Raw genomic sequence first — 55,727 nt, 5'->3', positions numbered from 1 at the left:
CAGGTTGTGGAACTCGAACATGCCCTTCGGGTCGACCTTCTCGGCCACCAGCAGGGTGTTGCGGCAGCCCTCCTGCCACAGTTCCGACGAGTCCACCGCGCGCATCTGGTCGGCGCTCTTGACGAAGTAGCCGCCACCCTCGAACCGGAACCGGTTGGGGTCGTCGATGTTGCTGCCGGTCTGCACGCACAGCAGCACGTCGTGGGCGGTGGCCTGCGCCTCGTGGGTGTAGTGCGAGTCGTTGGTGACCACCGGCGGGATGTCCAGCTTGCGGGCGATCTCGGTGAGCCCCTCGCGGACCCGGCTCTCGATCGAGAGGCCGTGATCCATGATCTCCAGGAAGTAGTTGTCCTTGCCGAAGATGTCCTGGTAGCTCGCCGCGACCTTGAGCGCCTCGTCGAACTGGCCCAGCCGCAGCCGGGTCTGCACCGCGCCGGACGGGCAGCCGGTGGTGGCCATGATCCCCTCGGCGTGCTGGGCGATCAGCTCCATGTCCATCCGGGGCCACTTGACGTAGTGCCCCTCCATGGACGCCCGCGAGTTGAGGGTGAACAGGTTCTTCAGGCCGCGCGCGTTCTTCGCCCACATGGTCTTGTGGGTGATCGCGCCGTTACCCGAGACGTCGTCGCTCTTCTGCTCCGGCCGCCCCCACTTGACCCGCGCCTTGTGGTAGCGCGACTCCGGCGCCACGTACGCCTCGACGCCCAGGATCGGCGTGATCCCGGCAGCCATCGCCTGGTTGTAGAAGTCGTTCGCGCCGTGCATGTTGCCGTGGTCGGTGATCGCCACCGCCGGCATGCCGAGCCGGTTGGCCTCGGCGAACAGGTCCTTGAGGCGGGCCGCTCCGTCGAGCATCGAGTATTCGGTGTGCACGTGCAGATGCGCGAACGAATCGGCCATGCCTGGCGCCCCCCGGCGGTGTGGATCTTGATGGTCGGAGCCGACCGGGACCTACCCTACCGAGGTGATCTCGACGGCTCCACCGTCCGCGCCGACGGCCGTGGCCCTCGTCTCGTCCGCCGGGCAGTCCACCGAGCCCGCGTCTCCGCGGGACGGAAAATGGGCCTAGGCTCATCAGCATGGCGAGGTACTACGACGTGCACCCGGAGAACCCGCAGCCCCGGATCATCGGCCAGGTCGCCGACCTGATCCGCGGCGGTGGGCTGGTCGCCTACCCGACGGACTCCTGCTACGCGCTCGGCGTCCAGCTGGGCAACGCGGACGGGCTGGACCGGATCCGCCAGATCCGCCACCTCGACGACCGGCACCACTTCACGCTCGTCTGCCGGGACTTCGCGCAGCTCGGCCAGTTCGTCCAGATCAGCAACTCGGTCTTCCGCCTGGTCAAGGCGTCCACCCCGGGCAGCTACACCTTCATCCTGCCGGCCACCAAGGAGGTGCCGCGCCGGATGTTGCACCCGAAGAAGCGCACCGTCGGGGTGCGCGTACCCCGGCACACCGTCACCCAGGCGCTGCTGGCCGAGCTGGCCGAGCCGCTGGTGTCGAGCACCCTGGTCCTGCCCGGCGACGACGAGCCGATGACCCAGGGGTGGGAGATCAAGGAACGGCTCGACCACCAGCTCGACGCGGTGCTCGACGCCGGCGACTGCGGCAAGGAGCCGACGACGGTGATCGACCTGTCCGGCCCGGAGCCGGAGATCCTGCGCCGGGGCGCCGGCGACGTGTCCCGCTTCGAGTAGGGCAGGGGACGGCGTCGGGTGCCGGACCGAACGGGGCCGCGCCGGCGTCACCGGTCGTACGCTCGGGGATCGGCACCGGCGAGCATTGGCGTTCGGCACGCTCGTCGGAGTGACCGTCGCCGGCCCGGCGGCGGCAGCGCCCCTGGCCGGCGGCGCCGCGCACGGTCCGGCGTCGCGCGCCCCCTCGTCGGGTCCGGACGGCGACCACAGCCACCCGGGGGTGCTCGGCGTCGCCGGGGCCGGGGCGTACCGGATCGGCGCCAGCCTGGCGGCGCTCACCGCGAACGGGCACATCGACTGGACCGCGCCGAGTTGCGGCGGGGTCGTGCACGCCGGGGCGACGGGTTCCTGGGCCGGCGTGCTCGTGCTGGCCTTCCGCGACGGCCGGCTGGTGGAGGTGGGTACGGCCACCGCGCCGCCGCGGTCCCCCGCCGGGGCGGCGGTCGGCATGTCCTTCGCCGAGTTGGAGGAGATCTACGGCCGGCGGGGTTCGTTGATCCGCAACGACGCGGGGGACGCCGAGGCGTACCTCGTGCGGGTGGGATCGCGGGTGGAGTTGTTCACCGGGCACCCGATCCGGCCGGGCGTGGGCTACTTCCAGGTTGGTCCGGCCAGCTTCGTCGAGCGGAACTTCCGGCAGGGCCCGGCCTGCTGAGCAGCGTCAATGTCGGGGCGTCCGGTTCGTGCCGGGCGCCCCGCGTGCTGCCCGGCGCACCGGTCTGCGAGCGACACGATGATGTCTTGGTAGACAACACTGTGTGGCACACAGTATGGTGTGACACATGGTTAGCGAGGACGTTCTACGGACGCACCTACAGGAGTTGCGTCGAGGCACCGTCGTGGTGGCCAGCCTGGTCGCGCTGCGTCGACCGGACTACGGCTACGCACTGCTGCAACGGCTCACCGACCACGGCTTTCCGGTGGACGCCAACACGCTCTACCCGCTGCTGCGCCGCCTGGAGGACCAGGGGCTGCTGACCAGCGAGTGGAACACCGCGGAGAGCCGACCGCGCAAGTTCTACCGGACCAGCGACGAGGGCGAGTCGATGCTGAGCCGCCTGCTCGACGACCTCGCCGCCGTGCAGGCCTCCATCACCGGGCTGATCCAAGGAGTGGACCGATGAACACCCTGACCAACCGCTACCTCGCCGCCACCCTGCGCTCGGTGCCCGCCCAGCGTCGCGACGAGATCGCCACCGAGCTGCGGGCCTCCATCGACGACATGATCGAGGGCCGCACCGACGGTGGCGCGGACCCCGCCACCGCCGAGCGGGAGGTGCTCACCGAGCTGGGCAACCCCGACCTGCTGGCCGCCCGGTACGCCGACCGGCGGCTGCAGCTCATCGGCCCGACCTACTACCTGGTCTGGCTGCGCCTGCTGAAGCTGCTGCTCAGCTTCATCCCGGCGCTCGCCGGCACAGTGGTCGCCATCGTCACGGCCACGGAGGGCAAGGGCTTCGGGGCCATCGGGACGGGCATCGTCGTCGCCCTGCACGTGACAGTGCACATCTGCTTCTGGCTCACCCTGGTCTTCGCCCTCATCGAGCGTTCCCACACGACCGTGGACCTGCCGGAGTGGACGGTCGACCAACTGCCCGACACCCCCGTGCGCAGGGGCATCCCCCTCGCCGACACCATCGCCTCCGTGATCATGCTGGTGCTGACCATCGGCTACCTGCCCTTCCAGCACTACCAGTCCTGGGTGCACGACACCGACGGCGACAACATTCCGATCCTCGACCCGGGTCTGTGGTCGTTCTGGCTGCCGGCGCTTATCGTCGTGCTGGTCGCCAGCGTGATCTTCGAGGTCGTCAAGTACCGGATCGGGCGCTGGACCTGGGCCCTGTTCGGCACCAAGGCGCTGCTCGACCTGGCGTTCACGGTGCCGCTGGTGTGGCTGGCGCTCACCGACCGGCTGCTCAACCCGGCCCTGGGTCCGCGCCTGAGCTGGTTGGCGGAGGCCGACAACCGGGACTCCCTCGGCCTGGCCATCGCGGTAGGCGCGGCCGCGATCGTGGTCTGGGACCTGGTCGACACAGCCCGGAAGACCCGCCAGCAACCGACCGCGTGAACGACACCAGAGCAGGTGGCCCGGCGCGTACTCCGCGCCGGGCCACCGCCCGTCGGCCGGACCGCCCGCCACGCCCACTCGCCGGCCGCCACGGGCGGCGTGGCATCGTTCCCGGATGACCGTGGCACCGCGAGACGAATGGCGCCGTCCGGCTCCGACCGCCCAGCAGCGCCGCAACGACCTCTGGATCGGCCTGGGGATGACCGTGCTGGCGCTGGTCAGCCTCACCCTGGCCCGCAGCACCGGGGCGTTCCTGCTGGGCCCGCCGCCGTCCGGGGCGGAGCAGCTGTTCTGGGCCGTCGCGGTGACGCTGCCGCTGATCTGGCGGCGGCGCTGGCCGGTGGCGGTTCTGCTGATCGTCTCGGCGGCGTTCATCGCCGCGCAGGCACGATCGGCTCCGGAGACCCAGTGCTCGGCCTGGGCGTTGTTCTGCGCCCTCTACACCGTCGGCGCCTGGGGGCAGGACCGTCGACGGGCCCGCCGGGCGCGGATCGGCGTGATCGCCACGATGTTCGCCTGGCTGGGGATCCACTACGCGACGATGATCGACCACATTCCACCCGGGACCTTCGACGAGGCGGTCGGGCCGGTGCCACCCGTGCTTGCCGCGATGGTCACCGGCGCCCTGCTCAACGTGCTGGTCTTCGGCTTCGCGTGGTTCTTCGGTGCGACCGCCTGGGTGGCCGCGTGCCGCGAACACGAGCTGCGTACCCAGGCCGAGGACCTGCGTCGGTCGCAGACCGAGTCCCGGGAACGGGCGGTGCTCGGCGAACGGGTCCGGATCGCCCGGGAGTTGCACGACGTGGTCGCCCACCACGTGTCGGTGATGGGAGTGCAGGCGTCCGCCTGCCGCCGGGTGTTCGACCGCGACCCCGGCAAGGCCCGCACCGCGCTCACCGCCATCGAGCAGAGCGCCCGCACCGCCGTCGACGAGCTACGCCGGATGCTGGGCGTGCTGCGGACCACCGGCACTGTCGACGCCGGACCGCCGGCCGGCGGCGGCGTCGACCGGATCGGCGAGCTTGTCGAACGGGCTCGGGCCGCGGGCCTGACGGCAACCCTCGGGGTGTACGGCGATCCGGTCGCGCTGCCCGAATCGGTCTCCCAGGCGGTGTACCGGGTGACGCAGGAGGCGGTGACGAACACCCTCAAGCACGCCGGTGCGGACCTGCTGGACGTGCGGGTCCGCTACCTGGCCCGGGAGGTGGAGGTGGACGTGAGCGACAACGGACGAGCCGGCGGCCGGGTCGACGCCGTCGGGCTGGGCCTGATCGGGATGCGCGAACGGGTCGCCGCACACGACGGCGACCTGGAGGCCGGGCCGCGGGCCGGCGGCGGATGGCGGGTACGCGCCCGCTTCCCGCTGACGACGGCCGACCCGCCGGTCGGCGCGCGGCGGGAACCGCCCCACCAGCGAGAACCGCACGACCAGCGGGAACCGCACCACGAATGCCAGTCGGCCGTCGACGCGAAGCTCCCCGCATGAGCGCCGCGCCAACCCACGAGACGTCGGGTCCGGGTCAGAGGATCCGGGTGTTGCTCGCCGACGACCAACATCTCGTCCGCACCGGCTTCCGGGTCATCCTGGAGGTGGAGGACGACATCGAGGTGGTCGGCGAGGCCGCCGACGGCGAACGGGCCGTCACCATGACCCGGGCCACCCGCCCCGACGTCGTACTGATGGACGTGGAGATGCCCGGGATGGACGGACTGGAGGCCACCCGGCAGCTCACCGCCGACGGGCCCGGTGGGCCCGCGGTGCTGATCCTCACGACCTTCGACCGCGACGACTACCTGTTCGCCGCGCTGCGGGCCGGAGCCAGCGGTTTCCTGTTGAAGAACGGCACACCGGAGGAGCTGATCGAGGCGATCCGGGTGCTGGCCAGGGGCGACGGCCTGCTCGCCCCGGAGATCACCCGCCGGGTGATCTCCACGTTCGCCCGTCCCGGAGACCCGGCGGGCACCGCCCACCGGGGGCCGGAGGCGGACGCCGCGCTGGCCGAGCTGACTCCACGGGAACGGGAGGTGCTGGTGCTGCTCGCCGCCGGGTCGAGCAACGCGGAGATCGCCGCGGCCATCCACCTGGGCGAGGCGACAGTCAAGACCCACGTCAGTCGGGTGCTGGCCAAACTCGGCCTGCGCGACCGGGTGCAGGCGGTGGTGTTCGCGTACGAGAACGGGGTGGTCCGGCCCGGGGGGTGACCGCCATCCGTCGCACGGCGGACCGCCCGCTCACCCATCGGGCGGACGGCGGGGCGGGGTATTCGATCTAGCGTGGGACCGTGACCAGAACGCTTCGCCTCGACGGCATCGACCGCAGCTTCGGCGACCGGCAGGTGCTCAGAAATGTGTCCTTCGAGGTGGCCGCCGGCCGGATGACCGGCTTCGTGGGCGCCAACGGCGCCGGCAAGACCACCGCCATGCGAATCATCCTGGGTGTGCTCGCCCCCGACGCCGGTGAGGTGAGCTGGGACGGCGCCCCGCTGACCCGCCACGACCGGCGACGCTTCGGCTACATGCCGGAGGAGCGGGGCCTCTACCCGAAGATGACCACCCGGGAGCAGGTGACGTACCTGGGCCGGCTGCACGGCCTGGACGCACCCGCCGCCCGGCGGGCCACCGACGCGCTGCTGGACCGGGTCGGCCTCGGTGAACGCGGCGACGACCTGCTGGAGACGCTGTCGCTGGGCAACCAGCAACGCGCGCAGATCGCGGCCGCGCTCGTGCACGACCCCGAGGTGCTGGTGCTCGACGAGCCGTTCTCCGGCCTCGACCCCCTCGCTGTCGACACCGTCGTCACCGTGCTGCGGGAGCGGGCCTCGGCCGGCGCGCCGGTGCTCTTCTCCAGCCACCAGCTCGACGTCGTGGAACGCCTCTGCGACGACCTGGTGATCATCGCGGACGGGGTGATCCGGGCCGCCGGCGGCCGCCAGCAGCTACGCGACTCGTACACCGTGCCCCGCTACGAGTTGGTGGTGGCGAACGACGCCGGTTGGGTACGCGACCAACCCGGGGTGACAGTGGTCGAGCTGGACGGCCCGCGCGTGGTCTTCGACCTGCCGGCCGGCGCCGACGAACAGCCCGTGCTGCAGGCGGCCCTCGCGCGCGGTCCGGTGCGCGCCTTCGGCCCGGTCAGCCCCTCGCTCACCGAGATCTTCCGAGAGGTCACCCAGTGAACATCACCCAGGCCACCCGGCTGGTCGCCGAACGGGAGATCCGCGTCAAGCTGCGCGACCGCACCTTCCTGTTCGGCACACTCTTCTTCCTGCTGATCGCGGCGGCGGGCACCATCCTGCCGCCGCTGCTCTCCGGCGGGCCGTCCACGGTGGCGGTGACCGAGAGCGCGGCCGGTCCCCTGCGCGCCGCCGGCCTGGAGGTCCGGGTGGTCGCCGACGACCGGGCCGCCGAGCAAGCCGTCCGCGACGACGACGTGGACGCCGCGGTGGTCGCCGGACCGGCAGTGCTGGCCATGGAGGAAGCCCCCGACGACGTGGTGAAGGCCCTGAGCAGCCAGCCGACCGTACGGCTGCTCGACCCGGACGCGGTGGACCCGGTGGTGGCGTTCCTGGTGCCGTTCGTCTTCGCGTTCGTCTTCTTCATCACCTCGCAGACGTTCGGGGTGCAGATCGCGCAGAGCGTCATCGAGGAGAAGCAGACCCGGATCGTGGAGATCCTGGTCGCCGCCGTGCCGGTACGCGCGTTGCTGGCCGGGAAGGTGGTGGCCGGCGCCATCCTGGCGTTCGCGCAGATCGCGTTGATCGCGGTGGTGGCGGTGATCGGGCTCCAGATGGGCGACAGTGGCGGTCTGCTCACCCTGCTCGCCCCGGCGATCGGCTGGTTCGTGCCGTTCTTCCTTGTCGGTTTCGTGCTGCTCGCGGCGATGTGGGCAGCGGCCGGCGCGCTGGCCAACCGGCAGGAGGACATCGCCGCGGTGTCGACGCCCGTGCAGTTCGCCGTGATGCTGCCGTTCTTCGCGGTGATCTTCCTGAACGACAACGACACCGCGATGCGGGTGCTGTCCTACCTGCCGTTCTCGTCGCCCACGGCCATGCCGCTGCGGCTGTTCACGGGTGACGCCGCCGGGTGGGAGCCGGTCGTCTCGCTCGTCATCCTGCTGCTCGCCGCCGGCGCGTTCCTGCTCGCCGGCGCCCGGGTGTACGAGGGGTCGCTGCTGCGCACCAACGGCCGGACCTCCCTGCGGACCGCGTGGCGGGAGCGGGAGACCATCGGCTGAGCCGTCGCCCCCGGCGGGCGTCGGTGTCCTGGTCGGACGCCGACGCCCGTTCCGGGCTCAGCGGGTGGGCGGCACCTGGTCCCGGCGGGCCGGGAGAGCAGGTCAGCGGGTGGGCGGCACCTGGTCCCAGCGGGCCGGCAGTGGGGGCGCCGACCAGGACGGGTCGGGCTGCCACGTCGCCCACGCCGGGTCCCACCAGCGCTCCCCCGCGTCGAGCAGCGCCGCGATCCGGTCACCCTCGGCCTGGATGGCATCCCCCATGCCCGGGTAGCGCCCCTCGACGAGGCGCTCGGCGAAGATCTCCACGTCCTTCCAGACGTAGGCGTCGGCGTCCGCGCCCCACCACAGGTCCAGCTCGTGGTCGAGAGTGTCCACCCCGATCGGCGTACGCCGGAACGGGTCCTGGAGGTTGAAGTACCAGGCGGCGAAGTCACGCCCGGGGCCGGTCCAGAACACGTCGACCGAGTGCGCCTCGCCGGGGCGTTGCAGCATCAGCTTGCCGTGCCCCGACCACGAACGGTGCCCGGCGGTCTCCCACGGGTGCCGCCCGCACGGAAAGGCCCCGGAGGTCGGGAACCCGAACTCGGCCCCCGGCGGCAGATAGAGGGCGAGCAGGTCGGGCGAGTCCTCGACGCAGATCGTCGGGCAGCCGAACCACACCTCGCCGCGCAGGATCTCACGCCGGACGACCACGTCACCGGGCGCGAAACGCTGTGCCACCAACTCCCCCACCTCCACGTTCGCCGGCACCGCCTGGTCACCTCGACGGTGCGCAGGTCGGGGTGTCCCCGCGCGAGGGACACCCCGACCTGCGTGATTCCGAGTCAACCGCTCTCAGGCGTCGACCGCCGCCATCACGTCGTCGCTGACGTCGAAGTTGGCGTAGACGTTCTGCACGTCGTCGCAGTCTTCGAGGACGTCGATCAGCTTGAAGATCTTGCGGGCCCCCTCCTCGTCCAGCGGGATGTTCATGCTGGGGACGAGAGACGACTCGGCCGACTCGTACTCGATGCCGGCGTCCTGCAGCGCGGTGCGCACCGGGACCAGGTCGGTCGGCTCGGAGACCACCTCGTACGCCTCACCGAGGTCGTTGACCTCCTCGGCGCCGGCGTCGAGGACGGCCAGCATCACGTCGTCCTCGCTGGTGCCCTCCTTGGGCACGATCACCACGCCCTTGCGGGAGAACATGTACGACACCGAGCCGGCGTCGGCCAGCGAGCCGCCGTTGCGGGTCAGCGCGGTGCGCACCTCGGTGGCCGCCCGGTTGCGGTTGTCGGTGAGGCACTCGATGAGCATGGCCACGCCGTTCGGGCCGTACCCCTCATACATGATCGTCTGCCAGTCGGCGCCGCCGGCCTCCAGGCCGGAGCCACGCTTGACGGCGCGGTCGATGTTGTCGTTCGGCACCGAGCTCTTCTTCGCCTTCTGGATCGCGTCGAAGAGCGTCGGGTTGCCGGTGGGGTCGCCGCCGCCGATCCGCGCGGCCACCTCGACGTTCTTGATCAGCTTGGCGAACATCTTGCCGCGCTTGGCGTCGATGACGGCCTTCTTGTGCTTGGTCGTCGCCCACTTTGAGTGGCCGGACATCTTCTACCTCCGTTGCTACCCGCCGGCTGCATCGACCGCACCGCTCGCGCCCCGCTCCCGCCGGCGCACGCGGAGGTGCCGGTCAGCTCTGGTGGAAGCCGTGGCGGGCAGATGGCCCTGCCGAATCCCCGCAATCCTACCGACGTCCCCCGGGTCGCTGTCATGCACCGCGCGCGGCGACCTCCCCACGCCCGCCCGAAACGGGCATACGCGCGGAAAACAGTGTCAGATCAGCCCACCAGCTCGGCGGCGCCGGCCGCCACCCCTGCCGGATCGACCGGACGCAGCGCTCGGGACCAGAGTTGCCCGCCGACTGAGCGACGGGTCCCCCGGTCAGGAGGTGGCCCGCACCAGGTCCACGAAGTACGCGTGCACGCGCAGGTCGCCTGTCAACTCGGGGTGGAACGAGGTGGCCAACAGGTTGGCCTGCCGCACCGCCACGATCCGGTCGGCGGCCGGGCCGTCGGTCACCGTCCCGATCACCTCGACTCCGGCGCCGACCCGTTCCACCCAGGGCGCGCGGATGAACACCGCGTGGAACGGCTCGCCCTCGACTCCGGTGATCGTCACCGGCGCCTCGAACGAGTCGACCTGCCGGCCGAACGCGTTGCGCCGGACGGTCATGTCGATGCCGGCGAAGCCCCGCTGGTCGGGTCGGCCGTCGAGCACCTCGGTCGCCAGCATGATCATGCCCGCGCAGGAGCCGTAGACCGGCATCCCGTCGGCGATGCGCTTGTCGATCGGCTCGCGCATCTCGAAGATGTCGGCGAGCTTGCTGATGGTGGTGGACTCGCCGCCGGGGACGACCAGGCCGTCCACCGCGTCCAGCTCCGCCGGACGACGGACCGGGCGGGCGTCCGCGCCGGCCGCCGCCAGTGCCGCCACGTGCTCGCGGACGTCCCCCTGCAGCGCGAGGACTCCGATGGTGGGCGCGCCCATGCCTACCAACCGCGCTCGGCCAGGCGGTGCGGCTGCGGGATCTCGTCGACGTTGATGCCGACCATGGCCTCGCCGAGACCACGGGAGACCTTCGCCAGCACGTCCGGGTCGTCGTGGAAGGTGGTGGCCTTGACGATCGCGGCGGCCCGCTGCGCCGGGTTACCCGCCTTGAAGATGCCGGAGCCCACGAACACGCCCTCCGCGCCGAGCTGCATCATCATCGCCGCGTCGGCCGGGGTGGCGATCCCGCCGGCGGTGAACAGCACGACCGGCAGCTTGCCGCTCTCGGCGACCTCCTTGACCAGCTCGTACGGGGCCTGCAACTCCTTGGCCGCGACGTACAGCTCGTCGGCCGGCAGCGAGGACAGCCGGGCGATCTCCTGACGGATCTTGCGCATGTGGGTGGTGGCGTTGGAGACGTCGCCGGTGCCCGCCTCACCCTTGGAACGGATCATGGCCGCCCCCTCGGTGATCCGCCGCAGCGCCTCACCCAGGTTCGTCGCGCCACAGACGAAGGGCACCGTGAACGCCCACTTGTCGATGTGGTTCGCATAGTCGGCGGGGGTCAGCACCTCGGACTCGTCGACGTAGTCCACGCCCAACGACTGGAGGATCCGCGCCTCCACGAAGTGGCCGATGCGGGCCTTGGCCATCACCGGGATGGAGACCGCCTCGATGATCCCGTCGATCATGTCGGGGTCGCTCATCCGGGAGACGCCGCCCTGCGCGCGGATGTCGGCGGGCACCCGCTCCAGGGCCATCACCGCGACGGCGCCGGCGTCCTCGGCGATCTTGGCCTGCTCGGCGTTGACCACATCCATGATCACGCCGCCCTTGAGCATCTCGGCCATGCCGCGCTTGACGCGGGCGCTGCCGACGACGGGGGCCGGACCGGTGTTCGCGGCGGAGTTTTCGGGCACGGGTCATCGCTCCTTGGACGTGCGCTGGGGGTGACAGCGAAAATGCTACGCGCGGGTCAACGCCGAACCGACAGCCAATCAGACCCCCGGTGGCCTGCCCTGTGGCCCTGGTCACCGGCCCGCCAGCGCGCTGCCAGGTCAGGTGGCGGGGACGTCCGCGGGGACGGTGAGGGTCGGGTCGTCGATGTCGAAGTAACGCGGCCACTCCTGACCCCGTCCCATCCGCAACACCCGCACCAACGGTCGGCTACGCGCCGAGCGGGCGTCCCGGACCAGGTCGGTGTGCACCTGCCGGGACAGCGCGAGCCGACGACTGGCGGCGATGACCGCCCCACAGGCCGGATCGCCCGGATCCAACTGGACGCCCCGCAACTGCCGGGTCAGGTCGTTCTCCGCCGCCTCCCGCTCGTCCGGGCTGGCGTCCAGGGCGATCCGGGCCGCCGCGTACAGCTCGACACCGAACCGCCGCTCGGCCAACACGGCGGCCGCCGCGGCCCGACGCAGCAGGTGGGCGTCGAGGGCCCGCGCCGCCAGCTCCGCGCGGCCCTGCAACCGCTCCACCCGGCCGGCGGTCCAGACAAGGTACGCCGCGACCAGCCCCACGACCACGATCGCGGCCACCACCCACCACATGTGCGGCATCGTAGTGCTGCTCCGTTTCGCCTCCGATTGGGCGCGGCAACACCGGTCACCCCGGTTGTCGTCCGCACCATGCGTCCCACCGGCTCAGCCCAGCCCCACCCACTCCTGGTCGATGACCCGCCCGTCGGTTGCCTCGATCGCCGCTGCGTATACCTCCACAACGCGCCGAGCAACCACCGGCCAGTCGAAATTCGCCACCACCTGATCGCCGCACTCGGTCAACGCGGCCCGCCCGGCGGGGTCGTCCAGCAGCTCGGTCACCGCGTCGCGCAACCCCACCGGGTCACCCGTGGGAAAGAGCCGGCCGGCGCGCCCACCGTCGAGCACCCGCCGGAACGCGTCCAGGTCGCTGGCGATCACCGTCGTACCCGCCGCCAACGCCTCGGTGAGGATCATGCCGAACGACTCGCCACCGGTGTTCGGCGCCACGTAGAGGTGCACACTGCGCAGCATCCGCGCCTTGTCCGGTTCGGTGACCAGCCCGAGGAACGTGATCCGCTCGTGCAGCTCGGCCGGGAACTGGTCGTACAGGTCGTCGGGGTCTCCCGGGCCGGCGACGAGCAACCGCAGCCCGGGCCGGGTGGCGGCCAACGCCACGAACGCGTCGCGCAGCACCGGGAAGCCCTTGCGCGCCTCGGTGAACCGGCCCAGGAAACCCAGGGTGCCGCCGCTGCCCGGGGCGCACTCCCCCGGCCAGCCCGGCAACGGCTCGGCGTCGGCGAACTTCGCCACCGCCACCCCGTTGGGGATCTCCACCGCCCCGCCGTCCATGTGCTCGACCTGCACCTTGCGGGCCAGCGCACTGACCGCGATCCGGGCGGTGATCCGCTCCAGCACGATCTGCAACACACCCTGCGCGGCGGCCAGCACCCGGGAACGGGTCATCGCGGTGTGGAAGGTCGCCACCACCGGGCCGCGCGCGGAGAGCACGGCCAGCAGCGACAGGCTCAGCGTGAGCGGCTCGTGCACGTGCAGCACGTCGAAGTCGCCGTTGATGATCCAACGCCGGACCCGGGCCGTGGAGACCGGGCCGAACGCGATCCGGGCCACCGATCCGTTGTACGGCAGCGGCACGGCACGACCCGCGGACACCACGTACTCCGGCAACGGCGAATCCTCGTCGGCCGGCGCGAGCACGCTTACCTCGTGGCCGAGCGCGATCAACGCCTCGGCCAGGTCCATCACGTGGTTCTGCACCCCGCCGGGGACATCGAAGGAGTACGGGCACACGATGCCGATCCGCATGCGTCAGCGCCCCCCGCCCACGACCGCGGCACACCGTCCCACCGTGCCCACCACCTCCTCAGGCCGGACCGGCGGCCGAGGATGGCAGCGCCGTGCCGTCCCCCGACCCCCGCTGGTCCAGCCACATCCGCTGCAACATGTGCCAGTCTTCCGGATGCCGGGCGATACCCGCCGCCAGATGGTCGGCGATGAGCTGGGTCAGCGACCGGACCCGCTGGTCCAGGGGCCCCGCCTCGGGCCCCGGCACCGGCAGCGGGCCGGCGAGCGACGCGCACGCCGCATCCGATTCGTACCACATCGAGGCCACGTAGAGGGGCGCACCGGTGTGCAACGCGAGCAGCGCCGGCCCGGCCGGCATCCGGGTCTTACCGCCGAAGAAGTCCACCTCCACCCCCCGGGCGGAGAGGTCCCGGTCGGCGAGCAACGGCACCACCGCACCGGCACGCACCCGGTCCAGCAGCACGTCGAACGCCGGACGCGACCCCCCGCGGGTGGGCAGGATCTCCATGCCCACGCTCCCCCGGAAGGCCACGAAACGCTTGTACACGCCCTCCGGCTTGAGCCGTTCCATGACAGTGGTGATCGGCCAGCCGCTGGCCGCTACCCAGGCGCCCGCGGCGTCGTAGTTGCCGGCATGGGGAAGGGCCACCACGGCGCCCCGGCCCGCTGCCACGTCGGCGGCGAGCAGCTCGGCGCCGTCGAGTCGGAAGCCGGAGAGGATCTGCGCCCGACTCAACGCGGGCAGCCGGAACGCCTCCATCCAGTACCTGGCGTACGAGCGGAGCCCTCGCTTGACGAGATCGTCCAGCTCGGCCTCGGACAGCTCCGGGCCGACCACCCGGCGCAGGTTCGCGCGCAGTCGGGCCGTACCCCCTCCGGCGCGGCGGTGGGCGCGGTCCGCGCCCGCCTGGAACGCCGCCGCCACCAGCGGCCGGGGTAGCGCGCGGACCACCCGCCAGCCGGCGACGTAGCCAAGCTCGGTGAGGTTCACGCGGCCCGGCCGCCGGTCGTCCGACGCCGGGTCGTCGACACGCCCCTCACGCCTGGCCGTTCGGCTGGAGCTGCTGGGCCTGGCGGTAGACGTGCGCCATCCGCTGCCCCACCGTGAAGATCGACACCGCGGCGAGCAGCCAGAGCGCGATCTCCAGCGCGGGCTTCACGTCCAGGCCGGTGAGGATACCGCCGACCCCGACGATCAGCAGCCGTTCGGTGCGCTCGGCGATGCCCACGTTGCAGGTCATGCCGAGACCTTCGGCGCGCGCCTTGACGTAGGAGACCAGACTGCCGGCGGCCAGGCAGATCAACGCCGCGGCCACCCCGGAGTGGTCGCCCTGGGTGGCCAGCCAGTACGCGACCGCGCCGAAGACGGCACTGTCGGCGACCCGGTCCATGCTCGAGTCGAGGAACGCCCCGAACCTGGTGGACCCGCCGCTCATCCGGGCCATCGTCCCGTCGAGCAGGTCGGTGAGCGCGAAAACGGTCACGATCAACGCGCCCGCGACCAGATGGCCGCGGGCACCGAAGCCGAGCGCGCCGACGAGCACACCAACGGTGCCCGCGACGGTGACGGCATTGGGAGTCACGCCCGCGCGCAGCAGGGCGCGGGCAATCGGCTCGACGACGCGGGTCATCCCCGCGCGGGCCGACACTTGGAAGATCTTCGCCATGGCGGTCCCCACGATAACGGTCCGCCCAGGTCCGGCGATACGGCCGCCCCTCCGACCCGCCCGGGAGAGGCTTGTGCCTACCCGACAACGGGTGTGAGATCGAGCCGGAGGGTGAGCCAGCTCACCCGCTCACCCGTCCCGTTCCCGCTGAGCACGAGACCACCGGAGGATACTGCCGCGCACTCGCCCCGGGCCGCTTACCGTCGCGCGGCGGTCGCCACCCACCACCGGCTGAGGGAGGTGCGCCCCATGGCGCAGAAGCACGAGAAGGGTTCCACCGGCGGCGCGCCGGTGGTGACCGAGCCCGAACAGGTTCGCAACGTGGTGCTCGTCGGGCACTCCGGGGCGGGCAAGACGACACTCGTCGAGGCCCTGCTCGCGACGACCGGCACGATCAGCCGGGCCGGCGCCGTCGTCGACGGCACGACGGTCGGCGACCACGACCCCGCCGCCGTCCGCCAACAGCGGTCGGTCAGCCTGTCCTGCGCTCCGCTGCTGCACAACGGCATCAAGGTCAACCTGCTGGACACCCCCGGGTACGCCGACTTCGTCGGCGAACTGCGCGCGGGGCTGCGGGCCGCCGACGCCGCCCTCTTCGTCGTCTCCGCGGCCGGCGGCATGGACGCGGCCACCGTCGCCCTCTGGGAGGAGTGCGCGGCTGTCGACCTGCCCCGCGCCGTCGCGGTCTCCCGCCTGGACCAGCCCCGCGCCGACGTCGACGAGACGGTGGCGCTCTGCCAGCGCCTCTTCGGCGACAACGTGATGCCCCTCTACCTGCCGATGCTCGGCGACGACGGGGTGTCCACCGAGGGGCTGCTCGGCCTGATCACCCGTCGCGTCTTCGACTACTCCGCCGGGCTGCCCGCCGACGTCCGCGACCCGGACCCGGAGCACCAGCGGGCCATCGACGAGTCCCGCGACGAGCTGATCGAGGGGATCATCGCCGAGAGCGAGGACGAGACCCTCATGGACCGCTACCTCGACGGTGAGGAGATCAGCGACGAGGTGCTCATCGACGACCTGGAGAAGGCCGTCGCCCGGGGGCACTTCTACCCGGTGGTGCCGGTCTGCGCCGAGACCGGTGTCGGGCTGGACGTGCTGCTGGAGGTGCTGACCGCCGCGTTCCCGTCGCCGCTGGAGCACGAGCTGCCGGCGGTCGCCGGCGTGGACGGCTCCCCCCGCCCGCCGCTGACCTGCGACCCGGCCGGGCCGCTCGTCGCCGAGGTCGTCAAGACCACGGTCGACCGGCACGTCGGCCGGGTCTCGCTGGTCCGGGTCTTCTCCGGCACGCTGCGCCCCGACCAGACCGTGCACATCTCCGGGCACGGCATGACCGAACGCGGCCACCCCGACCACGACGCCGACGAGCGGGTCGGACATATCTACACCCCGCTGGGCGCCACCCTGCGGGAGGTGCAGCTCTGCGTGGCCGGCGACATCTGCGCGATCACCAAGTCGGGCACCGCCGAGACCGGCGACACCATCTCGGCCAAGGACGACCCACTGCTGATCGCCCCCTGGGAGATGCCGGAGCCGCTGCTGCCGGTGGCGGTCGTCGCCCGCAGCCGCGCCGACGAGGACGCCCTGGCCCGCAACCTCGCCCGTCTGGTCGCCGGCGACCCCACACTGCGCCTGGAGCGCAACCCGGAGACCCACCAGCTGGTGCTCTGGTGCATGGGCGAGGCGCACGCCGACGTGGTGCTCGACCGGCTGCGCGCCGGCGGCGTCGAGCTGGACACCGAACCGGTGAAGGTGTCCCTGCGCGAGACGCTCACCGTGCCCGCCAACGGGCACGGCCGGCACGTCAAGCAGTCCGGCGGGCACGGCCAGTACGCGGTCTGCGACATCGAGGTCGAGCCCCTGCCCCCGGGCAGCGGCAACGAGTTCGTCGACCGGGTCGTCGGCGGCGCGGTGCCACACAACTACATCCCGTCCGTGGAGAAGGGCGTCCGCGCCCAACTGGAGCGCGGCCTGGTCGCCGGCCACCCGGTGGTGGACCTGCGGGTGACACTTGTCGACGGCAAGGCGCACAGCGTCGACTCCTCCGACGCGGCCTTCCAGACCGCCGGCGCGCTGGCCCTGCGGGACGCCGCCGACCGTGGTCAGCCCGCGCTCCTGGAGCCGATCGACGAGGTCACCATCCGGGTGCCGGACGGCTCGGTGGGTGCCGTGCTGGGCGACCTGTCCGGCCGCCGCGGCCGGGTGCTCGGCACCGAAGCGGACCCGGACACCGAGGGCCGCACCCTCGTCCGCGCCGAGGTGCCGGCGACCGAGTTGCTGCGCTACGCCGTCGAGCTGCGCTCCATGACGGCTGGCACCGGCACCTTCCGCCGCCAGTTCGTCCGCCACGACCCCATGCCGGCCCACCTGGCCGACCAGATCCGCAAGGAACACACCCCCTGAGCCTCGCCCCGCCGCGCCCGACCCCCGCGAGGCACCACAACTCGTGATCGACAGGGCCGGGTGGGGCGGGTGGCCTGCCATGTTCGCGTCCTGTAGAGCTGCCCCAGATCTGGGGCAGCTCTACCGGCGCGCCGAGACCCGACCAGGCCACCGCCCAGGCACACCGCAACTTCACACGCCACCACCACCCCGACCAGGCCACCGCCCCAGATACGGGGCAGCTCTACAGCAGGCCCGCACCCACCCCACCCCGCCACCGCCCCAGAAACGGGGCAGCTCTACAGCAGGCCCGCACCCACCCCATTCCGCCACCGCCCCAGAAACGGGGCAGCTCTACAGCAGGCCCGCACCGACCTGGTGGGGTGAGCACCCGGGTCGGGACGCGACGGCAGCGCGGGGCGGACGGGTGCCACTGCCCCGCTCAGGGGTGGGTGGTGGGGTGGGTGGGAGGGGGCCAGTGGGGGCGGTCGGCGTCCAGCAGGGCCGCGGTGCGCAGGGCCGCCAGTTGGCGCTCCACCTCGACGAACTGGTCCGCCGGCAACGGCCCTCGGCGCAGCGCGGCGGCGTTCTCCTCGACCTGGGCGACCGTACGGCAGCCGGGGATCGGGATGGTGCGGCCGCTGCGCGCCCAGATCCAGCCCAGCGCTCCCTGGGCGAGGGTGCGCCCATCGGCGGTGAGCGCCGCGCGGACCGCGCCGACCCGGCGCAGCCACTCCGGCGCGGGCCGGCCACCGCGGAACCACTCCAACCAGCCGGGGGCCGACCCGCGTACGTCGTCGCGGGGCAGCACCGAGCCGGCCGAGTACTTGCCGGTGAGCAGCCCCATCCCCAGTGGGCCCCGGTTGACGCTGGCCAGGTCGTACTTGTCGCAGACGGCGAGCAGTTCGGGGGCGTCGCGCAGCACCGACAGGGTGTGCTGCACGGCGGTGGCACCGGCGGCGCCGTGACCGAACGCGGTGGCCCGGTCGACACGGTCGGTGCTCCACCCGTACGCCCGGATCAGCCCCTCGGTGACCAGGTCCTCGCAGGTGCCGACCAGCGCCTGCGCCCGCGGCACCGACAGGTCGGCCAGGTGTAGCTGGTAGAGGTCGATCCGATCGGTGCCCAACCGGCGCAGCGAGTCCGTCACGGCCCGGCGCAGGTACGCGGGCGACGCGTCCTCCCCGGTGGCCTGTCGGCGCGCCTCGTCGAAGGTGTAACCCCACTTGGTGGCAATCACGGCCTCGTCCCGGCGGCCCGCGAGCGCTCGGCCGAGGACCCGCTCGCCGTGCCCGGCGCCGTACGTGTCGGCGGTGTCGAACAGGGTGATGCCCTCGTCGAGCGCCCGGTGAACCGCCCGTACCGACTCGTCGTCGTCGACCGCGCCCCAGCCCAGCGGTTGGGCGCCCTCCGCCCAGGGCCCGCCGATCGCCCAGCACCCCATGCCGAGGGCGCTGACCTCGATGCCGCTGCGCCCCAGCGTCCGTGTCGTGACTGCCATCGGCCGATCGTGCCACCTTCACCTGGTCGGGACGTAGCAGATCTCGGAGCGCAATCGTGGGTGCGCGTCGACCCGTCCGCCGTGCCCCGCGCGGACGCCGCGTGGCCGGACGCCCGCGTGGCCGGTGGTCAGGAGGGCCAGGCGCGGGCGAAGAGGTCGCGGGTGTCGCCGAGCAGTTGCGGCAGGACCTTCGTGCGGCCGATCACCGGCATGAAGTTCGCGTCACCGCCCCAGCGCGGGACCACGTGTTGGTGCAGGTGCGCGGCGATGCCGGCGCCGGCCACCCCGCCCTGGTTCATGCCCAGGTTGAAGCCGTGCGCGTTGCTCACCTTGCGGATCATCCGCATCGCGGTCTGGGTGTACGACGCCAGCTCGGTGGTCTCCGGCACGTCCAGGTCGGTGTAGTCGGCGACGTGCCGGTAGGGGCAGACCAGCAGGTGCCCCGGATTGTACGGATAGAGGTTGAGCACCACGAACACGTGCTCGCCACGGGCCACCACCAGGCTGTCCTCCGGCGGCAGCTTGGGTGCCCGGCAGAAGGGGCAGCCGGTGGGCTTCTCGTAGCCCTCGGCCGGACGGTCCTCGCCGGAGATGTAGGTCATCCGGTGCGGCGTCCAGAGCCGCTCCAGGCCGTCCGCCATGCCATCCGTGTCCGTGTGCCGTTCCGCCCCTGTCACGAGCCGATCCTACGGAGCCATCCCGTCGAGCCGCGACTCCCGTCGCCGGGAAAACTCTTGCTGCACATTCTTGACGGATCGATGTTGAAACCTGAAGATTCCATGCATCCATAAGCGCGCATGTATCGATGGAGGGTCACCCATGATCCGTCGGCTCGGCCGGCTCCTCGCGGCACTCGCCCTGACCGCCGCCACCACAGTGGCCGGCATCACCCTCACCGCCGGCGCCGCACAGGCGGACGGCTGCTACACCTGGGGTCGCACCCTCTCCCAGGGGGCGTCCGGCGACGACGTCCGGCAACTCCAGATCCGGGTCGCCGGCTACCCCGGCTACGGCGCGGTGCTCACCATCGACGGCGCGTTCGGCCCGGCCACCCGCTCGGCGGTGATCCGCTTCCAGCAGGCGTACGGGCTACCGGCGGACGGCATCGCCGGCCCGCAGACGTTCAACCGGCTCTACGCCCTGCAGGACGACGACTGCACACCTGCCAACTTCAGCTACCCCGAGCTGAACAGGTGCAACAGCGACTGGTCCGGCGGTGCGGTAGCGGCGAGCACCGCACGGGCCAACGCGCTCGTCTCGATGTGGAAGCTCCAGGCCCTGCGGCACGCCCTCGGGGACGTGGCCATCTCGATCAGCAGCAGCTTCCGTAGCTACGCCTGCAACAGCGCGGTGGGCGGGGCGTCCAACAGCCGGCACCTGTACGGGGACGCGGTGGACCTGGTCGGGTCACCGTCGTTCTGCCGGCTGGCCCAGCAGGCCCGCTACCACGGCTTCGGGCAGATCCTCGGCCCCGGCTACCCGGACCACAACGACCACACCCACGTGGCCGCCGTCGGCGGCTGGTCGGCCCCGAGCTGCGGCATCTGACCCCCGGCGCGGCCCGCAGTCGCGGTTGCCGGGCGCGGCCGGAGGGCCGCGCCCGGTTCCGTTACTCCGCGGCGGCGGAGGGGCCGATGTTCGTGCGCGAGCTGACCACGTCCAGGATGTGGGTCACCGCCTCGGCGGTCGGCACCCCGTTGCGCTGCGAGCCGTCGCGGTAGCGGAAGGACACCGTGCCGGCGGCCACGTCGTCGTCTCCGGCGATCACCATGAACGGGATCTTCTGCTGCTGCGCCGTACGGATCTTCTTCTGCATCCGGTCGTCGCCCGCGTCCACCTGGGCCCGGATCCCCTCGGCGCGCAGCGCCGCGACGAAGCCGTGCAGGTAGTCGGTGTGGTCCTCGCGGATCGGGATGCCGACCACCTGCACCGGGGCCAGCCAGGCCGGGAACGCGCCCGCGTAGTGCTCGGTGAGCACCCCGAAGAACCGCTCGATCGACCCGAACAGCGCCCGGTGGATCATCACGGGCCGCTGGCGGGTGCCGTCGGCGGCCTGGTATTCCAGGCCGAACCGCTCCGGCTGGTTGAAGTCGACCTGGATGGTGGACATCTGCCAGGTCCGGCCGATCGCGTCCCGCGCCTGCACGGAGATCTTCGGGCCGTAGAACGCCGCGCCGCCCGGGTCGGGCACCAGGTCCAGGCCGGAGGTCGCGGCGGCGGTCCGGAGCGCCTCGGTCGCCTCCGCCCAGTCCTCCTCGGCTCCGATGAACTTGGGCGAGTCGTCGCGGGTCGACAACTCCAGGTAGAAGTCGTCCAGGCCGTAGTCACGCAGCAGGTCCAGCACGAAGCTGAGCAGCGCGGACAGCTCGCCGGCCATCTGCTCGCGGGTGCAGTAGATGTGCGAGTCGTCCTGGGTCAGACCACGAACCCGGGTGAGGCCGTGCACGACGCCGGACTTCTCGTACCGGTAGACCGTGCCGAACTCGAACATCCGCAGCGGCAGCTCCCGGTACGACCGCCCGCGCGACCTGAAGATCAGGTTGTGCATCGGGCAGTTCATGGCCTTGAGGTAGTAGTCCGCGCCCTCCAACTGCATGGGCGGGAACATGGTGTCCGCGTAGTAGGGCAGGTGGCCGGACGTCTGGAACAGCTGCGCCTTGGTGATGTGCGGGGTGTTGACGAACTCGTACCCGGCGGCCTCGTGCCGTTGCCGGGAGTAGTGCTCCATCTCCCGGCGGATGATGCCGCCCTTGGGGTGGAAGACCGCCAGGCCGGAGCCGATCTCGTCGGGAAAGCTGAACAGGTCGAGGTCCGCGCCGAGCTTGCGGTGGTCGCGCCGGGCGGCCTCCTCCAACAGCTTCAGGTACGCCTTGAGCTCGTCGCGGGTCGGCCACGCGGTGCCGTACACCCGCTGTAGTTGGGGGTTCTTCTCCGAGCCACGCCAGTAGGCGGCGGCCGAGCGCATCAGCTTGAACGCGCCGATCAGGCGGGTGGTCGGCAGGTGCGGACCCCGGCACAGGTCCGACCAGCAGACCTTGTCCTCCTTGGCGTCGAGGTTGTCGTAGATGGTCAGCTCGCCGCCGCCCACCTCCATCACCTCGTCGGTGTCCAGGCCCTCGCCCTTGACCTCGATCAACTCCAGCTTGAACGGCTCGTCGGCCAGCTCGGAGCGCGCCTCGTCCAGGCTGCCGAAGCGGCGGCGACGGAACCGCTGACCGCTCTTGATGATCTCCTGCATGCGCTTCTCGAGCTTGCTGAGGTCATCGGGCTGGAACGGCTTGTCGACGTCGAAGTCGTAGTAGAAGCCGTTCTCGATGGGCGGGCCGATACCGAGCTTGGCCTCGGGGAAGATGTCCTGCACGGCCTGGGCGAGCACGTGCGCGGTGGAGTGGCGCAGCACGGTGAGCCCGTCGGGTGAGTCCAGGCTGACCGGCTCGACGACGGTCTCCTCGGCCGGCGCCCAGTCCAGGTCGCGTAGCTGACCCTGCGGGTCGCGGACCACGACGATCGCCTTGGGGCCGTTCGCGGGCAGTCCGGCCGCGGCCACCGCGTCGGCCGCCGTGGTCCCGGCGGCGACGACGACGGGGTCGGCCACGGCGGGGGTACGGGGTGCGGACACGGTGACTCCTCCAAGCGGTACGAAACGGTGCCGATCCTCGGCTCCTGCCGATGCTATCGGTCGCGCTGCCCCCGATCGGGAACGGCACCTTCCTCACGGCCGCGTTGAACCTTTCGCACCTCGGAGCCGAACTAGAAGGTGTGGTCGGAAACCGGTGCCGGTCGCGTCGACAGGGATGGGGACACAAGATGGCGAGCACGCACGGTGGTGGACGTCGGCGGCGGATCGCGGCGGTGACCGCGCTGACCGCCGCCGGGCTGCTGCTCTGGCCCGGCGCGGCGCGGGCGGCGGACGTGACGACCACCCCGACGGAGGCCCGGCAGGGCGACGCCGTACGCCTGGAGTTCACCGTTCCCGAGGAGCGGGCCGGCACGAAGACCAACCAGATCGAGGTCCGGTTGCCGGCCGACGCGCCGATCGCCGAGGTCTACCCGATGTCGGTGAACGGTTGGGCGCCCCGGATCAGCTCCCGCACCCTGGACAAGCCGGTGGCGGGCATCCACTCCTCCGGGGTGAGCACGGTGACCACCGCGGTGACCTGGGTCCGGGTCGGCGAGAGCGACCCCGGCCCGGCCCGGCTGGCGCTGTCCATGGGGCCGATGCCGCAGGCGGAGCGGCTCACCTTCGAGGTCGTCCAGACGTACGCCGATGGCACGGTGGTCCGCTGGGCGGACGCCGCCGGCCCGCACCGCGCCCCGGCTCTCACCCTGCTGCCGGCGGCGCCCGGCGCGGCGGGTCCGGCCGCCCACGGTGGGCACGGCGGCCCGGCGGCCGGTGCGCCCGCCGACCCGGACAACGCCGTCGACGCCGCGCCGGCCGCGGGCGACGCGGGCGAGGAGTCCGGCAGCGCCGACGGGATGCTGGCCGCCGGCCTGCTGGCCGGGCTGGGCGGCGGCGCGGCGATCGGTTGGCTGGTCAGCCGGTGGCGTCGACGCGACCCGGCCGAGGCCACGGCCCTCGCCGAGGTGACCGGCGGCCCGGACGAGGACGCGACCCTCGCCGAGATCACCGGCCGCGCGGACGAGGCCACGGCCCTCGCGGAGGTGACCGGCGGCCCGGACGAGGACGCGACCCTCGCCGAGATCACCGGCCGCGCGGACGACACCGCCGCACCCGAGATCGCCGGACGTGCGGACGACACGGCGGCGCTCGCCGAACCCCAGACCGTCGATCCCCAGCCCGCCGTTCCCGCAGCGTCGCGGTGATCCACTCCGCTTCCCGGAAACCGGCGCATCCACGCCGCGCGGACAGCCCGACTTAGCGATGATCAACTCGGCTTCCTGGAAACTGCGGCATCCAAGCCGCACGGACGCCCCGATTTCCGGGAAGCCGAGTTGACCGTGGGCGCAGGGCACGCCGGCGCGGGCGCAGGACAAGCCGGCGCGGGCGCAGGGCACGCCAGCGCGGACGCAGGACAAGCCGGCGCGGGTACGGCAGCCTGGGTGGTCAGGGGAGCCAGGTGGGTAGCGGCTCGCGGGCGGACAGCCACGCCTCGGGCACGCCGCCGGGGGTGCCGACACCCGTGTACGCCGCCACGATCGCTCCGACGATCGCGGCGGTGGTGTCCATGTCACCGCCGGCCAGGACGCATCTGCGGATCGCCGTCGGATAGTCGTCGAGGTGGGTGGCGGCCACCCAGAGGGTGAACCCGACGGTGTCCTGGGCGGTCACCCGGGAGCCGTTGCCGAGTTCCGCCACCACCCGGTCCACTTGTCGGCCGAGCAGCCCGGCCGCCCGGTTCACGCTCCGGTGCACCTCGGTGCCCGGGTCGAGCGTGGCGGCGATGCCGGCGAGCAGGCGCTCCGGAGCCGGCCGGTGCCCGTCGAGGCGGCCCCGGGCGGCCAGGGCGGCGGCGACGGCCACCGCGACGGCGCCGGCGATCCCCTCGGGGTGCGCGTGGGTCACCTCGGCCGAGGTGCGGGCCTGGGCCGCGGCACGCGCGGTCGAGTCGGCGAAGTACGCGCCCAGTGGGCCGACCCGCATCGCCGCGCCGTTGCCGCAGGAGCCCTGGCCGTCGAAGGCGGACGCGGCGGCCAGCGGCCACGGGGTGCCGGTACGGATCAGCTCCAGGATCGCCGTCGCGCCGGCCCCGTAGCCCCGGTGCGGAGCACACCGCTCGGCGAAGGCCAGGGCCAGCCGGTCGGGGTCGATGCCGCCGGAGTGGGCCAGCTCGGCGAGGACCGAGCAGGCCATCTCGGTGTCGTCGGTCCACTCCCAGGGGGTCGGCGGCAGTGCGCCCGCGGCGAGATCCGAGGGCGCCGCCCGCGGCAGGAAGTACTGCGCGCCGAGCGCGTCGCCGGTGGAGAGACCGGCGAGGCTGTCCCGGGCGAGCGACAGACGGGCATCGACGAACAGGGTGAACGACATCGTCGTACCAGCTTGCCCGCTCGCCAGGCACGTCGCAATGCGATCAACTTGCCAGGCCAAGTACGGTCTTGTCGTGGCCTCCGTGCTCCTGGTCGAAGACGATCACGTCGTACGCGGCGCGATGCTGCGGTCCCTCACCGACCGGGGGCATGCCGTGCACGCCGTGGGTACGGCGTTGGACGCCCTGCGTCGGGTCGCGGCGGAGACACCCGACCTGGTGGTGCTGGACCTCGGCCTGCCCGACCTGGACGGCTCGGACGCGCTGCGGATGCTGCGTGGCATCACCGACATCCCGATCATCATCGCGACCGCCCGGGACGACGAGCAGTCGGTTGTCAAACTGCTGCGCGCCGGCGCCGACGACTACATGGTCAAGCCGTTCACCGGGGCGCACCTGGACGCGCGGATCACGACAGTGCTGCGCCGGGCCGGACGGGCCAGTCGGACGGTGCAGCCCGCGGTGCACAGTGTGGGCGGGCTCCGGGTGGACGTGGGTGAGCGCAGCGCCCAGCTCGACGGGGAGCCGCTGGCGCTGACCCGTAAAGAATTCGACCTGCTGGCCTATCTCGCCGCACGACCCGGGCGGGTAGTGTCCCGCCGGGAACTCTTGGAGGAGGTATGGCGGCAGCCATCGGTCGGCGAGGATCAGACCATCGACGTTCACCTGTACTGGCTCCGCAGAAAGATGGGCGAGTCCGCGGCGAAGCCGCGCTACCTGCGCACCGTGCGGGGGGTCGGATTCCGGTTGGTGGCACCGGACTGAGGACGGCGCTGGCCCTGCTCACGGCCGGCATGTGCAGTCTTGTCGCGCTCGCGTTCCTGATCCCGCTCGGGCTCAGCCTGCGGGAGCAGAGCCGGGACGAGGCGATCGCCGACGCGGCCCGACGCAGCGCGTTGGTCACCGGCGCGCTGGCGGTGAGCACCGACCCTGCGGTCGTCGAACGGGCCGTGGTGGCGAGCGCCGAGGGCGCGCCGACCCGGCCCGTGGTGCACGGTCTGGGCCTGGACGAGTCCGCTGGCCGGGCCACCGGGGATGACCTGGACCGGGCCCGGGCCGACCGGCGGTCGCGGGTCGTCGACGTGGACGGGGGCGTGCTCCGGCTGGACCCGGTCGTGCTCGGTGACCGGACGGCAGTGGTCGAGGTGTTCCTCCCGGACTCGACGCTTGGCGAGGGCGCCGGTGGCACCTGGCTGCTGCTGTTCGCGGTCGGCGCGGCGATGGCCGGCGCGGCGGTGCTGGTGGTCGATCGGGTCGCCGCCCGCGCGGTGGACTCGACCCGGGGTCTGGTCCGGGCCGCGCTGTCCATCGGCGACGGCGACCTGGGCGTACGCGTCGAGCCGACCGGTCCGCGCGAGCTGGCCGAGGCCGGGTACGCCTTCAACCGGATGGCCGACCGGCTGGACGCGGCCCGCACCGACGAGCGGGAGCTGGTGGCCGATCTGTCGCATCGGCTGCGTACCCCGTTGACGGTGCTGCGGTTGGACGCGGAGGCGTTGGAGTCCGACGACACGAGCGTGGGGTCGTTCAGCCCGGCGGAGCTGGACCGGCTTCGCGGCATCCGGCGGATCCGGCAGGCGATCGTCACCCTGGAGGGTGAGATCGACGTGTTGATCAAGACGACCCGTAAGTCGGTGGCGCTCGAGGCCGGGCCGGCGATGTGTGACGTCAGCGAGGTGGTTCGGGACCGGATGGTGTTCTGGGCGGCCCTGGCCGGCGACCAGAACCGGCCACACCGGGTGAACGGCGCGCAACTGCGCATCCCCGCGCCGGTGCCACGGGCCGAGTTGGCCGCCGCGCTGGACGCGGTGATCGGCAACGTCTTCCGGTACACGCCGCAGGGCACCGCGTTCGAGGTGGCCGTGTCCCGGCGCGACGGGTACGTGGCGATCCGGATCGACGACGCCGGCCCCGGCATCGCCAACCCGGACCGGGCGCTGCGCCGGGGCACCAGTGACCAGGGCTCGACCGGGCTCGGCCTGGACATCGCCAAGCGGGTGGCGTTGCAGGCCAACGGGTCGGTGAGCATCGACCGGGCCCGGTTGGGCGGGGCGAGCGTGGTGATGCTGCTCGCCGACCCGGAGGCGACGCCGCGGCAGGTCAGCCGCTTCGGTCTGGTCGGCCGAATGGCACGCGACGCCCGCGACACCAAGGGCGCCGGGCGTCGCTGGCCGCGCCAGCGCCCCACCGACGACTGACCGGGTTGTGGCCCGTCGCAAGTCTTCCTTAGATCGCGGTTAACGAGCGGGCTGGACCGGTCGCGAGCTGACAGGATCAGAACACGAACCCACCAGTTTCACCGGTCGAGCGCCTTCGCGCACCCATGGCCGGTGAAGCCGCGCGCGCGGCGGGAGTCACAGGTCCCCCCACACCCACGCTCCCGCCGCGCGCCCCGCTCGTCCCGACCCGCCCCTCGCTCGCTCAGCCGGCGGTGGCGAGGTACGCGTCGATCTCGGCCGTGATCCGCTGCTTGCCGTCGGCGTCGAGGAAGGACGCGGTCACCGCGTTGCGGGCCAGCCCGGCCAGTCCCTCGGGACCGGCCCCGAGCAGGCGGGCCGCCACCGCGTACTCGTCGTTGAGGGTGGTGCCGAACATCGGCGGGTCGTCGGAGTTGATGGTGACCAGCAGCCCGGCCTCGACCAGTCGGGGCAGCGGGTGCTCGTCGAGGGTGGCCACCGCCCGGGTCCGGACGTTCGACGTCGGGCAGATCTCCATGCCGATCTGCCGCTCGGCCAGGTAGGCGAGCAGCTCCGGGTCCTGCGCGGCGGAGATGCCGTGCCCGATCCGCTCGGCGCCCAGCTCGTGCAGCGCGTCCCAGACGGTCTGCGGTCCGGTGGTCTCCCCGGCGTGCGGCACCGAGCGCAGCCCGGCGGCGCGGGCCTGGTCGAAGTAGGGCCGGAACTGCGGTCGCGGCACGCCGATCTCCGGGCCACCCAGACCGAAGCTGACCAGCCCGTCCGGGCGCTCGTCCAGGGCGATGCGCAGCGTCTCCTCGGCCGCGGGCAGGCCCGCCTCGCCGGGGATGTCGAAGCACCAGCGCAGCTCGATGCCGAAGTCGGCCGCCGCGCGCCTGCGGGCGTCCTCGATGGCCTCGCAGAACGCCGGCGCGGGGATGCCCCGTCGCACGTGCGAGTACGGGGTGATCGTCAGCTCCGCGTACCGGACCTGTTGACGGGCCAGCTCCCGGGCCACCTCGTGGGTGAGGATCCAGACGTCCTCCGGGTCGCGGATGAGGTCCACGACGCTCAGGTAGATCTCGATGAAGTGCGCGAAGTCGCGGAACTCGAAGTAGGCGGCGAGGGCCTCCGGGTCGGCCGGCACGGGGGTGCGTCCCTCGTGGCGGGCGGCCAGCTCGGCGACGATCCGGGGCGACGCGGAGCCGACGTGGTGCACGTGCAGCTCCACCTTGGGCAGGCCGGCGATGAAGGCGGACGGGTCGGTCACGGACTCTCCTCTGCACGGTCGCCGGTGCGGGCGACGACGAAGACGCGGCGGAACGGGAAGTACACCTGACCCTGCCGGACCGGGTAGGCGGCGGCGAGGCGTACCCCCAGCTCGGCCCGGAAGGCCGACCAGCCGGCGGCGTCCAGCGCGGCCCGCACCGGACGCAGCGCGGTGCCTTCCATCCAGGCCAGCACCGGGTGGTCGCCGGTGGGCCGGGCGGGCAGCAGGTGCACGTAGGTAGTCTCCCAGGCGTCCACCGCGCAGCCGGCGGCGGTCAGCAGTCCCGCGTAGTCGGCCGGCTCGTCGACCGGGTCGGCGCGCAGCAGCGGGGCGACCTCGGCCCGCCAGGCCGGCAGGTCGGCGACCTCGCGCAACGCGCGGTGCGAGGGTGCGGCGAAGTTGCCGGGGACCTGCAGGGCGAGCCACGCGCCGGCGGGCAGTTCGGCGGCCCAGCGGCGCAGCAGCTCCTGGTGGCCGGGCACCCACTGGAGCGCGGCGTTGCTGACCACCACGTCCTCGTCGCCGGTGGGACGCCAGTCGCGCAGGTCGGCCACGGCGAAGTCGACAGGAGCACCGAGGGCGGTGGCCCGGTCGATCATGTCGGGCGAGGAGTCCAGGCCGCGCACCCGGCTCGTCGGCCAGCGCTCGGCGAGGGTGGCGGTGAGCTGGCCGGGGCCGCAGCCGAGGTCGACCACCGTGCGGGGCCGGTCGGCGGGGATCCGCGCGACCAGGTCGTGGAACGGCCGGGCTCGCTCGTCGCCGTAGCGCAGGTAGGTCGTCGGATCCCACATCTCTGCCTCCCAAACCGTACGTCCGTCTTGCTACCGTACGGCTCGCGTGGCAGGCCGGCAACCCGATCACTAGGCTCGGGGCATGGAACAGCGCAGCTTCAACCGGCTCGGCCGGACCGTCGGGGCGGTCGGCCTGGGCGCCTGGCAACTCGGCGCAGACTGGGGCACCGTCAGCGAGGCCGACGCGATGGCGGTGCTCGCCGCCGCCGTGGACGACGGGGTCACCTTCCTCGACACCGCCGACGTGTACGGCGACGGCCGCAGCGAGCAGCTGATCGGCCGCTTCCTGCGTACCCGACCCGACGCCGGGCTGACCGTCGCCACCAAGATGGGCCGGCGCGTCGAGCAGCGGCCGGAGGCGTACACCCTGGACAACTTCCGGCAGTGGACCGACAGGTCCCGGGCCAACCTGGGCATGGACACCCTGGACCTGGTCCAGCTGCACTGCCCACCCACCGCCGTCTTCTCCTCCGACGAGGTCTTCGACGGCCTGGACACCCTCGTCGCCGAAAAGGCCATCGCCGGGTACGGGGTCAGCGTCGAGACCTGCGACCAGGCGCTCACCGCGATCGCCCGGCCGGGGGTGGCGAGCGTACAGATCATCCTCAACGCGGTCCGCCACAAGCCCCTGGAGCGTGTCCTTCCGGCGGCCGCCGCCGCCGGGGTGGGCATCATCGCCCGGGTGCCGCTGGCCAGCGGCCTGCTCTCCGGCCGCTACGACGAGCACACCGAGTTCCCCGCCGACGACCACCGCAACTACAACCGGCACGGCGCGGCCTTCGACGTCGGGGAGACGTTCTCCGGGGTCGACTACGAGCGGGGCCTGGCCGCCGTACGCCGGCTGGCGCCGCTTGTCGACGCGGACCGCACGATGGTGCAGTTCGCCCTGCGCTGGGTGCTGGACCAGGCGGGCGTCACAGTCGTCATCCCCGGCGCCCGCGACGCGGAGCAGGCCCGGCGCAACGCCCAGGCGGCGGCCCTGTCGCCGCTCACCGACGGCCAACTGGCCGCCGTACGCGATATCTACGACGAGCTGATCCGCCCGCAGGTACACGACAGGTGGTGACCGGCACGCCCGGAGCACTCGCGCCGCGCCGCCCGAGCAGCGATGCTGGACGACGGCGTGCCGCTCCGGGCGGCGGAGAGGGGATGCGATGAGGGGCTGGCTTTCGCTCACCCTCGGCCTGTTGGCCGTGGTGATCGGTGCGGTGTGGACGGTGCAGGGCCTCGGCTACGTCAGCGGCAGCGTCATGACCGACGAGAAGATCTGGGCGGTGATCGGCCCGCTCGTGGCGTTGGCCGGGCTGGTGGTGCTCTGGCTCGGCCTGCGCTCGCGCCGCCGGAACTGACCCGCCGGTCCACACTGGCGTCGGCCCCACCACGGGCAAAGCCCCGTATCCCGGAAGGGATACGGGGCTTCGCAACGACCCGGACCGAATCGTCCCACTGGCCGGCCGGAGCCGACCGCCTCACTCAGATGGGACGGACCTGCTCGGCCTGCGGGCCCTTCTGACCCTGTGCGATCTCGAACTCCACCCGCTGGTTCTCCTCCAGCGAACGGTAGCCGCTGGTCTGGATGGCCGAGAAGTGGACGAACACGTCAGCACCCCCACCATCGACGGTGATGAAGCCGAAGCCCTTGTCAGCGTTGAACCACTTCACGGTTCCCTGAGCCATGTGTATCTCCTTCTAAAACTGGTGGCCGTGCACGCCGTGCGGCCAATTGGCCGTTTTCGAGCAGCGGCGTCTGAGGCGGCCCCACGAAGGAGACTTCTCTCAACCCACGCCATCTCGCAACAGCGTGGAACAGCAAATCACGGAGGCAAAAAGTCTGTCACGACCTCCGCGACGAATTTCTCCGACATGTGACCTGACGGATGCCTCAGTTCCGCTGGGCGGCGTCGGAAGCCATGCGAAAGCCCCCTTCCCATCGATGCGGGAAGAGGGCTGACGTCGTCGGTTGGTCAGTCCGGCCAACTGCCGGTCATCCGGCGGACGCCGACCGCGCCGCCCCGGTCCACAGCGGCCCGGACGACCGCGAAGATGGCCCCCTGCAACGCCGCGGCGGCCAGGATCTCGCCCCAGCCGCGATCCTCGTCGGTGGCGTTGGGCGCCTCACCGTCGCCCGCGGTGACCTTCCAGACCTGCCGGAAGATCGCTCCGGCCACCGTGCCCGCGGCGATACCCAACAACACGCCGACCGGCCGGTACGCGACCCTGCCGATTTTCTTGCTCACCTACGCCTCCCCCGCACGATCATCAACACCACCACTGTCGCCACCGCACCGGCGGCGACAACCGCCCACGGTACCGGGTTGCGGCGTACCAACTCGCCCTTGTCGTGCGCCTGCGCGCGCACCAACCCGCCCTTCTCGTAGGCCTGCGCCCGCGCCATCCCGGCGCCCCGCGCGGCCTGCCCGCGAACCCGGGCGACGGTCTGCGCCGCCTGCTCGCGCATCCGCTCCTTCGCCTGCTCGGCGGACTCCCGGAGGCGGGCCTTGACGTCGGCCTTGGCTGCCAACGCCTCCATCGTCTCGCCCAACTCGACACGGGTGCGACGGATCTCCTCGCGGAGGGCCTCCGTGTCGCCGGTCCCGTTGCCCGTCATTGCCGCCCCCTGTCCTTCACCGCGGCGGTGACGGTGTCCATGTCGGCCCGGAGGCTGCGGACCGTGGCCGCCGGCACCGGCGGGACGGCCCGACTGACCTGCTTCTTGCCCACCAGGGCGAGAACGCCGGCCACCAGGAAGCAGGCCACCGCCACGATCAGCGCGGCGGCCCAGGCGGGCAGCACCAGGTCGAGCAGCAGGATCGCCGTGGCGACAAGCGCGCCCAGGCCAAAGAACGCCAGCGCGCCGCCGCCGCCGAACAGGCCGATCCCGATGCCCGCGTGCTTGCCCTTCTGGGTCAACTCCGCCCGGGCCAGCGTCAGTTCGTCCCGGATCAGGCGAGAGACCTGCTCGGTGGCCCGCTGGACCAACTCTGCGGTGGAGGGCTCGCTCCCGTTGTGGGATGTGCGGGCGTTCGCCACGTCAGCCATGCTGTCCTCCTTTCCCTATCACCGCGCTGTATGCCCGGAGTTGCCGCCCGTCAATCCTAAAACGCGACGAGCGGCCCTCCGTTCCGGTTGTCCGAACGCCGCGCCGACAGACCCACTCCGCTGGCGTCAGAGATGCCCGGCAGCACATCCCCCACCCAAGCCCGAACAAACCTCTCAACCCGCCCGAGCCCACCCGATCCCCGCGTTGATCATGAGGTTAGCGGCACGACACGCCGACGGCGGTGGCAATAACCTCATGATCAACCCGGGTTACCCCGGGGGGGTGGGGTGGGGGTGGGTTAGGTGCGGGCTTCTTCGGGGCCCACGAAGGCTTCGCTGCGGGCGTCGCCGTCGTCGCTGCCGCCGAAGACGCGGGCGTCGTCGGGCGCCTCGGTCTCGGACGCACGGCGTGCCGGCCGCCGCGGCTGCACCCACTGCCAGGGCAGGTTGCTGTTGGCGTCGCCCAGCTCGGTGCGCAGCCGGGGCATCGCCGTCGGGCGGTTGTCCCGGATCCAGGCCACCAGGTGCTCCCGGACGAGGCAGCGAAGGTCCCACAGGCTGCCCGCGTCGGCGGCGCTGACCAGAGCCCGCATCCGGACCATCCCGCCGGTGGCATCGGTGACCTGCAGGACGCAGACCCGCCCGTCCCACAGCTCGGTGCCCTCGACCAGTCGGCGCAGCTCCTCGCGCATGGTCTGCACCGGCACCGCCCAGTCCACGTCGAACTCGGCGGTGCCGAGCACCGCCGCCTCGGTCCGGGTCCAGTTCTGGAAGGGCTTGCTGGTGAAGTACGAGGTGGGCAGGATCAACCGGCGGTCGTCCCAGATCTGCACGACCACGTAGCTGAGGGTCAACTCCTCGATCCGACCCCACTCCCCCTCGACGACGACCACGTCGTCGAGCCGAACGGCGTCGCTGAAGGCGAGCTGGAGACCGGCGAAGACGTTGCCGAGCAGGCTCTGCGCGGCGAGCGCGGCCACCACACCGACCACCCCGGCCGAGGTCAGCACACCGGCACCGATGCCCCGCACGGCGGGGAAGGTCATCAGCATCACGCCGACGGTGAGGATGACGATCACCGCGATGGTCAGTCGGCGCAGCATCACCACCTGGGTCCGGACCCGGCGGGCGTGCCGATTGTCCGGTACGTCGACCCGGAACCGGGCCAGCGCGGTGTCCTCCACGACGACAAGCAGGGAGGCGACCAGCCAGGCCGTGGTGGCGATGACACCGAGGATGAGCAGGTGCAGCAGCAGGCGCCGCCAGCTCTCGCCGACCGCGTACCCGGTGCTGAAACGGACGGCGAACTGCACGGCGACGACCACGCCGGCGACCTGGAACGGCCGGTGCGCGTGGTCGGTCAATTCGGTCAACAGCAGTGATCGGCGGCCGAACCGCCGGGTGAGTCGGTGGACGATCTCCACCAGGAACAGGGCGACCGCCGCCGCGACGAACGCGGCGACCGCCGTTTCGAGGTAGTTCCGCACGGCTTCGATGCTCCCCTTCGACAAGGCGTCGGGCACTCCGGGCAAAAGCCCAAGAGTGCCCGACGGCCCGCGTATCGACCAGCTCAGACCTTGCGGTACCGGGACTGGAGGAAGCAGTAGACGCCGAAGCAAGCGATGCCCAGGGCGACAAGGGTCAGCAGGAACACGCCGTACGACTGCTCGCGCAGCGCGTGCAGGGCGGCGTCCAGACCACGGGCCTTCTCCGGGTCGTAGTTCACCGCCGCCACGATGATCAGCAGACCGGAGATGCCGTACGCGACGCCCTTGGCGATGTAGCCGGCCATGCCGAGTCGAAGGGTCAGCGTACGGGTCTTGGCGCTCATCTCGCCGGTCTTGAGGTGCTTCTTGAACCGCTTGACCGCCCCGTAGATCACCAGGCCGACACCGATCGCCGCGAGCACCAGCCCGGCCAGGCCGACAAGCCAGCGGCCACCGCTGGAGGTCATCAGCTTGCCGGTCAACGCCTCCTGCTGGTCGGCGCTGTTGGAGCCGGCGTCCTTGAACACCTTGAAGGCGGTCCAGGCGAAGTAGAGGTAGACGATGGTCCGGCCGGCCGAGGCAAGCCGTTCGGTGACCCGCTCCTTGCCGCGCTCGGCGCGGTGCCCGACCGCCGCCTCCAGCGCCTGCCAGATCGACATGGCGAGCAGGCCGACCGCGACGGCGATGACCAGGAACTTACCGAGGGGCTGTGCGGAGAGGGTACGCAGCGCGCCGGACTGGTCGCCGTCGTCGGACGACGTGCCGAACGCGATCTGCAACGCCAACCAGGCGAAGAGCAGGTGGACGATGCCGTAGCCGATGAAGCCGGCCCGGGCGAGAAGTTCCAGCCACCGGCTGTCCGCCGTACGGGAGGCGGTGGCTTCGGCGCTACGGGTGAGTGACATGGCGTCACAATCTCCGATTCTGAAGATTCCCAAACGTCGGCCACCGCCGCCCGCCCAGGTCAGCTACCCGGGTTGCGCGAAACGCGGATCTTGACCTGCTGGTCGGTCACGCTGTCCAGGGTGACCGCGAAGCCGCCGGCCTCGGCGGCCTGCTGCCCGGTGGTGAGGCTGAGCTGCTCACCGGCGACCTCGACGGTCACCTGGTCACCCTCGGCGCCCACCAGCTTGGCCTCGATGCCGAAGATGGTGGCGCTCGCGTCGACACCACGCTCGAAGGTGACGGTGCAGGCGTCCAGCCCGCAGTCGGTGGAGGCGCCCTGGGAGCTGCACCCGGCGAGCACGGCGAGGCCGAGCGCCAGACCGGCGAAGAGACCGGCGACGCGACGGACGGGGGGAATGGGCATGGTGGCGGGTCGGTTCGTCACCTCGCCAAGAGTACGAGACGGTGGCGACGGCCCCGCCCGTTGGTGATCCACCCGCCGGCCGAGGGGGGCGGCGGGAGCACCGGCTAGGGTCCGGGACATGCCGTTCGACATCGCCCGCACCCGGGCCGCCTACCCCGCCCTGACCGAGGGATTCGTGCACTTCGACGGGGCCGGGGGCACCCAGACCGCCATCGGTGTGATCGACGCGGTCACCGATGCCATGCGGACGGCCGTCGGCAACCGCAGCGCCGCGTTCGTACCGGGTCGCCGGTCGTTGGAGCTGGTGGCCGGAGCCCGCGCGGCGGTGGCCGACCTGCTCGACGCCGACCCGGCCGGGGTGGTGCTGGGCCCGAGCGCCACCGCGCTGACGTACACCCTGGCCCGCACGCTCGGCGCGACCTGGCGCCCGGCTGACGAGGTGGTGGTGTCCCGGCTCGACCACGACGCGAACATCCGGCCGTGGGTGCAGGCCGCCGAGGCGGCCGGCGCGACGGTGCGCTGGGCCGAGGTCGACAGGCACACCGGCGAGCTGCCCGCGGCCCAGTACGCGGACCTGGTCGGCGAGCGGACCCGCCTGGTCGCGGTGACCGCCGGCAGCAACGCCATCGGCACCGTGCCGGACGTGCCGGCGATCGCCAAGACCGCGCACGCGGTCGGCGCGCTGGTCTGCGTCGACGGGGTGCACTCGGTGCCGCACGGTCCGACCGACCTGGCCTCGCTCGGCGCCGACGTGCTGGTCACCAGCGCGTACAAGTGGTCCGGGCCGCACCTGGCGGCGATGGTGGCCGACCCGGCCCGGTGGGCGGCGTTGCGCCCGGCGAAGCTGGTGCCGTCCTCCGACGCCGTGCCGGACCGGTTCGAGTACGGCACCCCGAGCTTTCCGCTGCTGGCCGGCGTGACCGCCGCGGTGGACCACCTGGCGGGGCTGGACCCGGAGGCGGTCGGAGACCGGCGGGCGCGGGTGCGCGCCGGGCTGGCCGCCGCGCAGGCGCACGAGGAGGCGCTGCTGGACCGGCTGCTCGCCGGGCTCGCCCGGCGGCCCGCGATCACCGTGTACGGCTCGCCGGCGCGGCGCTGCCCCACCGTGTCGTTCCGGGTCGCCGGGATGTCGCCATCGGCCACCCAGCAGGCGCTGGGCGACGCCGGGTTCTGCCTCTCCGTCGGCGACTACTACGCCTACGAGTACTTCCAGATGATGGGTCTGCGCGACAGCGGCGGCGCGGTGCGGGCCAGCATCTACCACTACAACACCGCCGACGAGGTGGACCGGTTGCTCGCCGAACTGGACGCGGTGGTCGACGGTGCGGGGAGAATGGCCGGATGAGCACCCTGGTCGAGGACAACCCGGCGAAGCACCGCTTCGAGATCCTGGTGGACGACGCGCTGGCCGGCTTCACCGCGTACCTCATGCGCGGGGAGGTCCTGGTCTTCACGCACACCGAGGTGGACCGGAGCTTCCAGGGCAAGGGCGTGGGCAGCACGCTGATGCGGGGCACCCTGGACCAGGTCCGCGCCCAGGGCGCCACGGTGGTGCCGCAGTGCCCGTTCATGGCCGCGTTCATCGACAAGCACCCCGAGTACGCCGACCTGGTGGCCGACCTGCCGTAGGCGCTCGGCTCAGCGGGCCCCGGTCAGCACCTCGGCGGCGGCCCGACCACTGGCCCGGGTCGCGCCGTGGGTGGCCAGGTGCACCGCACCGGTGACCACCTCGGGCACGCCCAGCTCGACCACGACCGCGTCCGGCCGGGTCGCGAGAGCCCGTCGCACGGCGGCGCGCATCCAGTCGTGCCGGTGCAGATCCCGGACCACCAGGACCAGGGGGCGGGCCTCCGCTCCGGCGCACGGGTCGGCCGGCACGTCGGGTTCGGCGTAGCGGACCGTGCTGGTGCCGGGCAACAGCTCGCCCAGCGGCGCGCCGATGCCCCACGGGGTCTCCGCGCCGATGGCGATGTTGCGCAGCGGCTCGAACTCGACGACGTGCGCCGCGCGGGTCAACGGCAGCGCGTCCGGCGCGGTCCCGGTGGCGGTGACCCGGACGGCCCGACGGGCGGCGACGAGCCCGACGTCGGCGGCGCCTCGTGCTCCGGCCGGACCGGTGGTACGCGCGGCCGTCGTCCAGGCGGCGAGTTGGCCGACGCGCTTGGCCGCCTCGGCGAGGCGCTCCTCGGGCAGCGCACCGGAGACGACGGCCGCCACGATGGCGTCGCGCAGTTCGAGGGCCGCCTGCTCGTCGGCCCGTTCGCCGCCGACGCAGATCGCGTCGGCCCCGGCGGCGAGGGCGCGGACGGTCGCCCCGGCGAAGCCGTACCGGTCGGCGACCGCGCGCATCTCCACCGCGTCGGTGACCACCACCCCGGAGAAGCCCATCTCGTCGCGGAGCAGCCCACCCAGGATGCGCTGGCTCAGCGTGGCCGGCAGCCGCGGGTCGAGCGCCGGCACCAGCAGGTGGCCGGTCATCACCGCCTGCACCCCGGCCGCGACGGCGGCCCGGAACGGGACCAGCTCGCAGGTGTCCAGCCGGGTCCGGTCGGCGGTGATCCGGGGCAGGTCGTGGTGGGAGTCGACGCGGGTGTCGCCGTGCCCGGGGAAGTGCTTGGCGCAGGCCGCCACGCCGCCGGCCTGGAGCCCGCGAACCCAGGCGGCGGTGTGCCGCGCGACCAACGCCGGGTCGGCGCCGAACGAGCGGACACCGATCACCGGGTTGGCGGGGTTGGAGTTGACGTCGGCGTCCGGGGCGTAGTTGAGGGTGACCCCCGCCGCGGCCAGCTCGACGCCGAGGTCCCGGGCGACCGCCGCGGTCAGCTCGGGGTCGTCGACCACCCCGAGGGCGAAGTTGCCGGGCCGGGAGCTGCCGTGGGCCGACTCGAGTCGGGTGACGTCGCCGGCCTCCTCGTCGATCGCCACGATGACGTCCGGACGTTCGGCGCGCAGCGTCGCGGTGAGTGCCGCCACCTGCTCGGGGTCGACGACGTTGCGGGCGAAGAGCACCACCGAGCCGAGGCCCTCGCCGAGCCAGCGGCACACCCAGGGTGGCGGGGTGGTGCCGACGAACCCGGGTTGGAGGACCGCGGCGGCGAGGGCCGGGAGGTGCCCGGCGGGTGTGGTCACGCCACCGCCTCCTGGCGCTCGACGTCGATCACCGGCGTCGGTGCGCCCCCGTCGACCCACTGGTTGCGCTCGCTCATGCGGCCCCCGTACCCCATCTATCCCGCGCCCTCGGCGCACCGCCACCGGCAGGCGGTCATGACATGGTCACACCGGGCGATTCAATAGTCAATAAACCTTACAGTTGCCTGGCGGCCCGCTCTTCGGGAGAGTGCGGGGATGGACCCCGCCCTGCTGGCCGACGCGACGAGCCCGGCCGACATCCCCGGCGTACGCCTGCTCGGCCTGGTGGTCGGCGCCCTGCTGCTGCTCGCCGCGATCCGGGCGATGTTCGGCCGACGCTGAGCGCCAGGCACCGATCCCGGCCCGTCGCAGCGTGTGTGGCCGACCGCGACCGGGGTACGGCATTCCCCATCAGCAGGTCCGCGTGCCGAAGGGGAAACCATGAAGATCGGGTATTTTCTGTCCAGTGAGGAGTTCACGCCGGCCGAACTGCTGGAGCAGGCGCGCGGCGCCGAACGGGCCGGCTTCGAGGCGCTGTGGATCTCCGACCACTACCACCCCTGGGTGGACGCACAGGGTCAGAGCCCGTTCGTCTGGTCGATGATCGGCGCGCTCAGCCAGGTCTGCTCACTACCTGTGACGACCGCCGTGACCTGCCCGACGGTACGGATCCACCCGGCCGTGATCGCCCAGGCGGCGGCGACGAGCGCGGTGCTGCACGGCGGGCGCTTCGTGCTCGGCGTCGGCACCGGCGAGGCCCTCAACGAGCACATCTTCGGCGACGCCTGGCCGTCGGCCGACGTCCGACTGGAGATGCTGGAGGAGGCCGTCGGGGTGCTACGGGAGCTGTGGGGCGGCGGCTTCGTCAGCCACCGCGGCACGCACTACACAGTGGAGAACGCGCGGATCTACACGCTGCCCGACACCCCACCGTCGATCTACGTCTCCGGCTTCGGCCCGAAGGCCATCGACCTGGCCGCCCGGATCGGCGACGGCTATGTCAGCACCATGCCCGACGGCGACATGGTCCGGCGCTTCCGCGAGAACGGCGGTGGCGACAAGCCGTGCCAGGCCGGCTTCAAGGCGGCGTACGCCGACAGCGAGGACGAGGGCGTCCGCATCGCGTACGAGCGCTGGCCCAACGCCGGGGTGCCCGGTGAGCTGTCCCAGGTGCTGCCCTCGCCGCGGCACTTCGAGCAGGCCGCCGAGCTGGTCACGCCGGACATGGTCAAGGAGGCGTTCGTCTGCGGCAACGGCGTCGACGCGCACCTGGAGATGATCGACAAGTACGCCAAGGCCGGCTTCGACGAGGTCTACGTCGCCAACACCGGCCCGCACTACCAGGGCCTGTTCGACCTCTACCAGCGCGAGGTGCTGCCCCGGCTGCGCTGAGCCCGGAATCAGCCGAGCCGGCTGCCCGGGGACATGGCCGACGCCCTGCCCATGATCGCCCGAATGTGTTTCGGCGGTCATGGGCTCGGGTACCTCCGGCCCTCGATGAAACTGTCCACGCATTCGATGACGTTGCGCCGCGCGGCCCGCAGCCTTTTCGGCTGGAAGGCGCTGCGGCCCAACCAACTGGCCGCCATGCGCGCGGTGATGAAGCGACGTGACGCTCTGGTGGTGTTGCCCACCGGCGCCGGCAAGTCGGCCATCTATCAGATCCCGGCCAGCCTGATCCCCGGCCCGACCGTGGTGATCTCCCCGCTGCTGGCCCTCCAGCAGGACCAGATCGCCTCGCTCAACGAGCGGCAGCGCCCGGAGCTGCGGGCGGTGCGGATCAGCTCGAACGAGTCGCCCAACCAACAGGCCCAGGCGATCACCGAGGTCCGCGAGGGCCGGGCGGAGTTCCTGTTCATCACACCTGAGCAGCTCAGCAACCCGGAGCGGATGGCGGAGGTCGCCGCGCTGAAACCGGCGCTCGTGGCGATCGACGAGGCGCACTGCATCTCGGCCTGGGGGCACGACTTCCGGCCCGACTACCTCGCGCTCGGGCACCTGATCGACGGCATCGGCCGGCCGCCGGTGGTCGCGCTGACCGCCACCGCGTCCCCGCCGGTACGCGACGACATCATCGCCCGGCTGCGGCTACGCGACCCGGAGGTGGTGGTCTCCGGGCTGGACCGGCCCAACCTGTTCATCGAGGTGGCGCACTGCCCCGCCCAGGACTACCGGTGGCGGCGGCTCATGACCCTGCTGCGCGACGAGGGACGGCCGGGGATCATCTACGTGCCGACCCGCCGCGCGGCCGAGGAGTTGGCCACCCGGCTGACCGACGCCGGCTTCCCGGCGCAGTTCTACCACGGTGGGATGCCGGCCGGCGCGCGCGCCGACCTGCACGAGGCGTTCCTCGCCGACCAGGTCCCCATCATGGTGGCGACCTCGGCGTTCGGCATGGGCATCGACAAGCCGAACATCGCCTGGGTGGTGCACATGGCACTGCCCGACTCGCCGGACAGCTACTTCCAGGAGATCGGCCGGGCCGGCCGCGACGGGCAACCGGCCCGGGTGCTGCTGCTCTGGCGGGCCGAGGACGTCGGCCTGCAACGCTTCTTCAGCGGCGGCCTGCCGGACGCGGACGAGCTGCGGGACCTGGCCGCGCTGCTGCGCCGCAAGCCGGCCACCAAGACCGAGCTGCGCGAGACCACCGGCCTCGGGCCGCGCAAGCTGGGCCAGTATCTCTCCCTGCTGGAGCAGATCGGCGCTGCCGAGCCGCGGGCCCGGCAGCGCATCGGCGCCCCGCGCTACTCCCCCGCCCCGACCGAGGCCGCCGCGGCGGCGCTGGCCGAGGCGGAGCGCCAGCAGACGGTGACCCGCTCCCGCACCGACATGATGCGGGCCTTCGCCGAGACGAACGCCTGTCGGATGCAGACCCTGCTGGCCTACTTCGGTGAGCAGATGACCGAGGTCTGCGGGCACTGCGACAACTGCCACGCCGGCACCAGCGTCGCCGACCAGGGCGCGGTCGGGCCGTTCCCGGTGCACAGCCACGTGCGTCACCCGGAGTGGGGAACCGGCATGGTGCTCTCCTACGAGGAGGACAAGATGACGGTCCTCTTCGATGAGGTCGGGTACAAGACGTTGTCGGTGCGCGTGGTGTCCGAACAGGGCCTGCTGACCCTGGACTAACCTGACCCGGGCGCCGGTTTCGGGCCCGGTGGATCGACAAAGCAGAGCACCGATTGACCAAGCAGAGCAGGGCGGAAGGGGCGTTGCCGTGATCGAGCAGCCGGCGTACACCGGGTTCGGTTTCTCCGACGGGGAGTGGGGGTTGCTGGTCGGCCTGCCGCAGTCGGTGCTGACCGCGGCGAGCGCCGCCGAGTCCGACGGCACCCGCCGGACCATGGCGGAGAACGCGGCCGGGCTGGAGACCATCGCCGCCGGCCGGGAGTCGGCCAGCCCGCTGGTCGTCGCCGTGGCCGGCGAGATCGTCACCCGGGTCGGTGACCCGGACACCGGCGAGGAGTTGCCGGTCATCGCGCCCGCCGACCCCGCGGCGTACATCGACGACGTGCTGCTGCGGGCCGGCGAGGCCGGCGCGTTGCTGGCCGCGCGGGTCGACGAGGGTGAGGCCGGCGCGTACAAGCACTGGCTCGTGAAGATCGCCGAGCAGGTGGTGGGCGCCGCCTCCAGCGGTGGACTGCTGGGCATCGGCGGCGAGTCGGTAAGCGATTCCGAGCGGCGCTTCCGCGACCGGCTCGCGCACGTGCTCACCGACTGACCGGCGACAACGAGGCATCGGCCGGACCGGCCGGCTCGGCGGCGAGCGCCGTGGGGTCGGCCGGCTGGACGCCGCGCAGCGTGACCAGGGCGGCGACCGCGCCCGCCACCATCGCCACCATCGCGGCGATCGCGGCCAGGTGCATCCCGTCGGTGAACGCGAACCGGGCCGCGTGCAACACCACGTCGCGCAGGTCGGCGGGGAGCCCCTCGGCCACCGCCACCGCACCTCCCAACGTCTCCCGCGCCGCGTCGCGGGCGTCCGCCGGCAGCCCGGCGGGCAACCCGTCCAGGACCTCACGCCGGTAGACCGCGGCACCCACGCTGCCGAGGATCGCCATGCCCAGCGCGCCGCCCAGTTCACTGCTGGACTCGGTGAGCGCCGACGCGACACCCGCCTGATCGGGCGGCGCCGCGCCGAGGACCAGCTCGGTGACGAGTGACATCACCATCACCAGGCCGCCCGCGTAGACGCTCGCGCCGACGAGCAGCACCCACAGCGCCGAGTCCGGGGTGACCCGGGTCAGCAGCACGAAACCGAGCACGGCGATCGCGAACCCCGCGCCGATCAGGTACGCGCGCTCGACGCGCTGGGCGAGCGCGGCGGCGGCCGGCGCGACCCCACCCACGGCGAGGGACGGCACCAGGCTCCACAGTGCCGCCCGCAGCGGGCTCAGGCCGAGCACCAGTTGGAGGTGCTGGGTGGTGAAGATGGCGAAGCCGACGATGGCGAACATCGCCAACAGGTTGACCGCGAGCGATCCGGCGAAGCCGCGACGGCGGAACAACGCGAGATCGACCATCGGGTACGCCCGGGTCCGCTGCCGGTGCAGGAACAGCGCGCCCACCAGCAGGCCGGCCACGATGACGAGCACCCGCGGCGCGGTGACGCCGTCGCGGGCCATCTCCTTGACGCCGTAGATCACCGGCAGCAGCGCGCCGAGCGACAGGGCCGCGCTGATCAGGTCGAACCGCCCGGTGCTCGGGTGACGGAACTCGGGCACCAGGAGCGGGACGAGCAGGAGCAGCATCAGCATCGCCGGGATGTTGATCAGGAAGATCGAGCCCCACCAGAAGTGCTCCAGCAGGATGCCGCTGAGCACCGGGCCGATCGCGATGCCGCCGGTGAGGGTGGCGGTCCAGATGCCGATGGCGGTGCCGCGCTGCTTGGCGTCGGGGAACATGTTGCGCACCAGGGCGAGCGTGGAGGGCATCAGGGTGGCCCCACCGACGCCGAGCACGGCGCGCGCGGCGATCAGCGTCGCGGTGCTGTCGGCGTACGCGGCCAGCAGCGACGCCGCTCCGAACGCGGTGGCGCCGATGAGCAGGAGCCGGCGTCGGCCGATCCGGTCACCGAGGGCGCCCATGGTGATGAGCAGTCCGGCCAGCACGAAGCCGTAGATGTCGAAGATCCAGAGCTGCTGGGTGGCGGTCGGGCGCAACTCCGCGCTGATGAACGGGACGGCGAAGTAGAGCACCGACACGTCCATCGAGACCAGCAGCAGCGGCAACATCAACACCGTGAACCCGATCCACTCGCGTCGGCCCGCCCGTGGTGCCGGTGTGGTGGTCGTCCTCGTCATGATCGATTTCCTCTCTGCGTATGGCGTACGCTGTTATGCGTAGACCATACGCAGAACTAGGATGGCCGGGCAAGGAGGAAAACGTGGCGGCGACGACAGACGACAACGAGCCGGTGCTCCCACCGGCCATCGAGAACGCGTGGGGGCTGCGGGACCGTCCACCCAAGGGCCCGCGGCCGGGCATGAGCGTGCCCGCCATCGTGGACGCCGCCGTCCGGGTGGCCGACGCCGACGGGCTGACCGCCGTCTCGATGAGCCGGGTGGCCAAGGAGCTGGGCGCCGCCACCATGGCCCTCTACCGGTACGTCGGCTCGAAGGACGAGCTGCTGATGCTCATGGTCGACGTCGGGTACGGCCCCTCGCCCGGCCCACCCCCACCGGGCATCGACTGGCGCGCCGGGCTGACCCGCTGGGCCTGGGCCGAACACGACGTGCTGCGGCAACGGTCCTGGCTGCTGCACGTGCCCATCACCGGCCCGCCGATCACCCCCCAGCAGCTCGGCTGGATGGAGGACGGGCTGCGCTGCCTGGACGGCTTGACGCTCGCCGAGAGCGAGAAGATGTCGGTGCTCCTGTTGCTCACCGGGTACGTCCGCAACGAGGCCACCCTCACCTCGCAGGTCGCCGAGGGCAGCCGGGCGACAGGCGTCGAACCGAGCGAGATGATGCCGGCGTACGGTCGACTGGTGGCCCGGCTCATCGACCCGGCCCGCTTCCCGGCCCTGCACCGGGTGCTGGCCGCCGGCGTGCTCGACCAGGACGACGATCCCGACGACGAGTTCACCTTCGGCCTGGATCGGATCCTCGACGGCGTCGAGGCGCTGATCCAACGTCGAGCGGGCTGAGAGAATCCGATGCTACCGAGAGACACCATCGACACCACCGTCCTGCCACCGGGCGAACGGTTCGGCATGTGGCTGGACCTGGTGGCGCGCACCTCGGCACCGCTGCGCATCCGGTCCGCGCACAGCGGCGACTTCGCCGCTCGCGCCAACTTCATCGCGCTCGGTTCGATCGAGCTGGTGCAGTACGAGTACCCGTCCCTGGACGCCACCCGGACCCGGAAGCTGGTCCAGCGGTCCGACCCGGAGCTGTACATCCTCGCCCTCACCACCGGGGGCGTCGGCGCGTCCAGCCAGGACGGGCGCCGCAGCGAGATCCTGGCCGGCGAGTTCACCTTCTACGACGCGTCCCGGCCGCACGACGTGCGCCACCACGCGACCGAGCCGGAGCGGGACCAGGCCACCTCGATCATCACGATGATCCCGCACACCGCGCTGCCGCTGCCACCACAGCGGATGGCCGCCCTCTACGGCGGCCGGATGTCCGGCAGCGAGGGCATCGGGGCGCTGCTGGCGCAGTTTCTGCTCCAGGTGACCGGGCACCCCGAGCAGTACCACGCCGCCGACGCCAGCCGGCTCGGCACGGTGGGGCTCGACCTGGCCACCACGATGCTCGGCCGGCACCTCGTCGCCGAGGACGCCGTTCCCACCGAGGTCCGCCGCCGGGCGCTGCTCACCCAGGTGCAGTCGTACATCCACCGCCACCTCGGCGACGTGACGCTCGGCCCACAGGTCGTCGCCGACGCCCACCACATCTCGGTGCGGTCCCTGCACCGGTTGTTCGAGGCCGAGGACACCACTGTGGCGTCGTACATCCGGGATCTGCGGCTGGCCCGGTGTCGGCGCGACCTGACCGACCCGGCGCTGCGCAGTCTGCCCGTGCAGGCCGTCGCGGCGCGGTGGGGGTTTCCCGACAAAGCCCACTTCAGCCGGGCGTTCCGGGCCACGTACGGCATCACCCCACAGGAACACCGCGACGGTGGCTCGGATTTGGCGCGCATCCTCAACCGCCAGGCATCCACGGTCAACTCGCTGCCGGCAGACTGACACCAACGCGGCCGGCCAACGCCAGGTGGGCCGCCAACGGGGGCCGTGGCGAGGCGCCCGCCGCGCGAGCGGCGGGCGGCCGCCCGGTGTGGTGCCGAGGCTCCGGCCCCGTCGCGCGCATCCCCCCAGAATCGCCGACGGGGCCGGTCAGGCTTTCTCCAGCAACTCCAGGACCACCCGCTCGGCCTCCTCGCGGGGCGCCCCCGGGTCCACCGACGCCACCACCCCGTCGTGGTACAGGTCGACCACCCGCGGGTCCACGTACGACGCCCGAGCCACCGTCGGGGTGTTGCCCAGCAGCTCGGCCACCTCGCGCATCACGGCGACCACCGCCTTGCGCCGGGCCGTCACCGAGCGGCCCGGGTCGGCGGTGGCCAACTCGGTGGCGGCGAGCACCGTGGCGTGCCAGGTGCGGAAGTCCTTGGCGGTCATCTCCCCGCCGCTGGCGTCCCGCAGGTAGCCGTTGACCTCGTCGCTGCGCACGTCGCGCCACTCCCGGCCGTCCCAGTAGCCGAACAGCCGATCCGCTCGTCGCCGACGACGGCGCAGATTGGCCAACACCTGGCACAGCTCCGGGTCCTCGATCCGGCGGACCTGTTCGATCCCACCCTTCGCCGGAAACACCAGGACCACGCAGCCGCGCCGGGACCGGGCGTGCTCGGGGCGCAACGTGGACACCCCGTACGTCGGGTCGTCGCCGGCCGCGTACTGGTCGCTGCCGACCCGGAACATGCCCATGTCCAACAGTCGGGCCACCGTGGCCAGCACCCGGTCCCGGCCCAGCCCACGGCCGTCCAGGTCACGGCCCACCCGCTCGCGCAGCACCGGCAGCCGCCGGGCCACCTCCAGCATGCGGTCGAACTTCGCCTCGTCCTGCTGCTCCCGCCACAGCGGGTGGTAGACGTACTGCTTGCGCCCGGCCGCGTCGATCCCGATCGCCTGGATGTGGCCGTTCGCGTGCGGCGCGATCCACACGTTCTGCCAGGCCGGAGGGATGACCAGCTCCCGCAGCCGGGCCAGCGCCTCCGGATCCCGGACCGGCGCACCGGTCGGGTCGACGAAGAGCCAGCCCCGACCGCGCCGACGCCGCCCGTACCCCGGTCGACCCGGGTCGCTACGCCGCAACCGCACCGGAGACCCGCACCACCTTGTCCACCTCAGCCACGGCGGCCAGCACCTCGTCGAGGCGCAGAGCCACCATCGTCGGGTGGCTTCCTTCCCCGTCCCACCCCGGCCAATCGCCCTCGCCGGCCCACAGCACCCGGTGCCGGGGCCGGTCCACCGGCGGCCCCCAGAGCGCAGGCGACACCGGCCCGAAGAGGACTACCGACGCGGTGCCGAACCCGGTGGCCAGGTGAGCCACCCCGGTGTCCCCGCTGACCACCAACCGGGCGTTGGCCACCACCGCGGCGAGCCCTCCGAGGTCGGTCCGGCCGGCCAGCACGGCGTCGGACGACAGGCCGGCCGCGTCGGCCACCCGGGTCGCCAGCGCCCGTTCGTCGGCCGAGCCGGTGAGCAGGACCCGGTGCCCCTGGTCGGTGAGCGTCCGGGCCAGCGCGGCGAACCGCTCGGCCGGCCACCGCTTCGCGGGGACCTTGCTGCCGGGATGCAGCACGGTGACGCCGGTGGGCAGCCCGGCCGACCCGGGCCGACGCAGGCCGAGATCGGCGCCGTCGGCCGCGATGTCGTACCAGGACAGCAGCCGGCACCACCTGTCCACCTCGTGCTCGTCGACGGACCACCGCGGGCCGTCGACAAAGCCGGCCTCGGCGTTGGCGAAGGCCAGCAGCCGGCCCGGCCGGGTGGCCGCCAGCACCAGGTGCGACCGCGGGCCGCGGCCGTGCAGGTTGACCGCCACCGACACCGCCGACCCGGGCCGCAGCGGCCGATCCAGCCCGGCGGTGTCGACCAGCCGGTCGACGCCGCCGACCAGGTCGACAAGCGGGGCCAGCCAGGCGGGCGCGGCGAGCGCCAACTCCCCACCGGGGTACGCGGCCCGCAGCGCCCGCAGCGCGGGCACCGCGGTGAGCAGGTCGCCGACGCCGAGCGCCCGCAGCACGAGGATCACGGGTACGAGGTCTCCTGCTCGGCGCAGACCACCAGTTCCCGCACCGCGCAGCCGGGCGGCTGGTTGAGCGCGAACATGATCGCGGCGGCCGTGTCGGCGGGATCGTTGAGGATCGCGTCGGGCCCCGGCCTGTACTGCGGGTCGCGCTCGTCGAAGAACGACGTACGCATCCCGCCCGGGATGAGCAGCGTGACGCCTACCTGCCCGGCGAGCTCGGCGGCGAGGGCGCGGGTGAAGCCCACCACGCCGAACTTCGCCGCGCAGTAGGCGGTGGCGTCGCTGACCGCCTTGACACCGAGCGTGGAGGCGACAGTGACGATGCGGCCCCGCGACGTGAGCAGGAACGGCAGGGCGGCCCGGATCACCGCCGCGGTGGCGAGCAGATCCACGGCGATGATCCGGTCCCAGGTCTCCCCGGGCACGTCGGCGAGTCGACCCGGCACGTCCGTGCCGGCGGCGGTGACCACCGCGTCCAGGCCGCCGGCCTGCTCGGCGAGGTGCTGGGTGGCCACCTCGGCGGCCCGGGTGTCGGCCAGGTCGCACTCGGTCCAGGACACCCCGTCGGCCGGCGGCTGCCGGTCCAGCACGATGGGCCGGCCGCCGGAGGCGGCCACCGCGGCGACCACCGCCGCGCCGAGCCCGCTCGCGCCGCCGGTGACCAGGACTGTGGGCCCGGCGCCGGGCCGCGTGCCGGTCATCGGGTGCGCTCCCCGCTGGAGCGAACGATCAGATCGGTGGTGGAACGACCGTCGAGATAGGGCACCACCACCGTGTTACCACCCCACCGGCGCAGGACCTCCGCCTCCGGCAGGGTGGCGGCGGCGTCGCCACCGCCGGTGGCGTAGTCGCCACCCTTGACCCAGATGTCCGGTCGGACCCAGGACAACGCCGCGTCCGGGGTCGGCTCGTCGAAGATGAGAACCGCGTCGACGCAGCTCAGGGCGGCCAGCAGCCGACTGCGGTCACCCTCGGACATCACCGGTCGGTCCGGCCCCTTCAACCCGGCCACGCTGGCGTCCGAGTTCACGCACACGATCAGGCAGTCACCGAGCTGCCGGGCCGCCTGGAGGGTGGCCACGTGCCCGGCGTGCAGCAGGTCGAAGCAACCGCCGGTGGCCACCACCGTGCCGCCCGCGGCCCGTACCTCACCGAGGAGCGTGGCGACCGCCGCGACGCCCACCCGGTCGCCGCCCGGACCGGCGACGCTCGTCGGCGTCTGACGCACCGGCGGTGGCAGCGCCGCCGCCACTCCCCCACCGGCCACGTACGCGGACGCCTCGGCGACCGCCGCCTGCACCGCCTCGGAGACCAGCGCGCCCTCGGCCAACGCGAGGCTGGCGGCGGCCGCGAACCGGTCGCCGGCCCCGCACGTGTCGCCCTCGGCGCTGCCCGGGGTCGGCACCACAAGCGGCGTCGACCCGGCGTGGCAGAGCAGCGCGCCGTCACCGCCGAGCGTCACCGCGACCGCGCCGGCGCGCCAGCGTCGCCGTAGCCCCTGTGCGCCACGCGACGCGGCGGCCAGCCGGGAGGCGCCGGGCAGGGCGGGGACCAGCTCGCGCATCTCCGACTCGTTCGGAGTGGCCAGATGCACGCCGGGGACGGCCGCCGGGCCGCGCGGGTGCGGGTCCCACACCACCGGCGCGCGGGTGGCGGCCAACGCCTGGCGCAGCGCCGGCTGCCGGGCCACCCCCCGGCCGTAGTCGCTGACCAGCACCGCGGACGCCGCGCCGATCACCCGGAGCACCTCGTCGGAGGGCTGCCCCGGCTCCCCGGACGTGCCGCCTCGGTCGTGGCGCAGCAGCACCCGACCCCGGGCCCGCAGCCGGATCTTCTCCGGTGTCGCACCGGACAGGGCCAGCGGATACACCCGCACGCCGGCCGCGGCGAGCAGCGCGCTCAGCCGGGCCCCGCCGGCGTCGTCGGCGAGCGCGGTCACCAGCACCACCTCGGCGCCCTGCGCGGCGGCGAACACCGCCGCCAGACCGGCGCCACCCGGTCGGTCGCTGGCGGCGGTCTCGTCCAGGACCGGCACCGGGGAGTCCGGGCACAGCCGGTTCACCACCCCTTCCACGTCCCGGTCGAGCAGGGTGTCGCCGAGCACCACCACCGGTCCCCTCACGCTTGCCTCCCCATCGCTCACGCGTCGACCTGCTGTCCGGACCCACCGTCGAGCACCACTTCGACCCCGGTACGCACCGGTGCCGGCTCCCCCGACGCGGGAGGGACGACCACCGGATCGGCGACCGCCGCCAGCTCCTGTTCGAGGTACTCACAGAGCAGGTGACTGGTCACGAGGTGCAACTCCTGCACGACCTGGGTGTCCGGCGACGCGACGGCCAGCACCTCGTCGCAGGCGTCGGCGAGGGGATTCGGGGCGACGCCGGTGAGGGCCCAGGTGGTCAGGCCGGCCTCGCGGGCGGCCTGCGCGGCGCGGACCAGATTGGGGCTGCTGCCACTGGTGCTCAGCAGCAGCAGGACGTCGCCAGGGCGGCCGTGCGCGCGCACCTGACGGGCGTACACGTCGGTGTAGCCGTAGTCGTTCGCGATGGCGGTGAGCGCGCTCGTCTCGGCGTGCAGCGCGATCGCCGACAGCGGCTGCCGGTCGTGGTGGAGCTTGCCGACCAGCTCGGCGGTGAGATGCTGGGCCTCGGCGGCGCTGCCGCCGTTGCCGGCCACCAACAGGCGACCCCCGGCGGTCAGCCGGTGGGCCAGGTCGGCGCCCCAGCGGGCCAACTGCGACTCACACCGCCGGTACGGCGCCAGCGCCGCGGCGAGGTTCGTCAGGTGGGTGTCGAGCAGGCTGCCGGCCGGCATCAGGCCACCACCCGGGCCGGGCGGCGAACGGCGGCGACCTCGCTGTAGACCTCGACCAGCCGCTCGGCGGTGGCCGCCCACGAGTACCGCGCGCGGGCCCGCTCGCGGGCCGCCGTGGCGTACGCGAACCGCCGGATCCGGTCGTCGAGCAGGCCCTGGATCGCGCTGGCCAACGCCTGCGGGTCCCGGGCCGGCACCAGGTCACCCGTCGTCCCGTCGACCACGGTGTCCCGGATGCCGCCGACGGCGGTGCCGACCACCGGCACCCCACACGCCATCGCCTCCAGCGGGGTCAACCCGAACGGCTCGTACCAGGGTGCGGCGACAAGCAGGTCCGCCGAGCGGTACCAGCGGCCCATCTCCTCCCGGGGTACCGCGCCGACCAGGTGCACCCGGCCGGCCACCCCGCAGGTCTCCGCCAGGGCCCGCAGCCGCCGGGCGTACGGGTCGGTCTCCAGCAGCCCCTCGGGCGGGCCGCCGACCACCACGCACTCGGCGTCACCGACCAGGGCCATCGCGCGGATCACGGTCTGGAAGCCCTTGCGTTCGACGAGCCGACCCACGGTGAGGATCCGGGCCCGTCCCGGCGCACGGTCGGCGGCCGGCCCGAGCGGGGCGAACGTGGCGAGGTTGACTCCGGAGGGCACCACAGTCATCCGGGACCGGGGCACGCCCATCCGCACCAGCTCGCCCACCTCGTCGCGGCACTGCGCGACGATCCGGTCCACCGAGCGGCCCAACTCGCGCTCGTAGGAGACCCGACGGGCCGGGCTGGTGTCCTGTACGCCCTGGTAGCGGCGCTTCACGGTGCCCAACGCGTGGTACGTCTGCACCACCGGCACCCCGGTCTGCCGGCCGGCGGTCAGCGCCGCCAGGCCACTCATCCAGAAGTGCGCGTGGATCACCTCGGGCACCCAGTCCCCGCCCCGCCAGCGCTCGATCAGCCACGCGCTGAACTCGCGCATGTGCGGCAGCAGGGCGTCCTTGGCCACCGGCTCGGCCGGGCCGGCCGGCACGTGCACCACGTCGTACCCGTCCGGGCTGCGGACGGTCACCGGCAGGTCGAGCGCGTCGCGGCGGGTGTAGACCCGCACCTCGTGCCCGGCGGCGGCGAGCGCGGCGGACAGCTCCGCGACGTGCGTGTTCTGGCCGCCGGCGTCCTCCCCTCCGAGGACGGCGAGCGGGCTGGCGTGCTCCGAGATCATCGCGATCCGCATACTTCCTCCTCCAGCAGCCGGTCCCAGTCAGCGAGGAAACGGTCGAGGCCGTACCTGTCCCGCGCGGCGGTACGCGCCGCCGCGCCGGCCTGGCGCGCGGTCGCCGGTTCAGCGATGAACCGGCGGGCGGCGTCGAGCAGGGTGTCGGTCCGGGTGGCGAGAGCGCCCGCCTCCGGCGGCACCGCCGTCACCGCCTCGGTGGTGGCGAGCGCGACGACCGGCATGCCGATCGCCATCGCCTCGATGAGGCTGAGCCCGAGCGAGGTCCACCGGCACAGGTGCAGGTACGCGCGCCGCCGGGCCAGTTCGGCGTGCATCCGGTCCTGGGGCACGTCGTCGTGGCTGACGAGCCGGTCGGCGGGCAGCCCGAGGTGGTCGGCCAGGCCGGCCACACCCATCCCGAACACGTCGAGCGGCGCGATCTCGGCGAACCGGGGCAGCAGGTCGGTGCCGGTGACCCGACCCCGCCGGACCGGCTCGTTGATCACCACGGCGAGCCGGTCGAGTTCGCCGGTGTAGGAGACGGCGGGGGCGACGATGCCGTGGTCCACCACCGTCGTGCGGGTGGCCCCGGTGTCCCAGAAGATCTGGTTGAACCCGGTGACGTGGGCGATGAGCAGGTCGTCGCGGTCGGCCATCGGGTGCCGGGTGTTCGGCACGTCGCCCTTCGGGGTGTTGTGCTCGACGTAGATGGCCGGGATGTCGCGACCCGGGCGGCGACGCAGCCACGCCTCGGCCCGCTCGATCTCCTCCGGCCGTTGCAGGACGACCACGTCCACGTCGGCGCCCGGCAGATCCTCCGGGGCGACCTCGACCGCGCTGTCCGGCCACGGGTAGGTGCGGGCCCGGCCGAGGCCGTACGGGCCGCGGTCGGGTGTGGTGGGGATCAGGTAGCGGTGGCCGCCGTGCACGAACGACGTGGTCCAGGAACCGTGCACGTGCCAGAGCAGGATGTTCATCGCCGGCCACCACCGCTGACGGTGAGCGTCCGCAGCGCGTCGACCACCTCGTCCGGGTCGATGCCGCTCAGGCAGGGGTGCCCGGGGACCGGACAGTGTGGCGCGCGGGTGTCCCGGCAGGGTGCGGCGGCGTCGCCGAGCCGGACCGTGGGCACCCGGTAGGGCCCCCACTGGCCGAACGGGACGGTCGGCGCGAAGAGACTCACCACGGGCACGCCGGCCGCGGCGGCCAGGTGCGCGGGACCTGTGTTGCCGACCACGACCGCGCTGGCGTCCGCCATGATCCCGGCGAGCCCGGCCAGGTCGGTCCGGCCACCCAGGTCGGTGCCGCCGGCCGCCGCCACCCGGGCGGTGACCCCCCGCTCGTCCGGGCCGCCGGTGACGAGCACCCGGTGCCCGGCCGCGGTCAGCGCCCCGACGATCCGGGTCGCCACCTCCGGCGGGCAGGCCCGGCTGGACGCGGCCGACCCGGGGTGCAGCACCACGTACCCCGGGTCGCCGAGATCGGCCGGGCGCGGCGGCACGACGTCGCGGCGCAGTCGGAGCACGGGGTCGTCGCCGTCGGGCAGCCGGTGGCCGGCGGCGGCGGCGAGGGAGAGGGCACGTTCGGGTTCGGGGACGCCCACCGGCACCCGGTGCCGGACGTCCAGCAGCGAACCCGGATAGTCGTCGCTGATCGCCGCGATCAGGCCGATCCCCGCCATCCGCAGCAGCAGCGCCAGCGGCAGCGCGGACTGGTGGAACGAGGTGAACACCACCGCCTGGTCGGCACCGACCGCGCCCAGCCGCGCGGTCAAACTCCGCACCGCCTCCGGGTCGACCGGCCCCGGCGTGGGGTCGATCCACGGCAGCGGGTGCTCGATGATCTCGTCGACGCCGGGCAGCAGGTCGGCGGCGGCCCGGCCACGCGGCCCACACAACAGCACCACCCGCTGGGCACCGGCCGCGACGGCGCGAATTGCCGGCCCGGTCACCAGCACGTCCCCCGCCGAATCCGAGCGGACCACCAACGCCGTCCGCACCGGGTCGTCCGGCCGGGTCGCGGGTCGCACGGCCTGTTGGCGGCGCAGGATCTCGTCCACCGCCGCCGGCAGATCGGTGGCCACCCAGCCGGCGGCGGCGATCTCCTCCGGTCGGGTCACCGGGGTGGGCACCAGCACTCCCGCCGCCCCCGCGGCCAGCGCGGCGGCGACGTCCCGCCCGATGTCGCCCACCAGCACGCACCGGGACGCGGTCGTGCCCAGCTCCCGGGCGGCGGCGTACACCAGACCGGGGGCCGGCTTGCGGCAGCCACAGCCGTCGGCGTCGTCGTGCGGACAGACAAGCCACGCGTCGAACCGGCCCAGCAGCTCCTCGACGCGGGCGTGCACGGCCCGCATCTGCTCCTCGCTGAAATAGCCCCGGGCCAGGCCCGACTGGTTCGTCACGACCGCCAGGCGCAGCCCGGCCGCCCGCAACCGGTCCAGCGCCGCCCGCGCCCCCGGCACCGGTCGCACCTTCTCCGGGTCGCCGTTGTACGGCACGTCCTCGATCAGGGTGCCGTCGCGGTCCAGCAGCACCGCGTCGTACAGGACATGTCGATCGCTCCCGCCGGTGACGCGCCCGGACCCGGCGGAACCGGCGCGGTCAGCAGCGGCGTAAACCGTGGCTGACCTGCGCTGATACGGATCCTCCTGGTCCTGTCGCACAGCCGGCGGGTTCCCTGCGCCCGAAGGAGTAAACGTCGCCGGTCCAGGGGTGGGCCAGCGCCGCAAGCGGTGCCCAGAGTCGGCCTTACCCGCCGTCCGGGAGGAGCTAACCCGCGGGTCGTTAGCCCGCGCCCGGCCGGGGGTATGGAAGCCCAGTGGCGATTGTGGAGAAAGTGATCGACGCGCCCCCGCAGCAGGTGTTCGACGTGCTCGCCGACGGGTGGACGTACAGCGACTGGGTGGTGGGCACGGCACACGTGCGGACCGTGGACGACGCCTGGCCCCGGGTGGGCAGCCAACTGCACCACCGGGCCGGGCCGTGGCCGTTCTCCTTGCAGGACGCGTCGACGGTGCTGGTCTGCGAGCCGCCGCACCGGCTCGTGCTGAAGGCGGGCCTCTGGCCGGCCGGCGAGGCGATCGTGGTCTTCACGCTGCAACCCGTCGACGGGGGCGCCACCCGGGTCCGCCTCGGGGAGGACTTCGCCGCCGGTCCGCTGCGCTGGATCCGCAACAAGGTCAACGACCTGGTGCTGCACCTACGCAACCGGGAGACGCTGGACCGGCTCGCCGACATCGCCACCCGACAGAAAGGGCAGCAGTGACGCCGACGGTGGCGGTGACCGCAGCGGGTCGACGGCGTTGGCCGGTCGTCGCGGCCACCTGGCACGCACCGTTCGCGACCAGCGGGATCGATGCGCGCGCCCGGCGTGGCAGCGCCGTCCGCAACGCCCGGAAGGGGTGCCTCTTCAACCCGAATGTGACAACTGGATACCCTTTCCGGGAGCCCCTGTCCGCAAACCGAGGATGTCCGCATGATCGAGCCTGTGCCGCTACCGTCGCCGTGGCGGGACGCACGTCTGACCGTCGTCGTGCCCACCTACAACGAGGCGGGCAACCTGCCCACGCTGGTGGAGCGCCTGCTCGCCCTGCCACTGCCCGGTCTGCGCATCCTCGTCGCCGACGACAACTCCCCCGACGGCACCGGCGACGTGGCCGACAAGCTGGCCATCGAGCATCCGGACCGGATCGAGGTCGTGCACCGGGCCGGCAAGGAGGGCCTCGGCCGGGCGTACGTCGACGGGATGACTCGGGCGCTCGATGGTGGCGCCGAGTACGTGGCGCAGATGGACGCGGACCTGTCGCACCCGCCGGAGGCGCTGCCGGGGATGCTGGGCGCGCTGCTGTCCACCCAGGCGAGCGTGGTGATCGGTTCCCGCTACGTGCCCGGTGGGGAGCTGGACGAGAACTGGCCGCTGTACCGCCGGGCCCTCAGCGGCTGGGCGAACCTCTACGTGCACACCCTGTTGCGGGTACGCATCCGTGACCTGACCGCCGGTTTCAAGATCTGGCAGGCGGACGCGTTGCGCGACATCGGTCTGCACCGGGTGCAGTCCAACGGCTACAGCTTCCAGGTGGAGATGCACTACCTGGCCACCAAGCTGGGCCACACCATTCTGGAGGTGCCGATCCGCTTCGAGGAGCGGCGCGACGGCATTTCCAAGATGACCACCGCGACAAAGGTGGAGAGCGCACTGATGCCGTTCCGCCTCCGCAGCAAACACCGCAACATAACCCGCTAACCCCACCCCCACCCACCCCCACCCCGACCGGTTGATCATGAGGTTATAGCGGCGACACGCCGGGTGGTTTCTAGGCTTCAGTGCAACTGATCTTGGTTGTGGTGGAGGTGCTGGTGGCGAGTCCAGGTGCGGTGACGT

At 72.7% G+C, this 55,727-nt stretch carries 57 protein-coding genes (1 of these 57 running past the window's edge); 25 read left to right on the top strand and 32 right to left on the bottom strand.

The features are described 5' to 3' along the window. A protein-coding gene (dnaE, locus tag ACLQ29_RS23155; RefSeq protein WP_425773582.1) for a DNA polymerase III subunit alpha crosses the window boundary here: on the bottom strand, nt 1–900 show its beginning. The gene continues 2,631 nt to the left of window position 1, outside the view; only the first 900 of its 3,531 coding nucleotides appear in the window; the start codon lies at nt 898–900; the stop codon falls past the left edge of the window. Nucleotides 901–1,079: 179 nt separating this feature from the next. Between dnaE and ACLQ29_RS23150 the strand changes: the two genes are divergently transcribed. From ACLQ29_RS23150 to ACLQ29_RS23115, 8 genes are all read left to right on the top strand, one after another. Further along, nucleotides 1,080–1,700: an L-threonylcarbamoyladenylate synthase gene (locus ACLQ29_RS23150; RefSeq protein WP_357245328.1), complete on the top strand. Its 621-nt coding sequence runs from the start codon at nt 1,080–1,082 to the stop codon at nt 1,698–1,700. A 109-nt stretch (nt 1,701–1,809) separates the two neighbouring features. After that, nucleotides 1,810–2,355 carry a hypothetical protein gene (locus ACLQ29_RS23145; protein WP_425773581.1) on the top strand — a complete coding sequence of 182 codons (546 nt, stop codon included), beginning with the start codon at nt 1,810–1,812 and terminating at the stop codon, nt 2,353–2,355. Between the two features lie 127 nt (nt 2,356–2,482). Then, the gene (locus ACLQ29_RS23140; RefSeq protein WP_425773580.1) at nt 2,483–2,824 is read left to right on the top strand and encodes a PadR family transcriptional regulator; all 342 of its coding nucleotides are present in this window, start codon (nt 2,483–2,485) and stop codon (nt 2,822–2,824) included. Further along, a complete protein-coding gene (locus tag ACLQ29_RS23135; RefSeq protein ID WP_425773579.1) occupies nt 2,821–3,771 on the top strand; it encodes a permease prefix domain 1-containing protein in 951 nt (316 codons plus the stop codon). The genes ACLQ29_RS23140 and ACLQ29_RS23135 overlap by 4 nt, the downstream gene beginning before the upstream one ends. A 115-nt stretch (nt 3,772–3,886) precedes the next feature. Beyond that, on the top strand, nt 3,887–5,257 hold the full coding sequence (locus ACLQ29_RS23130; protein WP_425773578.1) for a sensor histidine kinase: 1,371 nt from the start codon (nt 3,887–3,889) through the stop codon (nt 5,255–5,257). Further along, complete coding sequence (locus ACLQ29_RS23125; protein WP_425773577.1) at nt 5,254–5,973, top strand: response regulator; 720 nt, start codon at nt 5,254–5,256, stop codon at nt 5,971–5,973. The genes ACLQ29_RS23130 and ACLQ29_RS23125 overlap by 4 nt, the downstream gene beginning before the upstream one ends. A gap of 80 nt (nt 5,974–6,053) precedes the next feature. After that, nucleotides 6,054–6,947, top strand: a complete 894-nt coding sequence (locus ACLQ29_RS23120) for an ABC transporter ATP-binding protein (protein ID WP_425773576.1) — start codon at nt 6,054–6,056, stop codon at nt 6,945–6,947. Next, entirely contained in the window at nt 6,944–8,005 is a 1,062-nt protein-coding gene (locus ACLQ29_RS23115) for an ABC transporter permease (protein ID WP_425773575.1), read from the top strand. Before ACLQ29_RS23120 ends, ACLQ29_RS23115 begins: the two co-directional genes overlap by 4 nt. A gap of 102 nt (nt 8,006–8,107) precedes the next feature. Here ACLQ29_RS23115 and ACLQ29_RS23110 read toward each other — a convergent pair whose 3' ends face one another. The 8 genes from ACLQ29_RS23110 to pgsA form a co-directional block, all read right to left on the bottom strand. Continuing rightward, nucleotides 8,108–8,755, bottom strand: a complete 648-nt coding sequence (locus ACLQ29_RS23110) for a DUF402 domain-containing protein (RefSeq protein WP_425773574.1) — start codon at nt 8,753–8,755, stop codon at nt 8,108–8,110. Between the two features lie 84 nt (nt 8,756–8,839). Then, nucleotides 8,840–9,592, bottom strand: a complete 753-nt coding sequence (locus ACLQ29_RS23105) for a YebC/PmpR family DNA-binding transcriptional regulator (protein WP_425773573.1) — start codon at nt 9,590–9,592, stop codon at nt 8,840–8,842. Between the two features lie 333 nt (nt 9,593–9,925). After that, the gene (gene pdxT, locus ACLQ29_RS23100) at nt 9,926–10,531 is read right to left on the bottom strand and encodes a pyridoxal 5'-phosphate synthase glutaminase subunit PdxT (RefSeq protein WP_425773572.1); all 606 of its coding nucleotides are present in this window, start codon (nt 10,529–10,531) and stop codon (nt 9,926–9,928) included. A gap of 2 nt (nt 10,532–10,533) precedes the next feature. Then, nucleotides 10,534–11,451, bottom strand: coding sequence for a pyridoxal 5'-phosphate synthase lyase subunit PdxS (gene pdxS / locus ACLQ29_RS23095; RefSeq protein ID WP_425773571.1), 918 nt, complete (start codon nt 11,449–11,451; stop codon nt 10,534–10,536). A gap of 138 nt (nt 11,452–11,589) precedes the next feature. Next, nucleotides 11,590–12,093, bottom strand: coding sequence for a hypothetical protein (locus ACLQ29_RS23090; protein WP_425773570.1), 504 nt, complete (start codon nt 12,091–12,093; stop codon nt 11,590–11,592). 84 nt (nt 12,094–12,177) lie between these two features. Continuing rightward, on the bottom strand, nt 12,178–13,338 hold the full coding sequence (locus ACLQ29_RS23085; RefSeq protein WP_425773569.1) for a glycosyltransferase family 4 protein: 1,161 nt from the start codon (nt 13,336–13,338) through the stop codon (nt 12,178–12,180). 58 nt (nt 13,339–13,396) lie between these two features. Beyond that, nucleotides 13,397–14,329, bottom strand: coding sequence for a phosphatidylinositol mannoside acyltransferase (locus ACLQ29_RS23080; RefSeq protein ID WP_425773568.1), 933 nt, complete (start codon nt 14,327–14,329; stop codon nt 13,397–13,399). Between the two features lie 46 nt (nt 14,330–14,375). Continuing rightward, entirely contained in the window at nt 14,376–15,005 is a 630-nt protein-coding gene (pgsA, locus tag ACLQ29_RS23075; RefSeq protein WP_393367692.1) for a phosphatidylinositol phosphate synthase, read from the bottom strand. A gap of 249 nt (nt 15,006–15,254) precedes the next feature. Between pgsA and ACLQ29_RS23070 the strand changes: the two genes are divergently transcribed. After that, nucleotides 15,255–17,408: an elongation factor G-like protein EF-G2 gene (locus tag ACLQ29_RS23070; protein WP_425773567.1), complete on the top strand. Its 2,154-nt coding sequence runs from the start codon at nt 15,255–15,257 to the stop codon at nt 17,406–17,408. Nucleotides 17,409–17,829: 421 nt separating this feature from the next. On the opposite strand, the gene ACLQ29_RS23065 is transcribed toward ACLQ29_RS23070, so the two are convergent. Both ACLQ29_RS23065 and ACLQ29_RS23060 read right to left on the bottom strand, forming a co-directional pair. Next, nucleotides 17,830–18,888: an aldo/keto reductase gene (locus ACLQ29_RS23065; protein WP_425773566.1), complete on the bottom strand. Its 1,059-nt coding sequence runs from the start codon at nt 18,886–18,888 to the stop codon at nt 17,830–17,832. Between the two features lie 128 nt (nt 18,889–19,016). Further along, the gene (locus ACLQ29_RS23060; protein ID WP_425773696.1) at nt 19,017–19,529 is read right to left on the bottom strand and encodes an HIT family protein; all 513 of its coding nucleotides are present in this window, start codon (nt 19,527–19,529) and stop codon (nt 19,017–19,019) included. A gap of 178 nt (nt 19,530–19,707) precedes the next feature. Between ACLQ29_RS23060 and ACLQ29_RS23055 the strand changes: the two genes are divergently transcribed. Beyond that, nucleotides 19,708–20,436, top strand: coding sequence for a D-Ala-D-Ala carboxypeptidase family metallohydrolase (locus ACLQ29_RS23055; RefSeq protein ID WP_425773565.1), 729 nt, complete (start codon nt 19,708–19,710; stop codon nt 20,434–20,436). Nucleotides 20,437–20,497: 61 nt separating this feature from the next. Here ACLQ29_RS23055 and thrS read toward each other — a convergent pair whose 3' ends face one another. Continuing rightward, a complete protein-coding gene (gene thrS, locus ACLQ29_RS23050; protein WP_425773564.1) occupies nt 20,498–22,507 on the bottom strand; it encodes a threonine--tRNA ligase in 2,010 nt (669 codons plus the stop codon). Nucleotides 22,508–22,695: 188 nt separating this feature from the next. Between thrS and ACLQ29_RS23045 the strand changes: the two genes are divergently transcribed. Continuing rightward, the gene (locus ACLQ29_RS23045; protein ID WP_425773563.1) at nt 22,696–23,712 is read left to right on the top strand and encodes a DUF1775 domain-containing protein; all 1,017 of its coding nucleotides are present in this window, start codon (nt 22,696–22,698) and stop codon (nt 23,710–23,712) included. 241 nt (nt 23,713–23,953) lie between these two features. Here the strand turns inward: ACLQ29_RS23045 and ACLQ29_RS23040 are convergent, their stop codons facing one another. Further along, nucleotides 23,954–24,874 carry an ADP-ribosylglycohydrolase family protein gene (locus ACLQ29_RS23040; RefSeq protein ID WP_425773562.1) on the bottom strand — a complete coding sequence of 307 codons (921 nt, stop codon included), beginning with the start codon at nt 24,872–24,874 and terminating at the stop codon, nt 23,954–23,956. A gap of 73 nt (nt 24,875–24,947) precedes the next feature. On the opposite strand from ACLQ29_RS23040, the gene ACLQ29_RS23035 reads away from it, so the two are divergent. Together ACLQ29_RS23035 and ACLQ29_RS23030 are read left to right on the top strand one after the other, a co-directional pair. Next, nucleotides 24,948–25,637: a response regulator transcription factor gene (locus ACLQ29_RS23035; RefSeq protein WP_355028791.1), complete on the top strand. Its 690-nt coding sequence runs from the start codon at nt 24,948–24,950 to the stop codon at nt 25,635–25,637. A gap of 29 nt (nt 25,638–25,666) precedes the next feature. Continuing rightward, nucleotides 25,667–27,070, top strand: a complete 1,404-nt coding sequence (locus ACLQ29_RS23030) for a HAMP domain-containing sensor histidine kinase (protein WP_425773561.1) — start codon at nt 25,667–25,669, stop codon at nt 27,068–27,070. Nucleotides 27,071–27,293: 223 nt separating this feature from the next. Here the strand turns inward: ACLQ29_RS23030 and ACLQ29_RS23025 are convergent, their stop codons facing one another. Beyond that, nucleotides 27,294–28,316, bottom strand: coding sequence for an adenosine deaminase (locus ACLQ29_RS23025; protein WP_425773560.1), 1,023 nt, complete (start codon nt 28,314–28,316; stop codon nt 27,294–27,296). Continuing rightward, nucleotides 28,313–29,107 (bottom strand): trans-aconitate 2-methyltransferase, encoded by a 795-nt coding sequence (locus ACLQ29_RS23020; RefSeq protein WP_425773559.1) that lies wholly within the window; start codon nt 29,105–29,107, stop codon nt 28,313–28,315. Before ACLQ29_RS23020 ends, ACLQ29_RS23025 begins: the two co-directional genes overlap by 4 nt. A gap of 82 nt (nt 29,108–29,189) precedes the next feature. Here ACLQ29_RS23020 and ACLQ29_RS23015 point away from each other — a divergent pair, with 82 nt between their 5' ends. Further along, on the top strand, nt 29,190–30,173 hold the full coding sequence (locus ACLQ29_RS23015) for an aldo/keto reductase (protein WP_425773558.1): 984 nt from the start codon (nt 29,190–29,192) through the stop codon (nt 30,171–30,173). A gap of 88 nt (nt 30,174–30,261) precedes the next feature. Continuing rightward, nucleotides 30,262–30,456, top strand: coding sequence for a hypothetical protein (locus ACLQ29_RS23010; protein WP_387194818.1), 195 nt, complete (start codon nt 30,262–30,264; stop codon nt 30,454–30,456). Between the two features lie 124 nt (nt 30,457–30,580). Here the strand turns inward: ACLQ29_RS23010 and ACLQ29_RS23005 are convergent, their stop codons facing one another. The 7 genes from ACLQ29_RS23005 to ACLQ29_RS22975 form a co-directional block, all read right to left on the bottom strand. Continuing rightward, nucleotides 30,581–30,784 carry a cold-shock protein gene (locus tag ACLQ29_RS23005; protein ID WP_030338233.1) on the bottom strand — a complete coding sequence of 68 codons (204 nt, stop codon included), beginning with the start codon at nt 30,782–30,784 and terminating at the stop codon, nt 30,581–30,583. A 287-nt stretch (nt 30,785–31,071) separates the two neighbouring features. After that, nucleotides 31,072–31,344, bottom strand: coding sequence for a DUF4235 domain-containing protein (locus ACLQ29_RS23000; RefSeq protein ID WP_357202603.1), 273 nt, complete (start codon nt 31,342–31,344; stop codon nt 31,072–31,074). Further along, a complete protein-coding gene (locus ACLQ29_RS22995) occupies nt 31,341–31,715 on the bottom strand; it encodes a DUF3618 domain-containing protein (RefSeq protein WP_425773557.1) in 375 nt (124 codons plus the stop codon). The genes ACLQ29_RS23000 and ACLQ29_RS22995 overlap by 4 nt, the downstream gene beginning before the upstream one ends. Next, a complete protein-coding gene (locus ACLQ29_RS22990) occupies nt 31,712–32,146 on the bottom strand; it encodes a phage holin family protein (RefSeq protein WP_393367672.1) in 435 nt (144 codons plus the stop codon). The genes ACLQ29_RS22995 and ACLQ29_RS22990 overlap by 4 nt, the downstream gene beginning before the upstream one ends. 299 nt (nt 32,147–32,445) lie before the next feature. Beyond that, a complete protein-coding gene (locus ACLQ29_RS22985; RefSeq protein WP_425773556.1) occupies nt 32,446–33,633 on the bottom strand; it encodes a mechanosensitive ion channel family protein in 1,188 nt (395 codons plus the stop codon). An 83-nt stretch (nt 33,634–33,716) separates the two neighbouring features. Then, on the bottom strand, nt 33,717–34,538 hold the full coding sequence (locus tag ACLQ29_RS22980; protein WP_425773555.1) for a DUF1206 domain-containing protein: 822 nt from the start codon (nt 34,536–34,538) through the stop codon (nt 33,717–33,719). 59 nt (nt 34,539–34,597) lie between these two features. After that, on the bottom strand, nt 34,598–34,963 hold the full coding sequence (locus tag ACLQ29_RS22975; protein ID WP_425773554.1) for a hypothetical protein: 366 nt from the start codon (nt 34,961–34,963) through the stop codon (nt 34,598–34,600). Between the two features lie 97 nt (nt 34,964–35,060). Here ACLQ29_RS22975 and ACLQ29_RS22970 point away from each other — a divergent pair, with 97 nt between their 5' ends. Further along, nucleotides 35,061–36,287 carry a cysteine desulfurase-like protein gene (locus ACLQ29_RS22970; RefSeq protein WP_425773553.1) on the top strand — a complete coding sequence of 409 codons (1,227 nt, stop codon included), beginning with the start codon at nt 35,061–35,063 and terminating at the stop codon, nt 36,285–36,287. After that, nucleotides 36,284–36,571 (top strand): GNAT family N-acetyltransferase, encoded by a 288-nt coding sequence (locus ACLQ29_RS22965; RefSeq protein WP_393367663.1) that lies wholly within the window; start codon nt 36,284–36,286, stop codon nt 36,569–36,571. The genes ACLQ29_RS22970 and ACLQ29_RS22965 overlap by 4 nt, the downstream gene beginning before the upstream one ends. A gap of 9 nt (nt 36,572–36,580) precedes the next feature. On the opposite strand, the gene ACLQ29_RS22960 is transcribed toward ACLQ29_RS22965, so the two are convergent. Then, on the bottom strand, nt 36,581–38,071 hold the full coding sequence (locus ACLQ29_RS22960; RefSeq protein WP_425773552.1) for a glycoside hydrolase family 3 protein: 1,491 nt from the start codon (nt 38,069–38,071) through the stop codon (nt 36,581–36,583). A gap of 216 nt (nt 38,072–38,287) precedes the next feature. Between ACLQ29_RS22960 and ACLQ29_RS22955 the strand changes: the two genes are divergently transcribed. From ACLQ29_RS22955 to ACLQ29_RS22940, 4 genes are all read left to right on the top strand, one after another. Further along, complete coding sequence (locus ACLQ29_RS22955) at nt 38,288–38,413, top strand: hypothetical protein (protein WP_255421242.1); 126 nt, start codon at nt 38,288–38,290, stop codon at nt 38,411–38,413. Between the two features lie 99 nt (nt 38,414–38,512). Then, complete coding sequence (locus tag ACLQ29_RS22950; RefSeq protein ID WP_425757889.1) at nt 38,513–39,463, top strand: TIGR03557 family F420-dependent LLM class oxidoreductase; 951 nt, start codon at nt 38,513–38,515, stop codon at nt 39,461–39,463. A gap of 105 nt (nt 39,464–39,568) precedes the next feature. Next, a complete protein-coding gene (locus ACLQ29_RS22945) occupies nt 39,569–41,200 on the top strand; it encodes a RecQ family ATP-dependent DNA helicase (protein WP_425773551.1) in 1,632 nt (543 codons plus the stop codon). Nucleotides 41,201–41,288: 88 nt separating this feature from the next. Beyond that, nucleotides 41,289–41,792, top strand: a complete 504-nt coding sequence (locus tag ACLQ29_RS22940) for a hypothetical protein (protein ID WP_425773550.1) — start codon at nt 41,289–41,291, stop codon at nt 41,790–41,792. Here ACLQ29_RS22940 and ACLQ29_RS22935 read toward each other — a convergent pair. Then, nucleotides 41,782–43,374, bottom strand: a complete 1,593-nt coding sequence (locus ACLQ29_RS22935; protein ID WP_425773549.1) for an MFS transporter — start codon at nt 43,372–43,374, stop codon at nt 41,782–41,784. The two genes, ACLQ29_RS22940 and ACLQ29_RS22935, sit on opposite strands and share 11 nt — an antisense overlap. An 83-nt stretch (nt 43,375–43,457) precedes the next feature. Here ACLQ29_RS22935 and ACLQ29_RS22930 point away from each other — a divergent pair, with 83 nt between their 5' ends. Next, nucleotides 43,458–44,219 (top strand): TetR/AcrR family transcriptional regulator, encoded by a 762-nt coding sequence (locus ACLQ29_RS22930; protein WP_425773548.1) that lies wholly within the window; start codon nt 43,458–43,460, stop codon nt 44,217–44,219. Between the two features lie 9 nt (nt 44,220–44,228). Beyond that, entirely contained in the window at nt 44,229–45,263 is a 1,035-nt protein-coding gene (locus ACLQ29_RS22925) for a helix-turn-helix domain-containing protein (RefSeq protein WP_425773547.1), read from the top strand. 147 nt (nt 45,264–45,410) lie between these two features. Here the strand turns inward: ACLQ29_RS22925 and ACLQ29_RS22920 are convergent, their stop codons facing one another. From ACLQ29_RS22920 to ACLQ29_RS22885, 8 genes are read right to left on the bottom strand one after another with little or no spacing between them, the layout of a single operon-like run. Next, the gene (locus ACLQ29_RS22920; protein ID WP_425773546.1) at nt 45,411–46,394 is read right to left on the bottom strand and encodes a DNA topoisomerase IB; all 984 of its coding nucleotides are present in this window, start codon (nt 46,392–46,394) and stop codon (nt 45,411–45,413) included. Continuing rightward, nucleotides 46,378–47,331 (bottom strand): glycosyltransferase family 9 protein, encoded by a 954-nt coding sequence (locus tag ACLQ29_RS22915; RefSeq protein WP_425773545.1) that lies wholly within the window; start codon nt 47,329–47,331, stop codon nt 46,378–46,380. Before ACLQ29_RS22915 ends, ACLQ29_RS22920 begins: the two co-directional genes overlap by 17 nt. Beyond that, nucleotides 47,328–48,029, bottom strand: coding sequence for an SDR family oxidoreductase (locus tag ACLQ29_RS22910; RefSeq protein WP_425773544.1), 702 nt, complete (start codon nt 48,027–48,029; stop codon nt 47,328–47,330). Before ACLQ29_RS22910 ends, ACLQ29_RS22915 begins: the two co-directional genes overlap by 4 nt. Then, nucleotides 48,026–49,450 carry a PfkB family carbohydrate kinase gene (locus ACLQ29_RS22905; RefSeq protein WP_425773543.1) on the bottom strand — a complete coding sequence of 475 codons (1,425 nt, stop codon included), beginning with the start codon at nt 49,448–49,450 and terminating at the stop codon, nt 48,026–48,028. Before ACLQ29_RS22905 ends, ACLQ29_RS22910 begins: the two co-directional genes overlap by 4 nt. 17 nt (nt 49,451–49,467) lie before the next feature. Then, complete coding sequence (locus ACLQ29_RS22900) at nt 49,468–50,148, bottom strand: D-sedoheptulose-7-phosphate isomerase (RefSeq protein ID WP_425773695.1); 681 nt, start codon at nt 50,146–50,148, stop codon at nt 49,468–49,470. Further along, complete coding sequence (locus tag ACLQ29_RS22895) at nt 50,145–51,362, bottom strand: glycosyltransferase (RefSeq protein WP_425773542.1); 1,218 nt, start codon at nt 51,360–51,362, stop codon at nt 50,145–50,147. The genes ACLQ29_RS22900 and ACLQ29_RS22895 overlap by 4 nt, the downstream gene beginning before the upstream one ends. Then, entirely contained in the window at nt 51,347–52,321 is a 975-nt protein-coding gene (locus tag ACLQ29_RS22890; RefSeq protein WP_425773541.1) for a glycosyltransferase, read from the bottom strand. Before ACLQ29_RS22890 ends, ACLQ29_RS22895 begins: the two co-directional genes overlap by 16 nt. Continuing rightward, nucleotides 52,318–54,009, bottom strand: a complete 1,692-nt coding sequence (locus ACLQ29_RS22885) for an HAD-IIIA family hydrolase (protein ID WP_425773540.1) — start codon at nt 54,007–54,009, stop codon at nt 52,318–52,320. The genes ACLQ29_RS22890 and ACLQ29_RS22885 overlap by 4 nt, the downstream gene beginning before the upstream one ends. Before the next feature lie 155 nt (nt 54,010–54,164). Between ACLQ29_RS22885 and ACLQ29_RS22880 the strand changes: the two genes are divergently transcribed. Together ACLQ29_RS22880 and ACLQ29_RS22875 are read left to right on the top strand one after the other, a co-directional pair. After that, the gene (locus ACLQ29_RS22880) at nt 54,165–54,611 is read left to right on the top strand and encodes an SRPBCC family protein (RefSeq protein WP_425773539.1); all 447 of its coding nucleotides are present in this window, start codon (nt 54,165–54,167) and stop codon (nt 54,609–54,611) included. Between the two features lie 210 nt (nt 54,612–54,821). Further along, the gene (locus tag ACLQ29_RS22875) at nt 54,822–55,589 is read left to right on the top strand and encodes a polyprenol monophosphomannose synthase (RefSeq protein WP_425773538.1); all 768 of its coding nucleotides are present in this window, start codon (nt 54,822–54,824) and stop codon (nt 55,587–55,589) included. Nucleotides 55,590–55,727: the final 138 nt, after the last annotated feature.

It is taken from the genome of Micromonospora sp. DT228 (assembly GCF_049841595.1).
GTDB lineage: Bacteria > Actinomycetota > Actinomycetes > Mycobacteriales > Micromonosporaceae > Micromonospora.
The sequence above is the reverse complement of the archived record's forward strand: the minus strand, read 5'-3'. Positions and strand labels throughout refer to the sequence as shown.

What these genes read in the sequence shown, in the direction of transcription:
- ACLQ29_RS23150 (WP_357245328.1), top strand. Translation starts at nt 1,080, where the DNA reads ATGGCGAGGTACTACGACGTGCACCCGGAGAACCCGCAGCCCCGGATC.
- ACLQ29_RS23140 (WP_425773580.1), top strand. Translation starts at nt 2,483, where the DNA reads ATGGTTAGCGAGGACGTTCTACGGACGCACCTACAGGAGTTGCGTCGA.
- ACLQ29_RS23135 (WP_425773579.1), top strand. Translation starts at nt 2,821, where the DNA reads ATGAACACCCTGACCAACCGCTACCTCGCCGCCACCCTGCGCTCGGTG.
- ACLQ29_RS23130 (WP_425773578.1), top strand. Translation starts at nt 3,887, where the DNA reads ATGACCGTGGCACCGCGAGACGAATGGCGCCGTCCGGCTCCGACCGCC.
- ACLQ29_RS23125 (WP_425773577.1), top strand. Translation starts at nt 5,254, where the DNA reads ATGAGCGCCGCGCCAACCCACGAGACGTCGGGTCCGGGTCAGAGGATC.
- ACLQ29_RS23105 (WP_425773573.1), bottom strand. Translation starts at nt 9,592, where the DNA reads ATGTCCGGCCACTCAAAGTGGGCGACGACCAAGCACAAGAAGGCCGTC.
- pdxT (WP_425773572.1), bottom strand. Translation starts at nt 10,531, where the DNA reads ATGGGCGCGCCCACCATCGGAGTCCTCGCGCTGCAGGGGGACGTCCGC.
- ACLQ29_RS23090 (WP_425773570.1), bottom strand. Translation starts at nt 12,093, where the DNA reads ATGCCGCACATGTGGTGGGTGGTGGCCGCGATCGTGGTCGTGGGGCTG.
- ACLQ29_RS23085 (WP_425773569.1), bottom strand. Translation starts at nt 13,338, where the DNA reads ATGCGGATCGGCATCGTGTGCCCGTACTCCTTCGATGTCCCCGGCGGG.
- pgsA (WP_393367692.1), bottom strand. Translation starts at nt 15,005, where the DNA reads ATGGCGAAGATCTTCCAAGTGTCGGCCCGCGCGGGGATGACCCGCGTC.
- ACLQ29_RS23070 (WP_425773567.1), top strand. Translation starts at nt 15,255, where the DNA reads ATGGCGCAGAAGCACGAGAAGGGTTCCACCGGCGGCGCGCCGGTGGTG.
- ACLQ29_RS23065 (WP_425773566.1), bottom strand. Translation starts at nt 18,888, where the DNA reads ATGGCAGTCACGACACGGACGCTGGGGCGCAGCGGCATCGAGGTCAGC.
- ACLQ29_RS23060 (WP_425773696.1), bottom strand. Translation starts at nt 19,529, where the DNA reads ATGGCGGACGGCCTGGAGCGGCTCTGGACGCCGCACCGGATGACCTAC.
- ACLQ29_RS23055 (WP_425773565.1), top strand. Translation starts at nt 19,708, where the DNA reads ATGATCCGTCGGCTCGGCCGGCTCCTCGCGGCACTCGCCCTGACCGCC.
- ACLQ29_RS23045 (WP_425773563.1), top strand. Translation starts at nt 22,696, where the DNA reads ATGGCGAGCACGCACGGTGGTGGACGTCGGCGGCGGATCGCGGCGGTG.
- ACLQ29_RS23040 (WP_425773562.1), bottom strand. Translation starts at nt 24,874, where the DNA reads ATGTCGTTCACCCTGTTCGTCGATGCCCGTCTGTCGCTCGCCCGGGAC.
- ACLQ29_RS23030 (WP_425773561.1), top strand. Translation starts at nt 25,667, where the DNA reads ATGTGCAGTCTTGTCGCGCTCGCGTTCCTGATCCCGCTCGGGCTCAGC.
- ACLQ29_RS23020 (WP_425773559.1), bottom strand. Translation starts at nt 29,107, where the DNA reads ATGTGGGATCCGACGACCTACCTGCGCTACGGCGACGAGCGAGCCCGG.
- ACLQ29_RS23015 (WP_425773558.1), top strand. Translation starts at nt 29,190, where the DNA reads ATGGAACAGCGCAGCTTCAACCGGCTCGGCCGGACCGTCGGGGCGGTC.
- ACLQ29_RS23010 (WP_387194818.1), top strand. Translation starts at nt 30,262, where the DNA reads ATGAGGGGCTGGCTTTCGCTCACCCTCGGCCTGTTGGCCGTGGTGATC.
- ACLQ29_RS23005 (WP_030338233.1), bottom strand. Translation starts at nt 30,784, where the DNA reads ATGGCTCAGGGAACCGTGAAGTGGTTCAACGCTGACAAGGGCTTCGGC.
- ACLQ29_RS22995 (WP_425773557.1), bottom strand. Translation starts at nt 31,715, where the DNA reads ATGACGGGCAACGGGACCGGCGACACGGAGGCCCTCCGCGAGGAGATC.
- ACLQ29_RS22990 (WP_393367672.1), bottom strand. Translation starts at nt 32,146, where the DNA reads ATGGCTGACGTGGCGAACGCCCGCACATCCCACAACGGGAGCGAGCCC.
- ACLQ29_RS22980 (WP_425773555.1), bottom strand. Translation starts at nt 34,538, where the DNA reads ATGTCACTCACCCGTAGCGCCGAAGCCACCGCCTCCCGTACGGCGGAC.
- ACLQ29_RS22970 (WP_425773553.1), top strand. Translation starts at nt 35,061, where the DNA reads ATGCCGTTCGACATCGCCCGCACCCGGGCCGCCTACCCCGCCCTGACC.
- ACLQ29_RS22965 (WP_393367663.1), top strand. Translation starts at nt 36,284, where the DNA reads ATGAGCACCCTGGTCGAGGACAACCCGGCGAAGCACCGCTTCGAGATC.
- ACLQ29_RS22955 (WP_255421242.1), top strand. Translation starts at nt 38,288, where the DNA reads ATGGACCCCGCCCTGCTGGCCGACGCGACGAGCCCGGCCGACATCCCC.
- ACLQ29_RS22950 (WP_425757889.1), top strand. Translation starts at nt 38,513, where the DNA reads ATGAAGATCGGGTATTTTCTGTCCAGTGAGGAGTTCACGCCGGCCGAA.
- ACLQ29_RS22945 (WP_425773551.1), top strand. Translation starts at nt 39,569, where the DNA reads ATGAAACTGTCCACGCATTCGATGACGTTGCGCCGCGCGGCCCGCAGC.
- ACLQ29_RS22935 (WP_425773549.1), bottom strand. Translation starts at nt 43,374, where the DNA reads ATGACGAGGACGACCACCACACCGGCACCACGGGCGGGCCGACGCGAG.
- ACLQ29_RS22925 (WP_425773547.1), top strand. Translation starts at nt 44,229, where the DNA reads ATGCTACCGAGAGACACCATCGACACCACCGTCCTGCCACCGGGCGAA.
- ACLQ29_RS22910 (WP_425773544.1), bottom strand. Translation starts at nt 48,029, where the DNA reads ATGACCGGCACGCGGCCCGGCGCCGGGCCCACAGTCCTGGTCACCGGC.
- ACLQ29_RS22895 (WP_425773542.1), bottom strand. Translation starts at nt 51,362, where the DNA reads ATGCGGATCGCGATGATCTCGGAGCACGCCAGCCCGCTCGCCGTCCTC.
- ACLQ29_RS22890 (WP_425773541.1), bottom strand. Translation starts at nt 52,321, where the DNA reads ATGAACATCCTGCTCTGGCACGTGCACGGTTCCTGGACCACGTCGTTC.
- ACLQ29_RS22875 (WP_425773538.1), top strand. Translation starts at nt 54,822, where the DNA reads ATGATCGAGCCTGTGCCGCTACCGTCGCCGTGGCGGGACGCACGTCTG.